Raw genomic sequence first — 54274 nt, forward strand, 5'->3', positions numbered from 1 at the left:
TCGTGCGCGAGTACGCCGACGTGCGCGGCGGCGCCATACGGTTCGGCGTGCGGGACGTACAGCTGCACGGGCTGGACTCGGACCGTCCCGCGGTGTCGTACACGGACCCCGCCACGGGTGAACGGCACCTGGTGCACTGCGACTTCGTCGCCGGCTGCGACGGGGCGCGCGGAGTGACGCGGACCGTGCTGCCGCAGGGCGCCCGGATCGCCCGGCACGACTACGGCGTCGGCTGGCTGGCGCTGCTCGCCGAGGCGCCGCCGTCCAGCGACTGCGTGGTGTTCGGCATCCATCCGCGCGGTTTCGCCGGGCACATGGCCCGCAGTCCGGAGGTCACCCGCTACTACCTTCAGTGCCCGCCCGGCGACGACCCGGAGAACTGGTCGCACGACAGGGTCTGGGCGGAGCTGCAGGAACGCCTGGGCGCAGCCGACCGGCCGCCGCTCAGCGAGGGCAGGCTGATCGAGAAGCGCGTCCTCGACATGCACAACCACGTGGTCGAACCGATGGTGTTCGGCCGGCTGTTCCTGGCCGGGGACGCCGCCCACCTCACCGCCCCCATCGCGGCGAAGGGCATGAACCTCGCCCTCCACGACGCGTTCCTCCTGGGCGACGGCCTCGTCGCGTACCTCACCAAGGGCGACGCGGCCGGGCTGGACGGCTACTCCGCGGCCTGTCTCGGCCGCGTGTGGGACTACCAGGAGTTCTCGCAGTGGCTGTCGGAGGTGTACCACGGCGCGTCCTCGGGTGACGCCTACCGGGCGGGCACCACCCTGGCCCGGCTGCGCCGCCTCTTCGAGTCTCCCGCCGCCGCGGCCGCGTTCGCGGAGCAGTACCTGGGCCGGAGTTCGGCGTCCTGACGCCGGTCAGGCCACGCCCAGACCCTCCAGCACCACCGCTCCCGGCAGCTCCGCGAACGCCTTTCCCGGCACCAGCAGCTTGCCGCGCCGGCGTCCGCTGCCCACCAGGACGTACGGCAGGTCGACGACGGCCGAGTCCACCAGCACCGGCCAGGTCTCGGGGAGCCCGATCGGGGTGATGCCGCCGTACTCCATGCCGGTCTCCCCCGTCGCGACGTCCATGGCCGCGAAGGAGGCCTTGCGGGCGCCGAGTTGGCGGCGCACCACGCCGTTGACGTCGGCTCTGGTGGTCGAGAGCACCACGCAGGCCGCCAGGGTCGTCTCGCCGCCGCGTTTGCCCGCCACGACGACACAGTTCGCCGACCGCTCCAGCAGCTCCTGGCCGTAGTGCTGCACGAAGACGGCGGTGTCGGCCCACTGGGGGTCGGTGTCGACGTACACGATCTGCTCCGCGGGGACGCTGCCGCTCCAGTGGCGTACGGCGTCGGCGACCGGGCCGGTCAGTTCGTCGAGGGCGTCGGGGGCCGGCAGCGCGGTGTCGAAGTGTCCGATGGGTGCGTCCATGACCGCACGCTAACAGGGCCGCTCAGCGCACCGGCGGGACGGATACGGTCAGCACGAACTCCACCGGGGTGGTCCCGGTGTTGCTGTAGCCGTGCGGGGCGTTGGCCTCGAAGGTGACGCTGGCTCCGGCCGGGACACGGTGTTCGGCGCCCTCGACGGTGAGGGTGAGTTCGCCCTCGGTCACATGGGCGAGCTCCACGGTGCCGGCGGGGTGCGGGTCCGAGACGCTGCCCTCGCCGGGCATCAGCCGCCACTCCCACATCTCCAGCGGGCCGGGCGCCTCGGTGCCCACGAGCAGCCGGCTGTAGCTGCCCGCGTCGGTGTGCCACAGCCGTACCGCCTGGCCGGAGGGGACGATGCGGACCTTCGGGCCCTGTTCGTAGTCGAGCAGTGTGGTGACGCTGACCCCGAGCGCGTCGCCGATCTTGACGACCGTGCCGATGCTGGGGTTGGTGCGGGCCTGCTCGATCTGGATGAGCATCCCGCGGCTGACCCCGGCGCGGGCCGCGAGGGTGTCCAGCGTGAAACCGCGCTCGTTGCGCCAGCGCTTGACGTTGCGCGCGAGGGACTGGGTCAGCAGATCGAGATCCGACACGTTCCGTCCAATGCCCTTGCCGGTCGAGGTCAATATTCTGGATGACAGAGTTCACTCCATTGAACTACGGTGGGGTGCACCCGATCGTTCACCGAACTGTACTGCGAGGCAGACCGTGACAGCACTCTTCGCCCTGGCCACCAGCCTGCTGTGGGGCCTGGCCGACTTCGGCGGCGGACTGCTGACGCGACGTCTGCCCGCCCTCACCGTGGTCGTCGTCTCGCAGACGATCGCCGCCGCCGTGCTCGGTGCGATCGTGGCGGCCACGGGCGGCTGGTGCGAGGCCGGCCCGCGGCTGTGGTTCGCGTTCGCGGCGGGTCTGGCCGGCCCGGTGGCGATGATCGCGTTCTACAAGGCGCTCGCCATGGGCCCCATGGGCGTTGTCTCCCCGCTGGCCACGCTGAGCGTGGCGGTACCGGTCGGGGTGGGCCTCCTCCTCGGCGAGCGTCCCGGTCTGGTGCAGGTCGCGGGCATCGCGGTCGCCGTCGCCGGGGTCGTCCTGGCGGGCGGCCCGCAGCGCGGGGGCCCGGCCGTGCAGCGGCAGGCCATCCTGCTCACCCTGATCGCGGCGCTCGGTTTCGGCGCGGTGTTCGCGCTGATCGCGGAGGCCTCCACGACGGTCACCGGCCTGTTCCTCGCCCTCTTCGTGCAGCGACTGACGAATGTGGCCGCGGGCGGCATCGCCCTGTACGCCTCCGTGAAGCGGGGCGCCGAGGCTCTCCCCGAGGGCCACTTCCCCTGGGCCTCCCTGCCGGCCCTCGGTTTCGTCGGGCTGGCGGACGTCGCGGCGAACGGCACCTACTCGGTCGCCGCCCAGCACGGACCGGTCACCGTGGCCGCCGTACTCGCCTCGCTCTACCCGGTGGTGACCGCCCTGGCCGCGCGTGGAGTGCTGCGGGAACGCCTGCGGGGCGTGCAGGCGGCGGGCGCCGGCCTCGCCCTGGTCGGCACGCTCCTGCTGGCGACGGGCTGAGCGGGCCCGTCAGGCGTCGGCGTCGAGTTGGGCGAGCCGGGCCACCGTCTCCTCGTCGAGTTCGGCGAGCCTCGCGGCCGTCTCCTCGTCCAGCGCCGAGAGGGCGCGCAGCTGCTCGGGCGTGATGTCGTCGGGCAGGGGCACCGGCGCCGGAGTCCTGAGCGGCGGCTGCCAGCCGTCCGCGGCCGTCCAGCGCCGTACGACACGGGCGGGCGCCCCGGCCACCACGGCATGGTCGGGCACCGCGCCCCTCACCACCGCGCCCGCGGCCACGACGACGTTCCGCCCGATCCGCGCGCCCGGCAGGATCACCGCGCCGGTGCCGATCCAGCAGCCCGGTCCTATCTCCACGGGCTCCATCCGCGGCCACTGCTTGCCGATGGGCTCGTGCGGATCGTCGTACGAGTGGTTCGTCGAGGTCACGTACACGTACGGCCCGAAGTAGCAGTCGCTGCCGATGGTGACCGTCGTGTCGGCGATGACGTGGCTGCCGCGGCCCAGGACCACGCCGTCGCCGATGCGCAGGATCGGCTCGGGGCCGAGGTCCAGGTCGGGCATAAGGCCGGCGGTGAGCGTGACCTGTTCGCCGACGATGCAGTGGGAGCCCAGGTGGATCCAGGGTTCGCCGAAGACCGTGCCGAGCGGGAAGGCCAGGCGGGTGTGGGCGCCGATCGAGCCGAAGCGGAAGCGGCCGGGACTCTCGGCCGTCACCGACCCCGTGCGCTGCACCCAGGCCCAGCCCACGTGGACGGCGCGCTGTGTGAGGCGACGCCGCCAGGATGAGAACGTGTTCTTACTCTTCGGCACGCAGTCACCGTACTCAGCGCGCTGCGCGCCCATGAGGCCGTGGTGCTGTGATCTTCGCCCCACCGGGGGCACGGGCGACCCCCGCGCGGTTCACCCGTAGCGGATGAGGCGGCCGTGCCGCGGCGGTGGTGCGATGACCGGGTGACACTGCTCCGTCTCGTCGACCCCCGCCGCACGATAGAGCGCGCGGCGCGGTTCGGACTGTCCACCGCGGGTCAGGTGACGGACCGGCTGATCCGGACGCTGACGGCCGCCGTCGTCGACCGTCTCGACCTCGACGCCCTGGCCGGCCGCCTCGACGTGAACCGGGTCGCCGACCGGGTGGACGTGATGCGGGTCGCCGGCCGCGTCGACATCGACGCGCTCGCGGACCAGGTGGACGTCGACCGCATCGTCGAGCGGGTGGACGTGAACCGGGTGGCCGCGCGGCTGGACGTGGAGGCGGTGGCGGGACGGGTCGACCTGGACCGGATCGCGGAGCGCATCGACGTGGACCGGATCGCGGCGCGCATCGACGTCGACCGGGTCGCCGCGCGCCTGGACATCGACGGGGTGATCGCCCGGGTCGATCTGGTGACGCTCACCAGAGCCGTGCTGGAGGAGATCGACCTGGGCCGGATCGTGCGGGAGACCAGCGGCGGGATGGCCGACGAGACGGTCGACGCACTGCGGCTGCGGAGCGCACGGGCCGACCGCATGGTCAACCGCGTCGCCGACAGGCTGCTGCACAGACCGGCGCCGGAGACACCCCGGGCCGACGGCGACGGGCGCTCACACGTGCTGGAGCCGACACGGGCCGCCGACCAAGGGGGGGCGCACGCGCGGGAGACGAAACAGGTCGACGGCGACGCCGGGCCGCACGGGCGGGAGTCGGCTCTGGCCGACGGCGACGGCGACAGCGGGCAGCGCGTGCCGGACGCGGCCCGGGCGGACGGCCACGGGGGGTCGCTCGGACCGGCGCCATGAGCCGGGAGAGCCGGGATCGGAGCGCGTACGGCGATGTCGCCGGCGTCGTCACCCGGTGCCTGGCCGCCCTGGTGGACGTGCTGGTGGTGGCCGGCATCGGCCTGGCCGCGCAGTTCGTGTACGCGGGGTTCCGGCTGCTCGTCACCGGGCCGCCGTTCCGCATGCCCGACCTCGCCGACTGGCTGACGGGCGTGGCCGGCTGGGTCCTCGCCGTGCTGTACCTGGCCGTCTGCTGGGCCTCGACCGGAGGCACCGTGGGCGACCGGCTGATGGGGCTCCGGGTCACCGGCCGCGGTGGCCGGCTGCTCGGCGTCCCGCGAGCGTTGCTGCGGGCCGTGCTGTGTCTCGTGTTCCCCGTCGGACTGTTCTGGATCCCCTTCAGCAGGCGCCGCGCGTCGCTCCAGGACGTCGCCGTGGCCACCTCTGTCCGCTACCACCGGTTCTGACGCCGCCATCACCCGTGCGAGGTGACGCGGCGGCCCCGGTCCCGGAGTAGGAATCGTGTAAAGGGCCGCCTCCGGCGGCCGCCCCCCGGGACGGAGGTCCAGCCATGGCCACGACGACCCCGAAACACCACCGTTCGGAAGGCGCCCTGGCCGCCGCGAGCGGTCTGACGGCGTTCGCCTGCGTGATGCTGATCATGTGCGGCATCCTCGACGTCTTCCGCGGCATCATGGCGATCGCGAACGACGACGTCTTCGTCAACACCCGCAACTACGTGTTCCAGTTCGACCTGACCAGCTGGGGCTGGATCCATCTGGCCCTCGGCGTGATCGCCGTCGGCGTCGGCATCGGACTGGCCATGACGGCGACCTGGGCGCGGGTGATGGGCGTCGCCATCGCCTCGCTGCTGATCATCGCCAACTTCCTGTCCCTCCCGTACTACCCGTTCTGGTCGATGACCATGATCGCGCTGTACGGCTTCACCATCTGGGGCCTGTGCGTGGTGGAGCGGGACACGAGGTACTGAGAGCCGAGGACGGTGGCGCATGTCGGACGAACGAGCCGAGCGGATCGCCGAGTTCATCGCCCCTCTGCGGGTGAAGCCGGGATCGGAGGTGGACCTCTCCACCGACTTCGATCCCGGCTTCAAGGCCGGCATCGGCGGCAAGGAGGACGGGCAGGAGCTGCTGCGCCCGGTGTCACGCTGCTGGCCGACTACCAGCGGCGGCCGGCCGCCGAAGACACATACGGGGTGCTGATGTGTCTGCAGTCCCTGGACGCCGGCGGCAAGGACGGCACGATCCGGCACGCCCCACCCGACGGCACCCTAGAACACGGCCGGCACCTGACGGACCCGCGCCCGGTGCCGTCCCGTCGTCGCTCATCGCCTACGGTGCGTGCTGTACCGACGAGGAGGAGAGACCGATGACGCACGAGGCGCTGATCACGGGTATCGGCGGCAGGGAGCCCAAGATCGACGGGGAGGCGTTCGTGGCGCCGACCGCTTCGGTGATCGGGGACGTGACGCTCGAGGCCGGTGCGAGTGTCTGGTACGGGGCGGTGCTGCGCGGCGACGTCGAGCGGATCTCCGTCGGCGCCCAGGCCAACATCCAGGACAACTGCACGCTGCACGCCGACCCCGGGTTCCCGGTGAGCATCGGGCAGCGGGTGTCGGTCGGGCACAACGCGGTGGTGCACGGGGCGACCGTCGGCGACGACTGTCTGGTCGGCATGGGGGCGACCGTGCTGAACGGCGCCGTGATCGGCGAGGGCTCGCTGGTCGCCGCGCAGGCGCTGGTGCCGCAGGGGATGCAGGTGCCGCCCGGCTCACTGGTCGCCGGTGTCCCCGCGAAGGTCAAGCGGCAGCTGACGGACGAGGAGCGCGAGGGCGTCACCCTCAACGGAACGCTGTACGCGTCACTCGCGACGGCCCACGGCGAGCTGTACGAGAAGCCGTAGCCCTCAGTCGGCGGCCGGGACGGGCTCGGGCTCGGCCGCCTGCTGCTGTGCCGCCTTCTTCGCCCGGCGCCTGATGACCAGCATCGACGCCAGGCCGACGAGTACCGCGGCCACCAGACCCAGGTACGAGAAGCGCTTCAGCCAGTCCTCGGCGACGATGCCGACGTAGTAGATGACCGCCGTCGTGCCGCCGGCCCAGCAGATGCCGCCGAGGACGTTGGCGATCAGGAACTTCCAGTACGGCATGTGCAGCACACCGGCGAGCGGACCGGCGAAGATCCGCAGCAGGGCGATGAAGCGGCCGAAGAAGACGGCCCACATGCCCCACTTCTCGAAGGACCGCTCGGCCGTGGCCACGTGTCCCTCGCTGAAGTGCCTCGGGAACTTCGCGCCCAGCCAGGCCAGCAGCGGCCGGCCGCCCTTGCGGCCGATGGCGTAGCCGATGGAGTCGCCGACGACGGCGCCGAGGGTGGCGCAGGCGCCGAGGATCACGGGGTTGACGCCCGAGTGCTGGGAGGACAGCAGGGCCGCCGAGACCAGGACGATCTCGCCGGGCAGCGGGATGCCCAGGCTCTCCAGACCGATGACAAGCGCCACCACGGCGTAGACGGCCGCGGCGGGCACGGTGTCGAGCCACTCCTGGACGTGCAAAGCCGGTTCCTCCCGGTTCGTAACCCTCGGTTCGCCGTGTTCCCGGCGTGCGCCGCACGGGGGCGCACGCCGGGAAGCCTACCGGGTCAGCCGGCGGCGAGGCGGTCCCAGAGGTCGCAGTGGTGTTCCTCGTGCGCGGTGGTGCTGAGGGTGTCACCGCCCTTGGAGGCTGTCTTGAGCGAGAGGACCACGCCCGGACCGGCGGGCATCGTCGGCTGTCCCGCCGCCCGCGGCACGCCGTCCCGCACGAAGGATCCCCAGTACTGGATCATCTGCCGTGACAGCGCCCTGTGCTGCGCGTCGAACGGCGACTCGAGCCCGAAGTGCTTGAAGAGGTACTGGACCTCGTTGACGTGCGTCGCGCCGAAGTCGAAGTCGGTGTGCAGGTTGCGCAGGGAGGCGAAGGGCGGCGAGGTGCGGTCGGCGAACTCGTACGAGTAGACCGGGCCGCGTGCCTTCAACAGGCCGTCGAGGCGCAGCGCGGCGCACGCGAAGACCGCGTCGCCCAGGGCGGTGGCGTATCCGACGGTCGGGGTCGGGTAGCCGGACAGCGGATAGCGGGCCAGGGCCTCTTCGCCGAAGTCGTCCCGCATGACCCGCGGATACTGTTCGGCGGTGAGCGGGCTGCCGGTCAGGTCGAACCGGGAGAACGCGAACAGCCGGCCCTCGTCCTCGTTCGCGCCGTTGATCACCGGCACCCGGGCCGCCGCGCCCTTCGCGAGCGCCTGCTCGGGCTGCACCGGAAGGAAGGCGCCGCCGGTCACCGTAGCGCCCGACGTACACCTGCGGCACGGCGCCCCCCTCGCGCCGACCGGTGTCGCGGACGGCGGAATTGACGTTCCGTTCGGCACCACCGACGCGGCCGGCAACGAAGAGAGACGGGGCCACCCCGAGAAGGGTGACCCCGTCGGCTAGTGGACCTGCGCTCCCCAGGTGGCATGGGGAGCCGGGACACCGTTGTCGTCGGACCAGCCCTTCGCCACGAGAACCGTCACCAGCAGGGCGAGTGCCGTCACTCCGACGCCCAGGGCGATGACCGTGGCGCGCCTGGCCGAGGGAGCGGGGCGGTGGCGGCCGCCGCCCGGGGGCCGGGCGCCGGAGCGGCCCGGTCGCACCGTCCGGTCCCCGCCGCGTCCGGGCCGGGAGTCGAGATAGCGCTGTGCGCCCCAGCCGAGCACGGTCTCGGCGAGCAGCACGTCCAGGCCGTCCTCGAAATGACTGAGCTGCTCGGCGGCGTGCCGGCAGTAGCGGCACTGCGCCAGGTGCTGCTGGACGTCCGGGAGCAGGGCGCCCCCGCGACGTATCGGGACGTCGAGGAGCCGGTTGTAGAAGCGGCATTCCCGGCCGGGCGCGAGTTCCCGGTGGGCGCGTACACAGCCGACCCGGAATTGCTCGCGCGCCTGCTCCAGAGCGGCCGCCGCGGTGGACGCGTCCACGCCCAGCAGACCGGCTGGTATGGTTATGGGTTCCGCCTCGACCTCGGTATGCCACAACAGGCATTGAGAGGCTCCCGGAACGGCCCTGAATGCCCGTTCGGCGAGCTGCCGCCTTTCGGGTGTCACGGACCGTGCGGCCCGCAGCCCCCGGCCGCCGGTCGGTTTGCGGAGTTCCGGCAGCACCAGGGAAATACGGTCGTCGGCGGCCCACTCCTTGACGGTCTCGCGCACCGCCATCAGAATTTGCGGCCGCAGTGCGCCGCCCGTCGGCCGGTCGAGCACCCGGTGGAATGCGGCGGCCGTGACCATGGACGCCGCGTCGTCCGTGCCGACGAGACAGACGACTGCGTAGTCATATGCCGCTCGCCAGTGCCTGGCCAGCAGCAACGCTCCCGCCCGGGCACCCGCGGCACCCTGGTTCAGCTGTGCGACGAGGTTGCGGTCGGACTCTCCCGGACCCGATCCGGGGCGCGGCGGATAAGGGGGACGTGGGGGGTAAGGCGATTGCACTGAACCGATTCCTTCCAAGCCTCAGGAGGACGTAGGGAATTCGCGGGTTCACCGAAAAGCGGCGGAGCTGATTGGTGCATACCTATGCGCTCGGGTGCCGGGACCGCTATAGGACCGTTCACTTTCGCACAATTGATGCACGGGAAACAAGAAGTTCGAGTGACCCATGTTCAAAATCGCGCGCCTTCAGATAAGTTACCGGCGGTATACGCACCGGCATTCGATAAATCGGTCGCACCGCCGCCAAGTTGTGGAGGGAAAAAGGCGACCGGCGCACGAAACCTTCAAGTTCTGCCGTTCCGTCCGGCCGGACCCACAGCGTCCTCCGAGGTTTCTCCCGGGACGCTCTCATCCACGTCCGCCAGCATGGGCCGCATGATCGCCCCCCACGCCACGAGCGCCCCCGCCTCCGTCCGTACCGTCACCAAGGCAGTCGTCCCCGCCGCCGGGCTCGGCACCCGCTTCCTGCCCGCGACCAAGGCCACGCCCAAGGAGATGCTGCCGGTCGTCGACAAGCCGGCCATCCAGTACGTCGTCGAGGAAGCGGCCGCGGCCGGGCTGGACGACGTCCTGATGGTCACCGGCCGGCACAAGCGGGCCATCGAGGACCACTTCGACAACGCCTTCGAGCTGGAGCAGGCCCTCGCCGCCAAGGGAGACACCCTACGACTGGACTCCGTACGCGATCCGGCCCGGCTGGCCAACATCCACCACATCCGCCAGGGCGAACCTCTCGGCCTCGGCCACGCCGTCCTGTGCGCCCGCCGTCACGTCGGCGAGCAGCCCTTCGCCGTCCTGCTCGGCGACGACCTGATCGACCCCCGAGAGACCCTGCTCAGCCGGATGCTGGACGTCCGCGACCAGTACTCGGGAAGCGTCGTCGCCCTGATGGAGGTGGCGCCGGAGCAGGTCCACCTCTACGGCTGCGCGGCCGTGGAGGCGACCGGCGAGGCCGACGTGGTCCGGGTCACCGGCCTGGTGGAGAAGCCCTCGCGCCAGGACGCGCCGAGCACCTACGCCGTCATCGGTCGCTACGTCCTCGACTCGGCCGTCTTCGACACCCTGGAGCGCACCCCGCCGGGCCGCGGCGGCGAGATCCAGCTGACCGACGCCCTCCAGGAACTGGCCGCGGGCGGCACGGTGCACGGCGTCGTCTTCGACGGACTGCGCTACGACACCGGCGACAAGGCCGACTATCTGCGCACGGTGGTCCGGCTGGCCTGCGACCGGGACGACCTGGGCCCCGAATTCACCGCCTGGCTCAAGGAGTTCGTCGCGGGACTGGAGGGCGCCGCCGCCGGCCCACGCCGACAGGCGGCCTGAGGACAGGGCGCTCCGCGCAGGACGAGGTGCACTCGGGACGAAGCCCCCGATGCGAGCCCCGAAAGGGCGTTCACCGTGGACGACGCTGCGACTCCTGGCCCTGGGCGGCGAAAACCCCCGACGACGACACGGCCCCGGGGCCGGGACGGAGAATGCCCCGGCGGACGACGCGACGCGGAGCCCGGGACCGCGCACGCCGAAGGCGACGACACGGACGGGCCCGGGACGACGTACGCCCCGGACCCCGTGCCCGCGCCCGTGCCAAACCAGACCCCGTCTCAGCCGTTGGGACGCAGTGTCCAGATGACTGTCATCTCGCCAGTGACGGCGCCGTCCTCGCGCCTGAGTTCGATCGACACGGGGAACTCCGGGCGCTGCCCGGCGTCCAGCTCGGCGACGACGTCGACGGCCGGCCGGCCGAGGGTCGCGGTGGCGGTGACCGGGCCCATCGCCAGCTTCCGGTAGGCGATCTCGGCGCTCACGGCGAGCGGCACGGCCCGCGAGAGCTGCTCCCCGAAGGCCGCCAGCACGATCGTCCCGCTCGCGGTCTCCCCGAGGGTGAACATCGCGCCGGCGTGCGGGCCGCCGACGTGATTGTGGTACTCGCTCTGGTCCGGCAGGACCACCACCGCCTTCTCCGGCGTGGTCTCCACGAACTCCAGGTTCAGGGTCCGGGCCATCGGCACCGTCGCGGCGAGCATCTCGCCGATCGACATCTGGTCTGCGCTCATGCGGGGATGTTACCCATGAGTAGCCGCGAGTGGCCAGATCCGTGCGGTGATCGCACGCCGGAGGCCGGGACGGGGAAACGGTTTGGCAGGCGGCGCCACCAGCGGGGATAGTCAGCCGGTGACCCCAGCCTCCGCACACTCCCCCGGCCCCCTCGCGGCCCGCCGCAACTACGGCCTGCTGACCGCCGCGGCGGTCGTGACCGGCCTGGGCGGCAACGGTGCGCTGATCGCCGCCGCCTTCGCGGTGCTGGACGCGGGCGGTGACGGCGGTGACGTGGGTCTGGTGGCCGCCTCCCGCACGCTGCCCCTGGTGGTGTTCCTGCTGATCGGCGGAGCGCTGGCGGACCGGCTGCCCCGGCATCGCGTGATGGTCGCGGCCAACACCCTCAACTGCCTGTCCCAGGCCGCGTTCGCCGCGCTGGTCCTCACCGGCCATCCGCAGCTGTGGCAGATGATGCTGTTGACCGCGCTGGGCGGCACGGGCCAGGCGTTCTTCAGCCCGGCGGCCGAGGGCATGCTGATGTCGTCGGTCCAGGCCGAGCACGCGGGCCGTGCGTTCGCCGTGTTCCGGATGGCGATGCAGGGGGCGGGCCTGGGCGGAGCCGCGCTCGGCGGCGCCATGGTCGCCGTGCTCGGGCCGGGCTGGGTCCTCGCGGCGGACGCGGCGGCCTTCGCGGTCGCGGGCGCGCTGCGGGCCTTCCTCGACGTCGCTCACATTCCCCCGCGCGAGGCGGGCGGCGGCATGCTCGCCGATCTGCGCGAGGGCTGGCGGGAGTTCGTCGGACGTCCCTGGCTGTGGGGCATCGTGGTGCAGTTCTCGATCGCCAACGCGGTGGTCGGCGCGGCCGACGCGGTCTACGGCCCGCTCGTCGCCCGGGACGACCTGGGCGGTGCGGGACCGTGGGGCCTGGCGCTGGCCTGCTTCGGCGCCGGCACGGTGGCCGGTGCGCTGCTGATGACGCGCTGGAAGCCGCGCCGCCTGCTCCTCGCCGGCACGCTGTGCGTCTTCCCGCTGGCGCTGCCGTCGGCCGCGCTCGCCGTCCCGGTCCCCGTCGGCTCGCTGTGCGCGGTGATGTTCCTGTCCGGCGCGCTCGTCGAGGTGTTCGGGGTGTCCTGGATGACCGCGCTGCACCAGGAGATACCGGAGGACAAGCTCTCGCGGATCTCCGCGTACGACTGGTTCGGATCGGTCGCCCTGGTACCGCTGGCGACCGCCCTGGCCGGTCCCGCCGAGGAGGCCTTCGGGCGCAAGGCGTCGCTGTGGGGCTGCTCAGCACTGGTCGTGCTGGTCACGGCGGCCGTGCTGGCCGTGCCGGATGTGCGCAACCTTCGGCGCCGTACCAGGGAGGTGGCCGTCAGGAACGGTTCAGCCGATGCCGAAAGCCCCGTCGGGGGGCTCGGGTGAGGGTACGGCGTCCTCGTCCCGGACGGGTCGCGCACCGCGTATGAAGTCCCGTACGCCCTGGCCGTGTTCGACCCGGGCCGGGAAGGCGTCGGATGCCGTGAGCCGGGTCAGGGCCGGCGTGTCGAGGGGCCGGTGGGATGCGACCAGCACCGCGTTCCCGAAACGGCGGCCGCGCAGCACGGCCGGTTCGGCGATCAGCACGAGTTCCTCGAAGACCGTAGCGAACGTGGCGAGTTGGGAGCGCAGGAAGTCGAAGGGCGCGGCGTCGGCGAGGTTGGCCAGGTAGACGCCGGTGTCGCGCAGCACCCGGCCGGCCTCCTGGGCGTAGGCGACGGAGGTGAGGTGGGCCGGGACGCGGGAGCCGCCGAAGACATCGGCGACGACGACGTCGGCGGACCCGTCGGGGGCGGCTTCCAGCCACGCGCGGGCGTCGGCGGCGTGCAGCGCGATCCCGGCGTCCTCGGGCAGGGGCAGGTGCTCCACGACCAGTTCCAGCAGCGCGCGGTCGGCCTCGACGACGTCCTGCCGGGAACCGGGCCGGGTCGCGGCGAGGTACCGCGGCAGGGTCAGCGCACCGCCCCCGAGATGCACCACGTCCAGCGCCCGCCCCGGCTCGTCGACGACGTCCAGCACATGTCCCAACCGCTGCGCGTACTCGAACTCCAGGTACGCCGGCTCGTCGAGGTCGACGTAGGACTGCGGTGCCCCGTCGACGGTCAGCAGCCAGGCCCGCTCGCGGTCGACGTCGGGCATGAGCTTGGCGACACCGAGGTCGGTGGCCCGGCTGACGGGGATGGGTTCGGTCACCGCTCCATTGTGCGGCCGGACGACGCGGGGAGGCCGCGAGGGGGCGCGGACCGGCCACCGCCGGTCCGCGCCCCCTCGGCCTCACTCCACGGTGGTCACGGTCCCCGCCCCCACGGTCCGCCCGCCTTCCCGGATGGCGAACCCGAGCCCGGGCTCCAACGGCGTGTCCCGCCCGAGCTCGACGGTCATCGTGACCGTGTCGCCGGGCCGCGCGACGGCGACGTCACCGAGGTCGACGTCACCGACGACGTCCGCGGTACGGATGTAGAACTGCGGCCGGTACCCGCTCGCCACCGGGGTGGTACGTCCGCCCTCGCGCGCCGACAGCACGTACACCCGCGCCGAGAACCGCCGCCCGGGCACCACGCTCCCCGGCGCCGCCACCACGTGCCCGCGCCGCACGGCGTCCCGTGGAACACCCCGCAGCAGCAGCGCCACGTTGTCCCCGGCCTGCGCCTCGTCCATGGGCCTGCCGAAGGTCTCCAGGCCGGTGACGACGGTCTCGACACCGGCGCCGAGCACTTCGACCCGGTCGCCCACACGCACAGTGCCGCGCTCGATGGCGCCCGTGACCACCGTGCCGCGGCCGGTGATGGTGAGGACGTTCTCGACCGGCAGCAGGAACGGCGCGTCCAAGTACCGCTCCGGCATGGGCACATAGGTGTCCACCGCGTCGAGCAGCGCCTCGACGGCGGACGTCCAGCGCGGGTCGCCCTCCAAGGCCTTCAGCCCCGAGACCCGTACGACGGGCACGTCGCCGCCGTAGCCGTGCGCGGTGAGCAGTTCGCGGACCTCCAGCTCCACGAGGTCGGTCAGCTCCTCGTCGCCCGCGTCGGCCTTGTTGAGGGCGACGACGATGTGGTCGACGCCCACCTGCCGGGCGAGCAGGACGTGTTCGGCCGTCTGCGGCATGACCCCGTCGACGGCGGAGACGACCAGGATGGCGCCGTCGAGCTGCGCGGCCCCGGTGACCATGTTCTTGACGTAGTCGGCGTGGCCGGGCATGTCCACGTGCGCGTAGTGCCGGGTGTCGGTCTCGTACTCGACGTGCGCGATGTTGATGGTGATGCCGCGGGCGGCCTCCTCCGGGGCACGGTCGATGCGGTCGAACGGCACGAAGGTGCCGCTGCCGCGGTCGGCCAGGACCTTGGTGATGGCGGCGGTCAGGGTGGTCTTGCCGTGGTCGACATGGCCCATCGTGCCAATGTTCAGATGCGGTTTGGTGCGGACGTACGCCGTCTTGGGCATGGCTGAGTACCTCGAAGCCTCTGCGGAGGTAAGTGGGGACCCCAAGGACTCGCCGACCCTCCCCCTGCGGGGTCCGCCGGACGATCCGGAGAGGGTCAGCTTCGGGCGCCGTCGACTGCGGCCGGGAAGATCGGGACGGCAGCCTTCGGAGCATCCGCGACTGCGGATGCTGCGAGGAGGAAGGCGTGCCGGAACATGGGGTCGATCATCGCCGACGGGCCGCCCGGCGTCGAATGGTTTTCCCCGGTGCGCCGCGGGTCCGGGGCATCGCCGCGCTCCCGCCCGACTACGTCCCGATGTTCTTCAGCGCCTCCCGCAGCGTCAGCGGCGCGAACCTTCCGCGCTCCCGCGCCACGAAGGCCCGTACGGCGTCCGGGTCGGTCCTGGCGTACTCGCGCAGGGCCCAGCCGATGGCCTTGCGGATGAAGAAGTCGGGGTGGCCCGACTGGATCAGGCAGTAGGCGAAGAGGCGTTCGGCGTCGGTGCGCTCCTTGTGGCGCAGCTGGTGCAGGAGGGCGGTGCGGGCGATCCACAGGTCCTCATCGGCGATCCAGGCGTCCATGTCCGCCTTCAGCGCCGGGTCGGCCGCCACCAGGGTGCCCACGACATGTGCCGCGAGCAGGTCGACCGTGTCCCACCAGGAGCGTGTGCCGACGAGGTGGCGGGCGACGGGGAGGAAGGCCGAGGAGCACACGCGCGCGTGGCGGCGCAGATAGTCGACGGCGAAGTACTGGTACTCACGCTCGGGCAGCCGCCAGCACCGCAGCGCGATCGCCGTGCAGTCGGTCTCGCCGGGGCGCGGCAGACCGTCCACGACCTCGCGGGACAGCGCGCGGCGCACGGGCGTGATGAGGCCCAGGAAGGGGGCCACGTCCTTCATGTACGCCCGCATGGGCGCGGCCCGCGCGGGGTCGGCCGCGTCGGCGTAGACGGCGGTGAGCCGCTCCATCACCCTGTCGGCGAGTGTGCTGAACGGCACATCCATCGTGACCTCGTCAGTGACGCCCATGCGACGAACCATACGGCGATCACACACACCGGTCGGTTAGTGTCACCGGATGCTCGATGCCACCACCCGCTCTGGGGGCACCGCCACGGTCTCTCCCCGGGCCGCCGCAACGGAGCTCGCCGTCGCCACCGTCCCCGCCTCCGCCCCGCCCGGCCCGAGCGCGCGCAGCGCACGCGTGCTGCTCTCGCCGTGGTCGCGGCTGTCGCTGCTCGTCCTCCTGCTGGCCGCCGCCGCCACGTGCGTGCTGCTGTTCGAACCGCAGAGACTGCTCGCGCACGGCTGGCCGCCACAGCTCGGCGGGGCCTCGGCGGCCGTGGTCTTCGCCGGGGCGTACGGGCTGTGCACCGTGGCGTTCGTGCCGCGGCCGCTGCTGAACCTCGCCGGGGGCGCGCTGTTCGGCTCCCAACTGGGCATCGGCACGACTCTGGTGGGCACGGTCCTGGGGGCCGGTATCGCCTTCGGCCTGGGCCGGGTTCTCGGGCAGGACGCGCTGCGCCCGCTGGTGCGGGGCCGACTGCTGAAGGCGGCGGACGGGCAGCTCAGCCGGCACGGCTTCCGCTCGATGATGGCGGCCCGGCTCTTCCCCGGGGTGCCGTTCTGGGCGGCGAACTACTGTGCCGCCGTCTCCCGCATGGGCTGGGTGCCCTTCCTGGTCGCGACGGCGCTCGGCTCGATCCCGAACACCGCCGCGTACGTCGTCGCGGGCGCCCGTGCCTCGGCGCCGACGTCTCCTGCCTTCCTGATCGCGATGGCCTGCATCGCCGCACCGGCCCTGGTGGGCGCGGTGGTGGCGTGGCGCAAGCGGCACCACATCCGGGGCCGTTGACCGTCCTACCGCTCCCTACACGGCGGCTTCCAGGATCATCGCGTTGGCCAGCCCGCCCGCCTCGCACATCGTCTGCAGGGCGTAGCGGGCGCCCCGCGCGCGCATGGCGTGCACGAGGGTGGTGGTCAGCCGGGTGCCGCTGGCGCCGAGCGGATGGCCGAGGGCGATCGCCCCGCCGTGCACATTGACCTTGGCGAGGTCGGCGCCGGTCTCCTGCTGCCAGGCCAGGACCACGCTGGAGAAGGCCTCGTTGACCTCGAACAGGTCGATGTCGTCGAGGGTCAGTCCGGCCCGGCGCAGCACCTTGTCGGTCGCGGGGATCACTCCGGTGAGCATCAGCAGCGGGTCGGAGCCGGTCACGGCGAAGCTGTGCAGCCGGGCGAGCGGGCGCAGGCCGAGGCGCGCCGCGGTCTCCGAGGACGTGATGAGGACGGCAGAGGCGCCGTCGTTGATCGGGCTGGCGTTGCCCGCGGTCACGTTCCACTCGATCTGCGGAAAGCGCTCGGCGAAGTTCGGGTCGTGGTAGGCGGGTTTGAGGCCGGCGAGGATCTCGGTGGTGCTGCCCGGCCGTACGCACTCGTCGCGGGTGACGCCCTCCAGCGGTGCGACCTCGGCGTCGAACAGGCCCTGGTTCCAGGCGTCGGCGGCCTTCCGGTGCGAGGAAACGGCGAAGGCGTCCATCCGCTCGCGGGTGACCGACCACTTGGCGGCGATCAGTTCGGCGCTGATGCCCTGCGGGACCAGGCCCTCCGGGTAGCGCTCGGCGACCCCGGGGCCGAAGGGGTCCTTGCCGGGCGGGACGTTGGACCACATCGGCACGCGGCTCATGGACTCGACCCCGCAGGCGACGACCATGTCGTACGCCCCGGACAGCACGCCCTGCGCGGCGAAGTGAACGGCCTGCTGGGAGGAGCCGCACTGGCGGTCGACGGTGGTGGCCGGGACCGTGTCCGGGAAGCCCGCCGCCAGCACGGCGTAGCGGGTGGTGTTCATGGCCTGTTCGCCGACCTGGTCGACGGTGCCGCCGATGACGTCGTCGATCAGCGCCGGGTCGACGCCGGAGCGCTCGACGAGGGTGCGCAGGGTGTGGGCGAGGAGTTCCACGGGGTGGACGTGCGCGAGGGCGCCGTTCGGCTTGCCCTTGCCGATCGGGGTGCGTACGGCTTCGACGATGACTGCGTCACGCATGTGCGGGCCTCCGGGACAACGGGTCGGCGGGAAGGACGGGGAAGACCGGCAGGCCTACCGGTCGGTAGGAAATCCGAACTCACCATAACCGGGTGAGTTGGAAAATCAAACCCTCACCTAGACTGGCGTCATGGCCGCCTCCAAAGACCCGCGCCCCTGCTCCATCGCCGACGCCCTCGCGCTGGTCGGCGAGAAGTACTCGCTGCTCGTCCTGCGCGAGGTGTGCCTGGGCAACGGCCGCTTCGATCAGCTGGTGCGCAACATCGGCGCCCCGCGCGACATCCTGGCCACGCGGCTGCGCCGGCTGGTGGACGCCGGAATCCTGACCAAGCGCGTCTACAGCGAGCGCCCGCAGCGCTTCGAGTACCGGCCCACACCGGCGGGGCTCGAACTGGAGCCGGTCCTGATGACCCTCAAGGAATGGGGCGACCGGCATCTGCGGGGCGGCGTCGACCTGCCCATGGTGGTCGAGCACATCTGCGGCAACGAGATGGTTCCGGTAGTCACCTGCCGGGCCTGCGGCGAACCGGTCCACCACGAGGACCTGACGGCCCACCCCCAGGCCGAGGGCTGGTCGGTGACGGGCCCCACGGCCGCAGCGTGACGCACGCGGACGTCGGCCGGGCCCGCGGCGCGTGTTCAGCCGCCGGCGCCTGTCAGGCGGGCCCCGCGTACACGTCCAGCCGCCCGCACATCCCGAACTTCCCGTACTCCGAGGGCTGTTCCGCTCGTACGACGGCCTCGGCGAGGTGCTGGGCGTCACCCTTCTCGAGTCGGTCCAGCTGCTCCCCCGTGGCGGCCGCGGCCGCCTCGGCGCCCCGCCGCCAGCGCTCGCGCCACTCGGCGAGCCGGGGCCGTACCAGGGCCGCGGCGGCGCGATGGAAGGCGGCCAGCACCTCGGGGTCGTCGGCGTCGCGCAGCGCCCGGTAGCCCTCCAGGGCGAGGTCGCGCCGGGCCCGGGCCGCCCTGGCCTGCTCCTCCTCCGGGGCGTCCACCGGGATGCTGGTCGCGGCGGCGTACGCGCCGGGGTCGGCCAGATACCGCGGCGGCAGCGTCAGCACCGCGTCGCCCGCCTCCGGGAGGCCGCTGTTCTGCATCAGCACCGTGATGCGCAGGTCCCCCTCGTTGACGAGGCGGTGGATGGTGCCCGGAGTGAACCGGGCGACCGTGCCGGGTACGAGGGGCGTGACCTCGTACCCGGACGTCGTGAGGGTCTGCACCGCGCCGCGCCCACCGGTGACGACGTACGCCTCCGAACACGTCAGGTGCATATGGGGGGTTCCGCCGCGGACGCCGTCGGCGGCGGGCCAGTCGTAGACGGCGAGGTGCGAGACGGCGACGCCGCCCGGCAGACCGGTGAAGCCCGCGCCGCTCACCACGGGTGCGCCTCCAGGTACTTGGCGATCTCCTCCCGCTCCCAGGCACCGTCGGCCACGACGACCCGGTAGCGGCGGGCCAGCGTGTCCCCGGGGGCGAGTTCCAGCTCGTCGTAGAACGCCCAGGACGGGGCCACGGCGGCGAACGGCTCGTTGCGTACGAACCAGTGGGCGGGGTGGGTGCCGTGGGCGCCGTCGTGGTCGTTCTCGGGGGCGTGCGCGAACAGCAGGGTGGCATGGCCGTCGGCGCCGTCGTGCTCGCCGGAGTAGGCGAGCCAGGGCGCCTGCTTCCCCATCAGACCCGGGCCCTCGGCGTCGGGCCCGATGACGCGGCCGTCCCGGAAGCCGCGCGGACCGCGCCAGAACAGCCCGGTGTAGCCCGCCAGTTCACGGCCGGCGGTGGTGGGGCTGCCGAAGCGCAGCGGCTCGTCGCGGCGGTTGGTGACCGCGCTGCACCAGGTCAGTGCCCAGGATCCGGACTCGCGGTCCACGTCGTGGATCTCGATCTGGCGCTCCTCGTCGGCCCACAGCTCGCCGCCGTACGGGTGCCAGGTCAGTCGCTCCGCGATGACCACGCGGTCGTCGCGCACGGAGACCTCGTCGAAGGCGACGTGCGCCATAGAGCCGACGCGCTCGGGGAGTTCGAGGTAACCCTCGCCGTGGACGTAGGAGTTGCCGCCCCACAGGTTGGCGCCGGACAGGTGCGAGGCCGTCAGCTGCAGCCCCTTGTGCCAGCGGTGGTCGTTGGGACGGTAGTCGGTGACGACGTCGCCGGCCAGGGTGCGCAGCGGATGGATGTACGGCTTGGGGGCCTCCCACGCGGCCTCGGGTGCGTACACGTAGCTGAGCAGCTCGACGCCGGTGACCGGTTCGGTGAGGGTGATCCGGTCGCCGTGGGCGTGGACCAGGCGCAGGCCCGTCATGCGGAGACCTCCTCGGCGGCGACGGGAGCGGTGGAGTGGACGGGTGCCCAGCCGGGGGCGTCCCCGTGCATCGCCGTGTAGAACGGGTCGCCGGGCCCGATCTCGCCCGCGCGGACCGTGGTGTCCGTGAACGCCGACTTGTACAGCGCGGCGATGAGCTCCAGGCTGGTCCGCCCGTCGGCCCCGCTGCTGCGCGGGCGCTCTCCCGCGCGCATGCTCGCGACCAGCTCCCGCAGCTGCTCCAGGTGCGAACTGGGCACGTCCGTGCCGAAGTCGCGCCAGGCGTCGGCCTCGTCGCCCGGCACGTCCGGGACGGGGGTGATGCGCCAGTTCGCGTTGGAGTGACCGTAGAGGTGGGTGAGCTCGACGGTGGCCCGCTCGCAGTCGATGCGGATGCGGCTGACCTCGTCGGGGCTCAGCACGCTGTTGACGACCGTGGCCATGGCGCCGTCCTCGAAACGGACCAAGGCGGTGGAGACGTCCTCGGTCTCGACGTCGTGCACCAGGCGCCCGGCCATCGCGCGCACCTCGCTCCACGGGCCGAGGAGGTCCAGCAGCAGGTCCATCTGGTGGATGCCGTGTCCCATGGCGGGTCCGCCACCCTCGGTCGCCCAACGGCCGCGCCAGGGCACCGCGTAGTAGGCGGCGTCGCGGTACCAGGTGGTCTGGCAGTGCGCGACGAGCGGCCGGCCCATGGCCCGCTCGGCCAGCAGCCGGCGCACGTGCTTCGAGCCCGAGCCGAAGCGGTGCTGGAAGACGATCGAGGCGTACGGCCCGCCGTCCGTGCCTTCCTCAGCCTGTACGGCGTCGAAGTCGGCGAGGGTCGGCACGGGCGGCTTCTCGCACCACACCCAGGCCCCGGCGCGCAGCGCGGCGACGGTCTGGTCGCGGTGCAGCGTCGGCGGGGTGCAGATGCTCACCAGGTCCGGCCGCTGCTCGCGCAGCATGCCGTCGAGGTCGGTGTAGGCGTGCGGGATCCCGTTCGCCGCGCAGAACTCCTCGACCGCGGTGGCATCGATGTCAACGGCGGCCACGACCTCCGTCTCGCCCTCCTCGGCGAGCTCGGCCAGGGCGGGCAGGTGGGAGCCGCGCCCGATGGCACCGATGCCGACGAGGGCGGCCCGGATGCGGCGGCCGGCGAGAGGCGTGGAGGGGGCCGGGGACGTCCCGGACCGGGGCTCGAACGTGGACATGGACGCGATCAGCACTCCTCCGGGAACGGCGGCCTTGTGAGGAGGACGAGCAGCAAGCGCTTTCTCCTCCCTGCAACGTAAGCTCCGCCCCCGCACAAGGTCAACCACCCGATAGCCAAGGCCGCGCGGGGGCGGTGAAACCCCTGTGACGGTCCTGTCGTCGCCGGACGCTAGGCTGCGCTGCACACCCGTGATCACCACGCCCGGCGGCGTGACGTTCCGTCGCGCCTGCCTCGACGAGCACTTGGACGCCGTAACGTCATGTCTTGGTTTGAATCCCTCATCCTCGGACTCGTCCAGGGGCTGACCGAGTTCCTCCCCGTCTCCTCCAGTGCGCACCTGCGGCTGACGGCGGCCTTCTCCGGCTGGAAGGACCCGGGCGCGGCCTTCACGGCGATCACGCAGATCGGCACGGAGTCCGCGGTGCTGATCTACTTCCGCAGGGACATCGGCCGGATCATCTCGGCGTGGACGCGCTCGCTGTTCAACAAGGAGATGCGCAAGAACCACGACGCCCAGATGGGCTGGCTGGTGATCGTCGGCTCGATCCCGATCGGTGTGCTCGGGCTGCTGTTCAAGGACCAGATCGAGGGGCCGTTCCGCGATCTGCGGATCACGGCGACCATGCTGATCGTCGTCGGCGTGGTGATAGGCGTGGCCGACCGGCTGGCGGCGCGGGACGAGACGGGCGGCCGGCACCGCGCGCCCAAGCAGCGCAAGACGCTGGAGAACCTGGGCGTGAAGGACGGCCTGGTCTACGGGCTGTGCCAGTCGGCGGCGCTGATCCCGGGCGTCTCCCGCTCCGGCGCCACCATCAGCGGCGGCCTGTTCATGGGCTACAAGCGCGAGGCCGCGGCCCGCTACTCCTTCCTGCTCGCCATCCCCGCGGTGCTGGCCTCCGGCCTGTTCGAGACCAAGGACGCGCTGGAGAGCGACCACGTGGCGTGGGGGCCGACGCTGTTCGCGACAGCGATCGCCTTCGCGTCCGGGTACGCGGTCATCGCCTGGTTCATGAAGTTCATCTCCACCAAGAGCTTCATGCCGTTCGTCTGGTACCGCATCGCGCTCGGCATCGTGATCATCGGTCTGGTGACGGCGGGCGTCCTGAGCCCGCACGCGGCAGAGTCGGCGGGCTGACCCGCAACACCGAAAACCCCTGAACGCCGCGCCACGGCCACCCCCTCAAGGGGCGCGGGGAACTGCGCGACCAACCCCCACCCACCCACAGCCGACAAACGACCTCACCCAACTCCCCGCACCACCACGCTCAACCGACGCTGAGGATGATCCGCTCCCGCACGCCCCCGCTTTCCAGCAGGCGATGCGCCTCCGCGGCCTCCCGCATCGGCATGGTCCTGCGGCTCTTCATCCGCAGCCGCCCCTCGGCCGGCATGGCCATGCCCTCGTCCAGCGCACCGGGGGTACGCTCCGTCTCACGCGACCCATATAGTTGATGTATCACATATATGCTCGCACCACACCCGTAAACCCGGAGGTGATGGAAGGGTCAACCACCTCCTAAGGTGGGGCCATGGAGGAAGCACCCCGCTGGCTGAGCCCCGTCGAGGAACGAGCCTGGCGCGGCATGCTGCGCATGCACGACCTGCTGGTCAACCAGGCCGGCCGGACGCTGCAGAGCGAGTTCGGGCTGTCCGCCACCGACTACTCCGTGCTCGCCGAGCTGACCCGCGCGCCCGGCGACCGACTGCGCGTGCTGGAACTCGCGAAGGTGCTCGGCTGGGAGAAGAGCCGGGTGTCGCACCACCTCTCACGCATGGTGAAGCGCGGTCTGGTCGCCCGCGAGGAGTGCCTCGACGACGGGCGCGGGGCGTACATGATGGTGACCCCGGCCGGCCGGGAGGCACTGGAGGCCGCCGCGCCGCAGCATGTCGAGGACGTCCGGCGTCTCTTCCTGGACCATCTGTCGCCCGGCCAGATCACGCTGCTGGCGGAGATCACCGACACAGTCATCGAGAAGATCGACATCAGCTGAGGTCTCCGTCCGGGAGACCTCAGCCGCCCCGGCCCGTCGATCCACACCGCCACCGCGGGACGAACGGAATGAACACGTCCCGCGATTGTTGAAAGCGGTATGAAAAAGATCGGGTTCCTGTCATTCGGGCACTGGACGCCGTCGCCGCACTCCCGGACGCGCTCCGCCTCGGACTCGCTGCTACAGGCGATCGACCTCGCGGTCGCCGCGGAGGAGCTGGGGGCGGACGGCGCCTACTTCCGCGTCCACCACTTCGCCCGGCAGCACGCCTCACCGTTCCCGCTGCTCGCGGCGATCGGCGCGCGCACCAGCCGGATCGAGATCGGCACCGGTGTGATCGACATGCGCTACGAGAACCCCCTGTACATGGCGGAGGACGCGGGCGCGGCCGACCTGATCTCGGGCGGCCGGCTCCAGCTCGGCCTGAGCCGCGGCTCACCGGAACAGGTCATCGACGGTTGGCGGCACTTCGGCCATCGCCCGCCGGAGGGCGGGACCGACGCCGACCTGGCTCGCGGGCACACCGAGGAGCTGCTCAGGGTGCTCACCGGTGAGGGATTCGCAGAGCCCGACCCCTCGCCGATGTTCGCCAACCCACCGGGCCTGCTGCGCATCGAACCGCACTCCGAGGGCCTGCGGGACCGCATCTGGTGGGGCTCCGGTTCGAACGCCACCGCCGTATGGGCCGCCGGGCTGGGGATGAACCTGCAGAGTTCGACCCTCAAGGACGACGAGAGCGGCGAGCCGCTCCACGTCCAGCAGCGCAAGCAGATCGAGGCGTACCACGAGGCATGGCGGGCCGCCGGCCACACCCGGACCCCCAGGGTGTCCGTCAGCCGCAGCATCTTCCCGCTCGTCGACGACACGGACCGGGCGTACTTCGGCCGTGACCGCGACTCGAAGGACCAGATCGGCTATATCGACGCCAAGACGCGCAGCATCTTCGGCCGGTCCTACGCCGCCGAGCCGGACGTGCTGGTCAAGCAGCTCGCCGAGGACGAGGCCATCGCTGCCGCCGACACCCTGTTGCTCACGGTGCCCAACCAACTGGGCGTCGAGTACAACGCACATGTCCTCGACAGCATCCTGACGCACGTGGCGCCGGAACTCGGCTGGCGCTGACGAGCGGGGCCGACGAAGGCGCCACCCGGGTAAGCAGCGGCCCGCGCGCCCCGCCGACCGGGGCGGCGCCTTCACCCGCCCCACCCAGCACCGCGGTACATCGAGATACCCCATACCATGCACCGCAGCACATCAAGATAGGTGACGCTTCACCCTTATAGTTGACACGTCATCTTTCCCCTTCTTAGAGTCATTGAAAGTTGAACTGATCGGCGACCGGGCAGGCCGTCGACGCAATTACCAGGAGAGACACCATGGGACAGCTGGACGGCAAGACGGTCGTCATCACCGGCGGCACAAGCGGCATCGGACTGGCCACGGCCCAGCGCTTCACCCAGGAAGGCGCCCACGTCTACATCACGGGACGCCGCAAGGAAACCCTCGACCAGGCCGCCGAACTGATCGGCGGCAACGTCACCCCGGTCCAGGCCGACAGCGCGAACCTGGCCGACCTCGACCGGCTCTACGCCACCGTCGCCGACGCCGGACACCGGATCGACGTCCTGTTCGCCAACGCCGGCGGCGGTGAGTTCGCGCCCCTCGACCAGGTCACCGAGGAGCACTACGACAGCACCTTCGACAGCAACGTCAAGGGCACCGTGTTCACCGTCCAGAAGGCGCTTCCCCACCTGGTCGACGGCGCATCGGTGATCCTCACGGGCTCCATCGCGGGCGTCTCCGGGGACCCCGCCTTCGGCGTCTACGGCGCCTCCAAGGCCGCCATCCGCTCCTTCGCCCGCACCTGGGCCAACGAGCTCAGCGGGCGCGGCGTCCGCGTCAACACCATCTCCCCCGGTCCCATCACCACGCCCGGCCTCAACGGCCTCGCCGCGGACGAGGAAGGGGCCGCGGAGCTGCGGAAGACCCTCGCCGGCATCGTCCCCCTGGGGCGCATGGGGCAGCCGGAGGAGGTCGCCGCCCTCGCCCTCTTCCTCGCCACCGACCAGGCCAGCTTCATCACCGGCACGGAGATCTTCGTCGACGGCGGCGCCAAGCAGGTGTAGTCCGGTCCGCCGTGCCGGCACTCACGACGCACTACGAGGGGTGCGATCAAGGAAGTCGTGACGCAGGACATACGGGATCAGTAGCCGTTCGGTAGCGCAGTGTCAGTGCTTGCCCCTAGGCTTGTCCGCATGTCCCCCGATTCCGTGACCTCTGGTTCCGTGCGCTCTGCCGCCGAGGTGAACGAGCAGATCCGGGCGCTGTGGATGCGTGCGGGTGGTTCGTTGTCGGCCCAGGAACGCACGGAGTACGAGCTGTTGGTGGTCGAGTGGGCCGAGGCGATCCGAGGCGACGTCATCAAGGCGGCCTGACGGCGCCGGCATCCCGGCGCCCGCCACCCGCGCGACCGAGCCCGAGCGCCCCGGCCCTTCACCGCCCGCCCGCCACCCGCAACACCGCCCCCGTCGTGTAAGACGCGTCCGGTGACATCAGCCAGGCGATGGCCGCCGCGATCTCCTCCGCCCGCGCCGGACGCCGCAGCGGAATGCCCTCCGCCATCCGCCAGGCCCGGTCCGGGTCGCCCATCGCCGCGTGCATCTCCGTGTCGACCGCACCCGGCGCGACCGCGTTGACGCGGATGCCGTCCGGTCCGAGCTCCTTGGCGAGCCCGAGGGTGAGCGCGTCGACGGCGGCCTTGGTGGCCGCGTAGTGCACGTACTCCCCGGGGCTGCCGAGAGTGGCCGCGCCCGACGACACGTTCACGATGACACCGGCGCCCCGCGCCGTCATGAGCTGTGCCGCACGGCGTGAACACAGCAGTGTTCCCAGGAGGTTGACGTCGACCACCCGGCGCAGGGTCGCCGTGTCCGTGTCGGCGAGGCGGCCCAGCAGGCCGGTCACGCCCGCGTTGTTCACCAACCCCGTCACCGGCCCCAGTTCGCGCTCCGCCGTCTCGAAGAGCCGCTCGACGTCGGCCTCCACGGCGGTGTCCACCCGCACCGCGACCGCGCGAGCGCCCGCCTCGCGCACCCCGTCCGCCACCTTCTCGGCGGCCTCGGCGTCACGGACGTACCCGACCGCCACGTCATGTCCCTCGGAGGCGAGGCGCAGACAGGTCGCGGCACCGATTCCCCTGCTGCCCCCGGTGACGACGGTGACGAGACGTTTCATGGGACCTCCCGAACCAAAGCAAAATGATCGATCATCGATCACCCTAGTCGTCCGGCGGCCACCGCGAGCCCGCCGAACCGATCCCGCCGAAACGCCCCCTCCGGGAAACCTACCCCCGGGCGTACTCCTTCACGAGCTCATACGACCTCAGCCGGTCGGCGAGCGCGTAGACCGGCGTGACCAGCATCAGTTCGTCCGCCCCCGTCGCCTCCACCACCTCCGTCAGGCGCTTGACCACGGACACCGGCGATCCGTGCGCCTGCTGGGAACGGAAGGCCGTCAGCGCCTTCTCCTCCTGCTCCGTGAACGCGTGGGCCGCCGCCTCTCCCGGTTTCGGGAAGGGGATCTCGCTGCGCCCCTGCAGCAGCCCGGCCTTGACGACGTCCATGGGACCCGCCAGCCGCGCGGCCTCCTCGTCCGTCTCGGCGCACACCGTCTCCACGCAGACCAGCACGCGCGGCCGTGCGCACCAGCGGGACGGGGTGAAGTGCTCGCGGTAGTGGGCGAGCGCGGCCGGGGTGTTGTCGGGGCGGATGTGGTGGGCGAAGGCGATCGGCAGTCCCAGTTCGGCGGCGAGCGCGGCACCGGCGGTGCTGGAGGACAGCAGCCATGGCTCGGGGAGCGGCCCGAGGGCCACCTCCTCCACCAGGAGGCGCAGGATCGCCATGACGTCGTCGCGGTACTCGGCGTCCGTGGTCGGGGCCGCTCCCCGGCGCAGGGCCCTGGCCGTGGGCTCGTCGAAAGTGCCCGGGCCGCGGCCGATGCCCAGGTCGATGCGGTCCGGGTGCAGTGCGGCGAGCGTCCCGAACTGCTCCGCGAGCGTGATCGGGGCGTGGTTCGGCGCGAGGACCCCTCCGGAACCGAGCCTGAGCGACGAGGTCAGGGCGGCCGCGTGGGCGGTCAGGACGACCGGAGGGAACGCCCCGATGGCCGGGGAGTGATGGTGTTCCGCGTACCAGAGCCGCTCGTAGCCGAGGACTTCGAGACGTCGGGCGAACTCGGCGGTGTCGCGCAACGTGTCGACGGCCGGGGCGCCCGACTGGACCATGGCCACCTCGAGCGCGCTGAGCGGGACAGTGATCATTCGGTCAGTATAGGAAGGGCACGTGTCGGTATCACGCCGGAATCGGCATGCGGTGCAAGGGAGTTGAGAACGTCCCGCCGCGAAGAGCGTCGATTGTGGCGCCACGCCCCTTGGCCCGGCCCGCCTCATGCCCAACACTGAGCCGATGACGCAGCGTGTGGAGCTCGCGACCGTGATGGACCGGCTGGCCGTCGACGAGGTGGTCACCGACTACGCGACGGCGGTGGACGACGGCGACTGGGAGGCCTACCGGGGGCTGTTCGCGCCGGACGGGCGTGCCGACTACCGCTCGGCGGGCGGCATCGAGGGCGACGCGGGGAGCGTCGCCGCCTGGCTCGCCGAAAGCATGCTGCTGTTTCCGATGCGGCAGCATCTGATCGTCAACCGCCGGGTGCGGTTCGGGACCCTGGAGTAGGACGCCGGCGACACGGCCCGGGTGCGGGCCGACTACGTCAACCCGATGCGGCTCGATCCGGACGGCTCCGTGCCCGACTTCGTGTGCGGTGGGCGCTACGCCTTCGCCCTGCTGCGCACGCACGACGGCTGGCGGCTGACGGAGGTCGTCGTCGAGGAGAAGTGGCGGCGGCTGCCGGGGCCGCGGCCCGCGTCCTTGGCCGAATGATCGCGGCCGCTCTGTCCCGGATCACGGAAAACACGCACACTGGAGCCACAGCTGGGTAGAGGGGGGCCGTATGAAGACCTTGGGATCTTGGCTCGCCTCTCCGTGGCGCCGCTCGGCCGTCGCCGCGCTGGCCGGCGCTCTGCCCATGTTCGCTTTCCCCGCGCCGTCGTTGTGGTGGTTCGCGTACGTCGCCCTCGTCCCGTGGATCGTGCTGGTCCGCTCCGCGCCGACCGGGAAACGGGCGGCGTACGACGGCTGGTGCGGCGGGTTCGGCTACATGGTGGCGGTGCACCACTGGCTGCTGCCGAGCCTGAACGTCTTCATCTTCGCCCTGGCGGCGCTGCTGGGCGCGTTGTGGGTGCCGTGGGGCTGGCTGGTACGCCGCTTCCTGGGCGGGGTGCCCGGGCCGGGCCAGGTGCTGGCCGGTCTCCTCGTCGTGCCGTCGGCCTGGCTGATGGCGGAGCTGGTGCGCTCCTGGCAGGGGCTGGGCGGCCCTTGGGGGGTGCTGGGCTCCAGTCAGTGGCAGGTGGAGCCGGCGTTGCGGCTCGCCTCGGTCGGCGGGGTGTGGCTGCTGAGCTTCCTGGTGGTCGCCGTGAACGTGGCCGTCGCCGTGCTGGTGTCGGTGCGTGAGTCGCGGGTGCCGGCCGTCGCCGGGATCGTCGCGACGGCTGCGGCGACCTCGGCGGCCTGGGTGTGGTCGCCCCGCCCGGACGTCGACGGCCGGGTGCGGGTCGCCGTGGTGCAGCCCGGAGTCATCGACGGCCCGGACCGGCGTTTCGACCGCGAGGAGTGGCTGACCCGGGAACTCGCCGGGCGCGGCCTCGATCTGATCGTCTGGGGCGAGAGCAGCGTCGGCTACGACCTCGACGACCGGCCCGACCTCGCCCGGCGCATCGCCACGCTGTCCCGTGAGACGAAGGCCGACATCCTCGTCAACGTCGACGCCCGGCGCTCCGACAAGCCGGGCATCTACAAGAGCTCGGTCCTCGTCGGCCCGGACGGCCTGACCGGCGACCGCTACGACAAGATGCGGCTGGTGCCCTTCGGCGAGTACATACCGGCCCGGTCGCTGCTCGGCTGGGTCACCTCGGTCGGCAAGGCGGCCGGCGAGGACCGCAGGCGCGGCAGCGAACAGGTCGTGATGAACGTCGGACACGGGCTGCGCGTCGGCCCGATGGTCTGCTTCGAGTCGGCGTTCCCCGACATGAGCCGTCACCTCGCCCAGGACGGCGCCGAGTTGCTGATCGCGCAGTCGGCGACGTCGTCGTTCCAGCAGAGCTGGGCGCCCGAGCAGCACGCCTCGCTGGCCGCCCTGCGCGCCGCCGAGACCGGCCGCCCCATGGTGCACGCGACCCTGACCGGCGTGTCGGCCGTCTACGGACCCAGCGGGCAGCGGATCGGCTCCTGGGTGGGCACGGACCGCAGCTCATCGGCGGTGTTCGAGGTTCCGTTGGCCCACGGGATCACGCCGTACGTCCGCTACGGCGACTGGCCGGTGCACGGCGCGATCCTGATCCTCGCCGTGTGGTGCGCGACGGAGGGTGTGCGGGCGGTCCGCCTCAGGCGGCCCGGTCCACGACCGCACGTACCACCCGCTCGCACAGTTCGTGAGTCGCCAGTGCGTCCCGGGCGCTGAGCACCTTGCCCGCCCGTACCGCGTCGAGGAAGGCGAAGACGGCCTGCTCGATGCCGCGCTGACGGGCCACCGGCACCCAGTCCCCGCGCCGCCGCACCGTCGGCTGCCCCTTGTGGTCGACTATCTCGGCGAGGTTGACCACCTGACGCTTGGTGTCCTGACCGGACACCTCCAGGATCTCCTCCGCCGAGCCGCTGAGCCGGTTCATCACGCCGAGCGCGGTGAAGCCGTCCCCGGCCAGCTGCAGTACCACGTGGTGCAGCAGCCCGTCCTCCACGCGCGCGCGTACCGTCACGTCGTCGACGGGCCCGGGCACCAGGAACCGCAGCGTGTCGACGACGTGGATGAAGTCGTCGAGGATCATCGACCGGGGCTCCTCCGGCAGTCCGATCCGGTTCTTCTGCATGAGGATCAGTTCGCGCGGATGGTCGGCGCACTGCGCGTACCCGGGTGCGAAGCGCCGGTTGAAGCCGACGGCGAGGGACACACCGCGCTCCTCGGCGAGCGCCACCAGCCTTTCGGAGTCGGCGAGTTCATAGGCCAGCGGCTTGTCGACGTAGGTCGGCACCCCGGCCTGGAGCAGCCGTGTGACGATCTCGGGGTGGGCGAGCGTGGGCGCGTGCACGAAAGCGGCGTCGAGGTTCTGCGCGAGGAGGGAGTCGAGGTCCCGGTGGCGGCGGTCGGCCGGGAGGTGGAGGCTGCCGGCCACCCGGTCGAGCGTGGCGGGCGTGCGGGTCTGCAGGTGCAGCTCGACCCCGGCCAGGGCGCCGAGCACCGGAAGATAGGCCTTCTGCGCGATGTCGCCGAGTCCGATGCAGCCGACCTTCACGGGGTGTTCTCCTCTAACGGTTGCCTGCCGTGGTCCTGCCGGAAGCATACGGCGGCAGCGGCGGCCGCCAGTCGGCGATCGGGGCGAAGCCCCGCAGCAGGAGGCCGGGTACGGCTCGCGAGAGTGCGGCGATGGCCGTGTCACGGGCGGCCGTCAGGGCGCGGTCGGTGCTCATGCTGAAGCGGGCCGCCCGGACCCCCTGGCGGGTGATGGCCGTCGTACGGGGAAGGCGGGCCGCCGTGTAGGCGGCGAGCGCGTCGGCGTGGTGCGCCAGCACGATCGCGTCCTCGATGGCCTGGTTGCCGCCCTGGCCGAGCGTCGGTGGCATGGGGTGCGCGGCGTCGCCGAGCAGGGCGACCCGGCCGTGGTGGAAGGCGGGCAGCGGTGTGGCGAGGTGGTGGACGTCATGGCGCAGGACGTCCTCGGGGCGGGTGGCGGCGATGACGGCGGGGATCGGGTCGTGCCAGTCGCCGAAGCGCCGCAGCAGTTCGGCACGCTCGTCGGGCGTCCGCTCACCGGCCGGGGCGACGGCCGCGGCGTAGGCGTACACCCGGCCGTCCTTGAGCGGGTGCGTGCCCCAGAGGCAACCCCTGCCCCAGGTCTCGTGCGAGGCGAATTCGACGCCGGGGACCGGTACGACCACCCGCCAGGTGGTGAAGCCGGAGAAGACGGGACCGGGGTGCTCCGGGAAGAGGCGCTCGCGTACGGCGGAGTGGATGCCGTCCGCCGCGACGACCAGGTCGGCCACCAGTTCGCCGTCGGGGATGCGCACGCGGGCCGGGCGGTCGGTGTCGCCCGGGTCGGCGAGGGTCGCGGCGGCGGCCGTGCGGACGGTGCCCGGCGGGAGCCGCGCGACCAGGCTGTGGATGAGGGTGGCCCGGTGCAGCAGGACCAGGGGGCCGCCGAAGCGCTGGGCGGCGGCCTCCGCGTTGGTCCGGGAGAGCCAGCGGCCGGACGGGGCGCGCAGTCCGCCGTCGCCCTGCCAGGCGGCGAGTTCGCGGATCTCGTCGCCCAGGCCGATGACGTCCAGGGCTCGCAGGGCGTTGGGGGCGAGCGAGATGGCGGCGCCGACCGGTTCCAGTGAGCCGGCCCGTTCCAGCACGGTGACCTCCACACCGCGCCGGTGCAGTGCGGCCGCCGCGGTCAGGCCGCCTATGCCGCCGCCGATGACGACCGCTCGTTTCGGCACAGCCATGACTCCTCCAGATGTCGGTTCGCGTTCACTACAGTTGTAGTAACGCCTTGCCTCGAATGTACTACAGGCGTAGTGACCCGGGTAGGTTGGCCTCCATGTCCGAACGCACCGCCTCCCGCGCCGACCTGGTCGCCGACGCCGCTCTCGCCCTGCTCGCCGAACGCGGGATGCGCGGTCTCACCCACCGGGCGGTCGACGAGGCGGCCGGGCTCCCCCAGGGGTCCACGTCCAATGTCGCCCGGACCCGGCAGGCCCTGCTGGAGCTCGCGGTGCGGCGGCTGGCCGACCGGGAGGCGCGGGTGCTGGCGCTGCACGAACTGCCCGATCCCCGGGCCGGGGCGGCCGCGACGGCCGACGCCCTCGCCCTCGCCACGCACCGGGCCCTGACCCGCAACCGCGAGCTGACCCTCGCCCGCTACGAACTCGCCCTGGAGGCCACCCGCCGCCCCGAACTGCGGACCCACTTCGACGCGGCCGGCGCCCGCTTCCGTGATCTGCTCACGGCACTGGTGACGGACCTCGGTTCGACGGACCCGGCCCGGCACGCGCTGTCGCTGGCGGCCTGGGCGGACGGGCTGATGTTCTCCTGCGTGGCGGGGTCGTTCAACGCCGAGACCCCGAGCCTGCGGCAGGTGCGGGCGGGGCTGCGGGAACTGCTGGACGGCATGCTGGGCAGCCGGTGACGGGCCTCGGGGCCGGCCGATAACCCGTGGTCGCGGCCGACGGGTTGGACGAGGATGCCCGTATGACGACCGAACGCCGTGAACCATCGACCACCGCCGACGAACGCACCATGCTGGAGGGCTGGCTGGAGTACCACCGGCTGACGCTGGCCTGGAAGTGCGAGGGCCTGACCGACGCCCAGCTGCGGACCGCGTCCGTGGAGCCGTCCACGCTGTCCCTGATGGGGCTGGTACGGCACATGGCGGACGTGGAGCGCGGCTGGTTCCGCCGGGTCCTCGCGGACGAGGACGCGGGGCCGATCCACTTCACCGACGAGGATCCCGACGGCGAGTTCCACCTCACCGAGGCGGACACCTGGGCGCAGGCTCGGGACACCTGGCAGGCCGAGATCGAGGCGGCACGCCGCATCGCGGCCGGCTTCGGCCTGGACGACCTCTCCAAGGGACGCCACCGGCGCACCGGCGAGCAGTTCAACCTGCGCTGGATCTACACCCACATGATCGAGGAGTACGCCCGCCACAACGGCCACGCCGACCTGCTCCGCGAGCGGATCGACGGCGCCACCGGCGACTGACGTCAGCCCGGCCGCTCCCGCGCCCTCCGTAAGGGGCCGGAGATCACCCGTGCGGGGCATCCTCCGCCCGTCCGCAGTTCCGCGGGGCGGGCGAAGGCACCATCGTTGAGCGGGTGCATCGAACGACGACCACCGCAACGCTTCTGGTCACCGTCGCTGTCGCGGCCCTCACCGGCTGTGTGACGGTCCAGCGCCCGCCCGTCTCCGGCCCGCCGCCGACGGCGCCGTCCCAGCCGTCGGCGCCACGCCCGGACGGCGAGCGGGAGTCGCAGAACGTGCAGGCGCCGGCCAAGGAGGCGCTGGAGATGATCGGCCCGTCCCGGCGGCCCGAGCCCAGGACGCCGCAGCACCACGGACCGGCGGCGAAGGCGCCGGCCGAGAGGCCGGCGGCGCCCCGCTCGCGGCCCCGGGCACCGGAGCCGAAGCACCGGCACCACCAGCGGCAGCCGCGTGTGGAGATCCCGGTCGCGGGCAAGTCGGTGCCGAAGAACACGAAGGACCTGTGCGCGCTGGGCCGGCAGTACGGGGGCTGGCACACCGACAGCCCGCAGTCGGTCATCTGCAAGCAGGCGTACGGGCGTTGAGCCGCCGTGGGGGCGCCGAGAAGCGCCCCCGCCCCGTCAGGGCCGCTGTCTCGGCGGCCCCCACCACCCGTCCCAGTCGGTGCCGCGCTCCCCCAGGCTGGTCTCCAGCCGGCTGATGGCCGCCCGCACCCCCTCGCCGTACCGGTCGTCGCCGAGCGTCCCGGCGGCGGTCCGGGCACGGCGCAGATGGGTGCGGGCGGCACCGTCGCGGCCCAGCTTCAGGTAGTCGGCGGCCAGGTTCAGGTGCAGGGAGGGGTACAGCGCCCGTACCGCGGGGGCGCTCACGTGCTCGGCGGAGCGCGCCCCGGCCAGCTCCTCCGCGGCCGCCAGCGCCCTCAGGTCCCAGGCCAGCTCGTCGGACGGGTCGTCCTGCGCGTCCGCCATGTAGTGGGCCAGGGTGCAGCGGTGCAGCGGGTCGCCGTCCGTGCCGATCTCGGCCCACAGCGCGAGGAAGCGGTGCCGGGCCTCCTCGCGGTCTCCGGCGTGGTGCAGGATGACGACCTGTCCGATGCGTGTCAGCACGGCGTCCGGCGCCGTCTGCTCCTGTCCCTTGGCCACCGCGCACTCCGCCCACTCGTCGGCTACTGCTCACCGACGCTAACCGCAGCGACCGGCATTCCCGGTCAGGCGGCACCGGGCCGGTCCCCCGCGGAACCGGCCCGGCGGCGCTCAGCCCAGGTTCGGGACCGTCCAGTCGATCGGCTCGTGGCCCTGCCGCGCCACCGCCTCGTTGATCTGCGTGAACGGACGGGAGCCGAAGAACTTCTTCGCCGACAGCGGCGAGGGGTGCGCGCCCTTGACCACCACATGCCGGGTCTCGTCGATCAGCGGGAGCTTCTTCTGCGCGTAGTTGCCCCACAGCACGAAGACCGCCGGGTCGGGTCGCTCGGCGACCGCGCGGATCACCGCGTCGGTGAACTTCTCCCAGCCCTTGCCCTTGTGCGAGTTGGCCTCGCCGGAGCGGACCGTGAGCACCGCGTTCAGCAGCAGGACGCCCTGCTGGGCCCACGGCATCAGATAGCCGTTGTCCGGGACGGGGGTGCCGAGCTCCTCGTGCATCTCCTTGTAGATGTTGCGCAGGGAGGGCGGGATCTTCACGCCGGGACGGACCGAGAAGCACAGGCCGTGTCCCTGGCCCTCACCGTGGTAGGGGTCCTGACCGAGGATCAGGACCTTCACCTTGTCGTAGGGGGTGGCGTCCAGCGCGGCGAAGACCTCCTCGCGCGGCGGGTAGACGGGACCCTTCGCCCGCTCCTCCTCGACGAACTCCGTCAGCTCCTTGAAGTAGGGCTGCTGCAGCTCGTCGCCCAGAACCCCGCGCCAGGACTCGGGCAGCATGGCGATGTCGGTCACGTCAACTTCCTCACGATGTGCGGTGAACGGTGTGCGGTCACTTCCAGGTCTCAGAACCTACAGGCGACCACTGACAACGGTCCTCCGCTCCGTGAACCAGGCCCGCTACCAGCTGGTCTTGCGGGACAGCTCCCCCATCATCATGATCGTCGACGGGTCCAGCGCCTGCTCCGCGCCGGAGATGTCGTCGCTGGCGGCCACGAACTGCTTGCCCTGCCACAGCGGCAGCAGCCGGGCGTCGCGGACGAGGATCTGCTGGGCCTGCTCGAAGTCCGAGACGACGTTGGCGCGGTCGCTGACGCTGCGCGAGCGGGGCAGCAGCACGCCGGTGATCTCGGGCGCCGGGTAGGGCGTGCCGAGCGCGTTCTGGTTGCCCACGAAGGGCGCGATGAAGTTGTCGGGGTCCGGGAAGTCGGGGAACCAGCCGCGCCCGAACACCGGGTACTCGCCCTTCTGGTAGCCGGTGACGTACGTCTTCCAGGGGCGGCTCTTGAGGGTGACCGTGAACAGGCCGGAGTCCTCCAGCTGGCGCTTGATCTCGGCGAACTCCGGCTTTGTCTGGGAGCCGTAGCGGTCGCTGGTGTACCAGAGGGTGAGCGGGACGCGCTGGGTGATGCCCGCCTCGGCGAGGATCTTGCGGGCCTTGGCCGGGCTGGGGCTGCCGAAGTCGTCGAAGAAGTCGGTCGTGTGGCCGGTCAGGCCCTTGGGGACCATCGAGTACAGCGGCTCGACGGTGTCCTTGTAGACCTTGTGCGCGATGGCGCCGCGGTCGACGACCTGGGCGACGGCCTTGCGCACCGCGGCCTTCCCGGCCCAGGGGTCCTTGGGGTTGAACACCAGGTAGTTGATCTCGATGCCGGCGCCCTCGATGAGCTGCAGGCTGCCGTTCGTGTTGTGCTTCTGCAGGTCGACGATGTCGTCGGCGTCGAGGCCGCGGAAGGCGACGTCGAGGCTGCCCTTCTTGAGGTCGGCGACCATGGGGGCCGACTCCCGGTAGTACCGGATGGTCACCGCGTCGTTCTTGCGGTCGGCGGCGCCCTTGTAGTTGTCGTTCTTGGCGAGTTCCGCCCGCTTGCCGTCCTCGTAGGACCGCAGGGTGTACGGGCCGGAGCCGTAGACCTTGTCGTCCTTGCGCAGGGAGGAGGCCGGGTACTCCTCCGGGTCGACGATGGACATGGCGGGCGTGGCGAGGACGAACGGGAAGGTGGCGTCCGGCTTGTTGAGGTGGAAGACGACCTCGTTGTCGCCGAGCACCTGGACCCGGTCGAGGCTGCCGAGCAGGCCCGCGGGACCGCCGTTGAGGTTGATCTTCCTGATCCGGTCGATCGAGTACTTGACCGCCTCGGCGTCGAGCGGGTGCCCGTCGGAGAACTTCAGTCCCGAGCGCAGCTCGCATCTGTACGTTTTGTTCGAACTGTCCGCGAAGCGGCAGTTGTCCGCCGCGTCGGGCTGTGGAGTCGTCGCTCCCGAGGGGTAGCTGAGGAGCGTTTGGTAAATGTTGCGGAACAACTCCCAGGACTGGTCCCAGGAGGCGGCCGGGTCCAGTGTGCTGGGGGCACTGGTGGTGCCGACGGTGATCGGCCCCTTGCTGTCGGAGGAGTCCGACGACAGGACACCGCATCCCGTCACCAGGGACGATATGGACGCGATGGCCGCCATCTGACGCAGGCGTCGCTTCCGGTTGAACACGCGCTCGCTCCTCGATCTGCCGTACCAAGGGTCGGCAGACCATACCGCAGGGCAACGGAGGTTGAACCCGCCTCGTACAAGGGGCTTGATCAGCTTGTTTATGACGACGTTGTCATCGGACCGTGCCCTTCCCGTACGACGACGAGGGCGCCGTTTCCGTCAAGGAAACGGCGCCCTCGGGTGCCCGATCGTTACCCTCGCGGGCGGGTGGCGTCAGCCCACTCCGGCGTTCAGGAAGATGCCGCCGTCGACCACGAGCGTCTGGCCGGTGACCCAGTCGGACTGCTCGGAGGTGAGGAACGCCGCGGCGCCGCCGATGTCGGACGGCACGCCGAGCCGGGCCAGCGGGTAGGCGGCGGCCGCCTCGGCCTCCCGGCCCTCGTACAGGGCCTGGGCGAACTTGGTCTTGACCACGGCCGGTGCGATCGCGTTGACCCGCACCTTGGGCGCGAACTCGTGCGCCAGCTGCTGGGTCAGGTTGATCAGCGCGGCCTTGCTGACGCCGTAGGCGGCGATGAAGGGCGAGGGCGCGAGGCCCGCGACGGAGGCGATGTTGACGATGGCACCGCCGTTGTCCTTCTGCCAGGCGTGCCAGGTCTTCTGCGCGAAGCCGAGCGCGGAGATCACGTTGGTCTCGAAGACCTTGCGCGCCACGTTCAGGTCGAGGTCGGCGATCGGCCCGAACACCGGGTTGGTGCCGGCGTTGTTGACCAGGAAGTCGACGCGGCCGAAGGCCTCCATGGTGCGCTCGACGGCCTCGGCCTGGTGGTCCATGTCGTGCGCCTTGCCGGCGATGCCGATGACGCGCTCGGCGCCGAGCTGGTCGACGGCCTCCTTCAGGGCGTCCTCGTTGCGGCCGGTGATGGCCACGCGGTCGCCGCGGGCGACGAGCGCCTCGGCGACGCCGTAGCCGATGCCGCGGCTGGCGCCCGTGACGAGGGCGACCTTGCCGGAGAGTGCGGGGAGTTCAGTCATGGCTGGGAGTTCTCCTAGTCGAGCGGTCCGCCGGCGACGTACAGCACCTGGCCGGAGACGAATCCGGCCGCCTCGCCGGTGAAGAAGGCGATGGCGTTGGCGATGTCGTCGGGCTCGCCCACCCGGGCGACGGGGATCTGGGTGGCCGCGGCGGCCTTGAAGTCCTCGAAGCCCATGCCCACGCGGTCGGCGGTGGCCTTGGTCATCTCGGTGGCGATGAAGCCGGGGGCGACGGCGTTGGCGGTGACGCCGAACTTGCCGAGCTCCTTGGCGAGGGTCTTGGTGAAGCCCTGCAGACCGGCCTTGGCGGCCGAGTAGTTGACCTGGCCGCGGTTGCCGAGCGCCGAGGAGGAGGACAGGTTGACGATGCGGCCGAAGCCCGCGTCGACCATGTGCTTCTGGCAGGCCTTCGACATCAGGAAGGCGCCGCGCAGGTGGACGTTCATGACGGTGTCCCAGTCGGAGACGCTCATCTTGAACAGCAGGTTGTCGCGCAGCACGCCCGCGTTGTTGACCAGGATCGTCGGCGCGCCGAGCTCCTCGGCGATGCGCGCGACGGCGGCCTCGACCTGCGCCTCGTCGGAGACGTCGCAACCGACCGCGATGGCCTTGCCGCCGGCCGCGGTGATCTTCTCGACGGTGTCCTTGCAGGCACCCTCGTCGAGGTCGATGACGGCGACCGCGCGGCCCTCGGCGGCCAGTCGTACGGCGGTGGCGGCCCCGATGCCGCGCGCTCCGCCGGTGACCACGGCTACCCGCTGCTCAGTGGTGGACATTGCTGCTTCTCCTCGCCCTCGAGAGAACCTGCGGCGCGGTGAGCGACCGCTTAGTACCTTCGTCGCACGTGACGCTAGAAGCCCTGGCACCCGGTGTCAACGTCACACGAGCCCGGTGTGATCGATTACCTCACCAGCAGGTCGAGCAGTCGCTCCGTCTCGGCCGCCGGATCGGCGGTGAGCCCAGTGTGCACCGGGCCGGGCCGGACGACCGTGGAGCGCGGCGCGACGAGCCACCGAAAACGCCGTCCGGCGTCCTCGCCGGCGGCCTGTCCGGCCGCCTCTCCCCCGCCGCAGACCCGCTCGACGGCGCCGAGCGCCGCCCGCACACCGGCCACGTCGGCCTGCGGGTCGAGGGCTAGCAGCCGCGCCTCGTCGAGGTGGGTGCGGGCGCCGACGTACGCCTTCGCGCGGCAGTACAGCAGGACGCCGGCGTTGATGCACTCGCCGCGCTCGGCGCGGGGCACGACGCGCAGCAGCGCGTACTCGAAGACGTCCCGTTCGTTGGTCTCGCCGCCCCGGATGATGTGCCGCTCGACCACGGCGCCGGCCATGTGGATGTGGCGCTCGCTCACTTGCTTCCCTCGATTCCCGTGATGCGCTCGTGGACGGACGCGGCCCGGGCCAGCAGCGGCCGGATGTAGGCGCGTCTGAGGTCGTCCGGCGTGTCGAAGCCCGGTTCGCCGGCCAGCCAGACGTCCGGGACCTCGGCGGTGACCTCTGCCAGGAGGTCCTCGGTGATCTGCGGGGCCAGCTCTGCGGCGGCCTGGGCGACGTCCGGCGCGAAGGACTTCAGGGCGTGGTCACAGGCGTCGTAGGGGCGGGCGGCGGAGGCCTGCGCGCCGGGCCAGTTGTGGTGCCAGATCATGGTGGCGCCGTGGTCGATGAGCCATAGTTCGCCGCGCCACATCAGCAGGTTGGGGTTGCGCCAGGAGCGGTCGACGTTGTTGATCAGCGCGTCGAACCACAGGACCCGGCCGGCCTCCTCGGGGCTCACCTCGAAGGCGAGCGGGTCGAAGCCGAGGGCGCCCGGGAGGAAGTCCATGCCGAGATTGGTGCCGCCGCTTGACCTCAGCAGTTCCTGGACCTGCTGGTCCGGTTCGCCGAGGCCCACCACCGGGTCGAGGTCGAGCGTCACCAGGCGGGGCATCCGGAAGCCCAGCCGGCGGGCGAGTTCACCGCAGACGACCTCGGCGACCAGCGTCTTTCGGCCCTGTCCGGCGCCGGTGAACTTCATGACGTACGTCCCGAAGTCGTCTGCCTCGACGAGCCCCGGCAGCGAGCCGCCCTCACGCAGGGGCGTGATGTAGCGGGTCGCGATGACTTCCTTGAGCATCGCCCCAGGTTACTGGCCGACAGCGAACCGACAGCTCAGGTTTACCCCGACCTGAACTCGAACGCGTTTAGATCTCGACATCGTCTACATCGGCTGAACAACCAACGGCTCCAGCCCGTACCCCTGTCCAGATCTACGAAGCTTGCTATGAAGGGACGTCGGCATGACGACCAGCGAATCGCTTCCCCCCACCGCGGCGCCCGGCCGCCGGACCGTCGTGGCGGCGGTCGGCGCGGCCGGACTCGCCGTCGCGCTGACCGCGTGCGGCTCCTCCGACGACGACTCCGCCTCCTCCGCCTCGAACACCCAGGCCGGTGCGAACACCACGGGCGGCACCGCCGGCGACACCGGCGCGAGCGCCTCCACCGGCTCGCGCGGCGGCACGGCCCTGGCGAAGACCGCCGACATCCCCGAGGGCGGCGGCAAGATCTTCAAGGACCAGGCCGTGGTGGTCACCCAGCCGGCCTCGGGCACGTTCAAGGCCTTCTCGACCAAGTGCCCGCACGCGGGGTGCGCGGTGAGCAGCATCGCGAACGGCGTCATCGTCTGCCCGTGCCACGGCAGTCAGTTCTCGGTCGAGGACGGCAGCGTGAAGAAGGGTCCGGCGACCAAGGGGCTGGCGGCCGAGAAGGTGACGGTGAGCGGGGACTCGATCACGCTGTCCTGACCGGGTCGTGCCGGGGCCGTCGCAGACAGCCCAGCACCTCGTCCGTGGTCGCGACCGTGGCGACCAGCGCGAGGGTGTGCCGGATCATCGCGGGGGTGTAGTCGGAGGGCACCCCCGCGATGGCGTCGGACGGCACCACGACGGTGTAGCCGCGGTTGACCGCGTCGAAGACGGCGTTGGGGATCGCCACGTTGGCCGAGACGCCGGTGACGACGAGGGTGCGGCAGCCCAGGTTGCGCAGCAGCGCGTCGACGTCGGTGCCCTGGATCGGGGAGAGTCCGTGGAGCCGTCGTACGACGAGGTCCTCCTCGGCCACCTCGATCGGGGGCGCCACCCGGACCGCCGTGGTTCCGGACAGCTGCTGGACGGGCAGGCGTTCGGCGGCCCGGAAGAGGTGGGCGTTGCGGTTGGCGCCGCGGCCGTCCGGGCGTCGCTCGGCGACGGCGTGCAGGACCTGGACACCGCTGTCGTGGGCGGCGGCGACCAGCCGCGCGACGTTGGCGAGGACGCCGGACGAGCGTGCCTCACGGGCGAGTTCGGGCAGGGCGCTGTCCGGGCCGACGACGCCCTGCTGGCACTCCACGGTGAGCAGCACGGTCGTGGCGGGGTCGAGGAGCTCACTGAGCTTTTCGTACGACGGCACGGTTCCCCCTGGTCGCCTGCGGTCCCCAGCGGGCGCGAGAGTAGCCACCATTGCGCGAGGACGGAAGACGACCCATCCTTTTCTGACGTGATGTCAGAGGATCATCCGAGTTCCTCTGACACGACGTGAGAGAAGAGGGGGACACATGACCGTCACTCAGCGTCGGGGCCGGAAGATCATGATGACGCCCGGCGAGCTGGACGAGTTCCTCGTGAGCCAGCGCACCTGTCGGGTCGCCACCGTGTCGAAGGACGGTGCCCCGCACGTCAGTACCCTGTGGTTCGCCTGGGACGGCACGTCGTTGTGGCTGTACTCCGTCGTGCGCAGCAAGCGGTGGACCGACCTGCGCCGCGACCCACGGGTGGCGATAGTGGTGGACACGGGCGAGGAGTACGAGGAGCTGCGCGGCGTCGAGCTGTCCGGATCGGTGGAGTTCGTGGGCGAGTTCCCGCGCACCGGCGAGCTGTGCGCCGAACTCGACGTTCCCGAGACGCTGTTCGCCCGCAAGAACTTCGGCCTGGAGGAGATGCCGCACGACGGCCGGCACGCCTGGATACGACTGACCCCGGACAAGATCGTCTCCTGGGACTTCCGCAAGCTGGGGCCCGCCTAGCCCACGGTCCGTCCGGCCTCCTGCAACGCCTCCACCGCCGCCCGGATCGACGGGCGGCGGTCGGCGTCCGCGCGCCAGACGGCGTAGATCTGGCGCCGCACCGACTGCCGTACGGGCACGGTGCGTACGCCCTCCGGCACCGGACCGCGGCCCAGCCTCGGCGCCACGCACACACCCAACCCGGCTCCGACGAGGGCGAGTTGGGTGGGGTGCTCCTCGGCGCGGTGGGCGACGCGCGGTTCGATGCCCTTGGAGCGCAGGGTGTGGATCAGCCACTCGTGGCAGAACTCGTTCTCGTTCCAGGTGACCCAGTCGTCGTCGGCGAAGTCCTCCAGGTCCACCTCGGCGCGCTCCGCGTGCCGGTGGTCGGCGGGCATGGCCACGTCGGCGGTGTCGTCGAGGATGACCGCCTTGACCAGGCCCTCCGGCATGGGCAGCGGCCTGTTGTACCAGTCCAGGACGACGGCGAGGTCGAAGTCGCCGCGCATCACGGCCAGCACGGCCGGCTCGGGCTCCATCTCGCGCGAGGTGGTGCGCAGGCCCGGGTGCGCCTTGCGCAGCTGTGACAGGGCGAGCGGGAACAGGCCGCGTGCTGCGGTCGGGAACGCGGCGAGGCGGAGTTCGCCGACCACCTCCCCGCGGTGCGCCTCCAGGTCGGACTGGGCGAGCTCGACCTGGGAGAGGATGCGGGCCGCGTGTTCGGCGAGCAGCCGGCCGGCGTCGGTGAGCCGCACGCCCCGGCCGTTCTTGGCGACGAGCTGCTGGCCCGCCTCCCTTTCCAGCTTGGACAGTTGCTGCGAGACCGCCGACGTCGTCACGTGCAGCCCCTCGGCCGCGCCGCTGACCGAGCCGTGCCGGGCGAGGGCGTCGAGGGTGCGCAGGCGCTCCAGGTTCAACATGTAAGTGATGCTACGAGATACCTGGAGAAGATGTCGCTTGTGCTACGAGATCGTTGTGCCGCATGGTTACCGTCATGACCACCGCGACCACCGCCCCGACCTCCGCGCCCCTCCCCGTCCGCCGCCCCGCGCTCGACTGGCGCCTGCGCTTCGGCGCACTGTCCCTGATCTGGGGATTCAGCTTTCTTCTGATCAAGGTCGGTACGGACGGCTACGCGCCGTTCCAGGTCACGCTGGGCCGGCTGGTGTTCGGGACGGCGGTGCTCGCGCTGGCGATGGCGGTGAAGCGGGCGCGACTGCCCCGCGGGCTGCGGACGTGGGGGCATCTGGCGGTGGCCGCGTTCCTGCTGAACGCGCTGCCGTTCTCGCTGTTCGCGTACTCCGAGCTGACGATCCCGTCCACGCTGGCGGGGATCTGCAACGCGACCTCGCCGCTGTGGGGCATGGCACTGTCCCTGGTCGCACTGTCCGAGGACCGGCCGTCCCGCGTGCGGGTCGCGGGGCTGGGGGTCGGGTTTCTGGGGGTGCTGACGGTCCTCGGCGCCTGGCAGGGGTTCCACGGGCTGGACGGCAGGGGGACCGCGATGGCGCTGCTGGCCTCGCTGAGCTATCCGGTCGGCTGGATCTACGTCCGCCGGACGCTGGCCGGGTCCGGGTATTCGACCCTGTCGTTGACGGGGGCGCAGTTGTTGCTGGCGACGGTCCAACTCGCTTTCGTCACGCCGCTGTTCACCACCTTCCCGGAGCGGGTCGCCCTGGTGCCGTTGCTCGCCGTCGCCGCGTTGGGGGCGCTGGGCACCGGGTTGGCCGTTCTCATCCAGTACGGGCTGGTCGGCGAGGTCGGGCCGACGACGGCCCAGATGGTCACGTACTTCATTCCCGTCATCGCCACGGGGGCGGGTGTGGCGATCCTCGGGGAGTCGCTGAGGTGGTCCACGCCTGTGGGGGCGGTGATCGTGCTGGCGGGGGCGGCGCTGACGCAGGTGCGGGGGCGAGCGGGCGAGGGCGCCTAAGGGGGTGGGGTGCGGGGAGCGTGGGCGGGTGCGGGTTTGGTGGGGCTTGTCGCGCAGTTCCCCGCGCCCCTAAGGGCCGTGGCGGTCGCCCCCTGTACGTGATTCCTGGGACGCAGGTGCGGGGAAGGGCGCGTGAGGGGGTGGGGTGCGGGGAGCGTGGGCGGGTGCGGGATTGGTGGGGCTTGTCGCGCAGTTCCCCGCGCCCCTGAAGGGCGTGGCGGTCGCCCCCTATACGAAGTTCCGCTAAACGAAGTTCCGTGTGGGTGACGGGGCCACCGCATCGGCCACCGCGTCCGCCAAGGGAGCGACCTCTTGCGGAGCCAGGGTCGAGATCGTGATGCGGATGCCCTGTGGGGCGTTCAGGCGGAAGCGGGCGCCCGGGGCCACCGCCCAGCCCGCGTGCAGGAGACGGGCGACGGCTCCCGTCTCGTCGGGGACCGGGATCCAGACGTTCATGCCGCTGCGGCCGTGTGCCTCGACGCCGCGGTCCGCCAGCGCCTCGATCAGCAGGTCGCGCCGTTCGCGGTACGCCGCCGCCACGGCCCCGGTGTCGAGCGTGTCGTCGCTCCACAGTCCGACCACGGCGCGCTGGGTGATGCGGCTGACCCAGCCGGGGCCGAGGCGGTGGCGGCCCGTGACCCGGTCGACCGTGGTGGCGTCGCCGGTGAGGACGGCCACTCGGAGGTCGGGGCCGTAGGCCTTGGCGACCGAGCGGACGAAGGCCCAGTGGCGGGTGACGCCGGCGAGGGGGTGGAGGGGGAGGTCGACGATGCCGTGGCCGTGGTCGTCCTCGATCAGGAGGGCCTCCGGGTGGTCGCGCAGCACCGCGCGCAGGGCACGCGCGCGCGTGGCGGTCACCGCGGCGCCGGTCGGGTTCTGGGCGCGGTCCGTGACGACGAGCGCGCGAGCGCCGGCATCGAGGGCGCGCCGGACGTCGGCGGGGCGCGGGCCCTCGTCGTCCACACCTACCGGGGCCGTGCGCAGGCCGAGGGCCGGGACCAGGTCGAGCAGGCTGCCCCAGCCCGGGTCCTCCACGGCGACCGTGTCGCCGGGCTTGAGGTGGGCGGCGAGGACCCGCTCGATGGCGTCCAGCGAGCCGGAGAGCACGGCGAGCGGACCTTCCGGCACGCCGTCGGCGTCGAGCCGGGACCGTGCGATCCTCGCCAGCTCGGGGTCGACCAGGGCCTCCCCGTACAGCACGGGCCGCCGGTCGTGCTGTTCGGCCGCCGCCGCGAAGGCCTTGCCCAGCGGTGGCAGCAGCGCCGGATCCGGGTTGCCGTTCGCCACGTCCCGCACTCCCTCGGGCACGTCCATCCGTACGTACTCGCGGCCCGTAGTGGCCGGCTTGGAGCGCACCCTGCTGCCCCGGCGTCCGGCGGTCTCGATCACCCCGCGCTCACGAAGGATGCGATAGGCGGCCGCGACCGTGTTGGGGTTCACCCCCAGCTCGACCGCCAACTCCCGCATGGGAGGCAGCAGTCGACCCGGCTCCAGCTCGCCCGAGCCCACCGCGCGCTCGACGCTGGCCGCGATCTCTGCTGCGCCCCGACCCTCGATCCGATATCCTCCTAGCACAAACCAGATTATGCACTAGTGCAATACGCTCAGCAAGTCGAGGAATCACGGAGACCGCCATGCAGGGGACCGCCCAGCCGACATCGCAGGCCACCGCCTACACGCCGACCGACCGCACCGTCCCCACCCGTTCCGCGGAACGGGCGTCGTACGACAAGGAGCTGGTGCACGCGATACTCGACGAGGGGTACGTGTGCCATCTGGGCTTCGTGCGGGACGGGGCACCGGTGGTGCTGCCCACCCTGTACGGACGGGTCGGCGACCGGCTGTACGTGCACGGCTCCACCGGGTCGCGCCCGCTGCGGATGACCGGCCAGGCCGACCCCGGCCTGCCGGTGTGCCTGACGGTCACGCACGTGGACGCGCTGATCCTGGCCCGTTCGGCCTTCCACCACTCGATCAACTACCGGTCGGTCGTGGTGCACGGGATCGCCCACGACGTGACCGACCCCGAGGAGAAGCGGGCGGCGCTGGACGCGCTGGTCGACCACGTCGTCCCCGGGCGGGCGGCGGACTCCCGGCCCGCGAACAAGAAGGAGCTGGCCGCGACCGCCGTGATCCGGCTCGACCTGGACGAGGTCTCCGCCAAGCTCCGCACCGGCGGTGTCAACGACGAGCCCGAGGACCTGTCCCTCCCCCACTGGGCCGGCGTCGTCCCGCTGCGCAAGGGGTACGAGACCCCCGTCGCCGACGACGAACTGACTCCCGGCATCGGCCTCCCCGACTACCTGGCGGTGCCGTGATGCTCATCCACCCCTGGGACGCGGCACACGACGACACCGAGTGGCAACGGTGGCTCGCTGGGCACGACTTCGGGCAGCTCGCCGTCAGCGGTCCTCCGGGCGAGGCGCCGTACGTCCAGCCGCTGCACTTCCTCTACGACGCCGAGCGCGCCGAGGTCCTCACCCATTTCGCCCGGCCCAACCCGCTGTGGCCCGCCCTGGAGGCCGGCCCCGAGGTGCTGCTGAGCGTGGTCGACGACTACGTCTACGCGCCGGGGTACTGGCAGGTCGCACCCGGCGAGCCGACCGAGCACGGCACGCCGACGAGCTACTACGCGGCCGTACAGCTCCGCTGCCGCGCCCATGTGGTGGACGACCCGGAGGAGAAGGCCGCCCTGCTCAACCGTCAGCTCGGGCATTTCCAGCCGGAGGGCGGCTCGGCGGAGGTGGCGGTGGGCGAGGTGCCGTACGGCAGGATGCTGTCCGGTCTGCGCGGGCTGCGGCTCGAAGTCGTCGACGTCCGGGCGAAGTTCAAGTACGCGGGCCGCAAGCCCGAGGTGCGGGAGCGGGTGCTGGCCGGGCTGGCCGAACGGGGCGGCCCGCGGGACGCCGCCGCGCGCGAGCATCTGCTGCGCCGGCACGGCGTGTGACACGAGGTGTGACACGGGGGTGTGACACAAACAGCCGCGCCGGCGCAGAGCACTGAGGAGAGGGACCTCACGGGGGAGGGTCCCTCTCCGGCTCACCCCTGCGGCGCCTCCCGCGTCTCCGCGCGCGCCAGGCCCGCGACGGAGGCGAGCATCAGCCCGATGCCGGCCAGCGTGGCCGCGGTCAGCCGCTCGCCGAACACAGCGAAGCCGAGGACGGTCGCGCCGACCGGCTCCAGCAGCATGATCACGGCGACCGTGGCGGACCGTACGACGGCGGCACCAGCGAAATAGAGGGTGTACGCGAGAGCCGTGGGGACGGTCGCAAGGTACGCGAACAGCAGCAGGAACGGGCCCGGTTCGACGATCCGCGGCAGCAGCCCGGCGGTCAGGGCGAGGGGCAGCAGCCACAGGGACGCGCCCGTGAAGGTGGCCACGGCCGCCGCGGAGGCGTCCGTCACCCCTTCCCGTCGGGTGAGCAGCGTCATCGCGCACTGACCGGCGGCGGACAGCACGGCGAGCAGCACACCCCACGGCCGTACCGTCGCCCCCGCTCCCCCGAGGACGACGACGCCCAGCCCGAGCAGTGCCCCACCGACCGCGACCGCGCCACCGCGCCCGAGCCGCTCCGCCAGGACCAGTCGCGCGGCGAGCGCGACCAGGACGGGCCCGGTGCCCAGGGTGACGACGGTGGCCACGGCCAGCCCGGTGGCCGAGACGGCGGCGAAGTAGGCCGCCTGGAACACGGCGAGCCCCAGCCCGGTCGCGGCAGCCCGCGCGATCCGCCGGCCGAGCGGGTCCCGGCCGGCCGGGCCGGGTGTACGGCGCAGGGCGCGGACCGCGAGCAGCAGCAGGAGCCCGGCGGCGCAGCGCCAGAAGGACAGGGCGACGGGTCCCATGTCGCCGGTCCGTCGGACCAGCGACGCGGCCGCACCCGCGGTGCCCCAGACGGCACCGGCGACGATGAGACAGCCAAGGCCTCGCCCTACGGGCAGGCCGGTAACAGCGTTCGACACGAGTCTCTCCGCAGCCGCGTGGCGGCGGCCCTCGGGCGGCGGCCACGCGGAAGTCGACGAATGAACGGACCTCGTCCGCGGGCAGCACCGTCAGCGCCCGGAGCATGCCGGGCGCGGTTGCTCGGAAGCCCGCCTCAGACGGCGGGCGGAGAGACGATGACGTGGATGGTCGAACGCACGGACCGGACCCTAGGCGGCGGTCTCACGGGCCGGCAACCCACTTTCCGCGCCGGCCTGTCCGCCGGCCACCGGCGCGCCCGAGCCCTTGCCCGGCGTCGACGACTGGGCGATGAACGCGCCCACCAGGACGACCGCGCCGCCGGCGATCTGCGGTGCGGACAGGTGCTCGCCGAGCAGCACCCAGGCCAGGACGGTGGCGATGACCGCTTCCAGGCAGGCCACGACACCCGCGACCTGCGGGGAGAGTCGCCGCACCGACAGCACACCGGTGACGTAGGCGAGGACGGTCGCGACGAGGACGATCCAGGCCAGCAGCAGGCCGGCGGGGACCGGATCGCCGTCCATCCGCGCGGTGCCGGTCAGCACCGTCCAGTCCATGGTCCACGGGCGGGCCACCGCGGTCAGCACGACGGCGCCGATCAGCAGGCCGTACGCGATGACGCCGAGCGGGTCCGGCGCGTCCTCGCCCGCGTCGCTGCCCTGGTCGGACAGGACGAAGTAGCCGACCTGGCAGCAGGCGGCACCGAGGGCGAGCAGCAGGCCGAGGGCGTCGAAGCCCAGGCCCGACCAGATCTCGACGACGCAGGCAAGGCCACCGACCGCGAGCACCACGCCGAGCGCGGCGGCGCGGGTCACCGGGCGCCGCTGGATGAACCGCACCCAGCCCAGCACGAGGCCGGGCGCGAGGTACTCGACGAGCAGCGCGACCCCGACGGGGATGCGCGAGATCGCGGCGAAGTAGCAGGCCTGCACTCCGGCCACCGCCAGCAGTCCGAAGCCGGCGAGCAGGACGGGACGGCGGCGCAGCAGGGCGCGGTGGCGCACGGCGACCGGCAGCATCACCAGGGCGGCGCCGGCCACCCGCAGCCACACCACGTGCAGCGGGTCCAGCCCGGCCTCGATCAGCGGCTTGGCCGCGACACCCGACCCGCCGAAGGCGACGGCGGACGCCAACGCCAGCCCGAGCCCGGCTCCCTTGCCGTGGCCGCCACGACTGCTCTCAGACCTGTGCACCGGCACATGATGACAGGCGACGACATGAGCGTCACCCCCGTTGACACCTGTCTCACCGGCTGGACGCGCGGCCGGGCCGCAAAGGCTCGCCCAGGCGCCCGGCCGTCACCTCGACTCGGCGGGCAACCGCTCGACGTGGGCGAGGACCTCGTGGCTGTCGATCCCGGCGCGGTCCAGGACCTCCACGGCGCGGGCCTGCCGGTCGACGACGAGCGCGGCCAGCAGGTCGATACCGAGTGCGGCACCGTCACCCCGAGCGGCGGCGCGCTCGCGCGCGTACTCCATCGCGCCCGCGGCCAGCGGCGACATCCCTTCCGCCGCCGTCACCACCGGGACGGCACCGGAGTCCTCGACCGAGCCCTGCCAGCGCAGCCCGTAGCCGATGCTGCGCTGCACCAGATAGCCGAGCAGCCGGGCGATGCCGGGGCCGTCGCCGAAGACGGCGCGCGCCTGGGGGTCGTACTCGAGCAGCGAGTGCAGCAGATGGGCGGTGTCGATCTGCCGGTCCCCGTCGCGCAGCGCCCGCCGGCGGGCACCCGTGACGACCGCGGCCAGCTCGTCACTGAGGCCGGCATCGTTGTCCGGGCGCGGCCCGGCGGACTGGTCGCCGACCTGCTGCCGGGGGATACGGGGTTGCACACCCTTACCCCATCAGCCTCTCCGCCTCCGGTCATCCCCGACGGGAAGCATTTCGGCGTCCCACACAGAGTGGACCCAGGGGGTCGAAATCTCCTCCTTACGGATGAGAATCAGGCCGAGTCGACCCGAGACGCGGTACGCCCTCCCCCGGGCACCCGGTACGTGTACCGGGTGTACGCCCCGGACGACGCGCTGCCCGCCGACCTGTTCTGGGACGCCTGGCACTGCCACGGCGAGAGCGCCTTCCCGCGCGCCCGGGACGAGTTCGACGCGGCCGTGATCCGCCGGGTCGGCCGAACCCCGAGGACGGTCGCCTCCACAAGTCCTGACGGTTCATCAGTATTGAATGTTGCGACCTCTGCGGTTACTTTCCGCGGCACCACAGCCCGATACGAAGAGGTGGTCGCATGCCCGAAATCAGCGCGGAGGCACGGATCGAGGCGCCGGCCGAGAAGGTCTGGGCACAGCTCACGGACTGGCCCGCCTACGGCGAGTGGAACGCCACCCACACCAGCTTTCCGCAGGGCGGCCCGACCTCCCTCGAAGTGGGCGGGACCTTCCAGGAGAACATGAAGCTGATGGGGTTCCCGGCCGAGGTCGAGTGGACCATCTCGGAGCTGGAACCGGCCCGGGTCCTCGCCATCACCGGCAAGGGCCCGATGGCCGTGAACGTGGCCACGCGCTACACCCTGACCCCCGACGGCGACGCCACGAAGGTGCGCATCGACGGGGAGTTCACGGGTGCCGCGGTCACGCTGATGGCGGGGAGGCTGAAGGACTCGGGTACGGCCGCCCTGAACGAGTCGCTGCGCAAGCTCGCCGGGCTGGTGTCCTGACCCTGCGGACACGGGAAGGCGCCCCGCGGAGTGTTCCGCGGGGCGCCTTCGTCGCCGTAGGACCCTCAGTCCTCGTCGGCGAGGATCAGGTACAGCTTCTTGCGGGCCTCGTTGATGACGGCCAGCGCCTTCTCGCGCTGCTCCTTGCTGCCGGTCTTCCAGACCTGGCCGAAGGCCTCCATCAGGCCGAAGCCGGCCTGCCGGATCTCACCGAGCGCCTCGAAGTCGATGCCGCGGGAGGCTTCCTCCCAGGGCGCGTCCGGGCCCTCGTCGGCCGCGGTGCGGCCGGACTCGGTGAGCGAGAAGAGCTTCTTGCCGCCCTCGCTCGCGCTGGCGATCAGACCCTCGTCCTCCAGCAGCTGGAGAGTGGGGTACACCGAGCCGGGACTGGGCTTCCACGCCCCGCCGCTGCGCTCGGCGATCTCCTGGATCATCTCGTAGCCGTGCATCGGCCGGTCCTTGAGCAGGGCGAGGATCGATGCCCGTACGTCGCCGCGCCGCGCCCTCCCCCTCGGTCCGCCGCGTCCTCGCGGCCCCCAGGGGCCCGGGCCGAAGCCGGGTCCGCCGAAACCGAAGCCCGGGCCTCCCGGGCCGCCGGGGCCACCCGGCCCGAAGGGCCCGAAGGCACCACGCCGACCCTCGAAACCACCCCGGCCACGAGAGCCCGGTCCACCGTGTCCACGCTCGAATCCATGGGAACGCATCGCAATCACTCCATTCCATCGTTGATCTGTCGCGATGGGTCAACGATATATCGGAACCTGTCGCATGACAAGGCCCGAAAATCGGTGGTCAGTGGCGCCTAGACCCGGCTCGCCCAGCCGAAGGTGAAGAGACAGGCCCGGCGTCCCGCCTCCGGACCGCGCACGCCGCGAAGGAACACGACGACCAGAGCGGCGAGGAAGAGCAGAGCAAAGGCTCCGGCCACGAGGGCACCGGCGGCCGGCCCCACGGACAGGCCCGCGATCACGCTAGCCACGATGACCATGCCCAGGCCGAGGTGCGCGGCAGGCAGGTCGGCCCTGATCAGCTCGCGCAGCGTCCCGCGCATCGCCCGCATGTCGGAGTCGTACCGCTCTCGCGCCGCTTCCGGATCAGCGGCGGGGCCCTCGGGCCACCGTTCCGTCATGGTCCCCTCCTCCCCCTCGACGACCGGCCGCGAGCAGCCCGCCGCTCTCCGGACGCCACGTCACGCGGGCCCCTGCGGGCGTCAGTGACCCCGGAACGCCTCCTCCAGCCACCATGCTCCGTGGTCACGGGTGACCTTCGCGTCCACCAGCAGGGGTGTCGCGCGTGGTCCGGCGATCCATTCCGCCACCGCCTTCAGGTCGGCGAGGGTGCGTACGGTCACCGCCTCGAAGCCGTAGCCGCGTGCCACGGCGGCGATGTCGGTCTCCGGGAAGGTGACCGTGTCCAGCGGGAAACCGTCCGGGCCGAAGTGGTGCACCTCGGCACCGTAGGCCTCGTCGTTGTAGACGACGACCACCATCGGCAGCCCGAGCCGGCGCACGGTGTCCAGTTCCACGGCGCTCATCAGCGCACCGCCGTCTCCCAGGGCGGCCACGGGGAGCCGGTCCGGCCGCGCGAGCGCCGCGCCGATCGTGGTCGCGAGGCCCAGTCCGATGGACTGGAAGGCCTGGGTGAAGCAGAAGCCGTTCTCGTCCGGGACGGAGAGGTACGCGCTCGGGTAGCCCATGAAGTTGCCCGAGTCCACGCCGACGACCCGTTCGGCGGGCAGGATCTCGTCGAGCGCGATGCTCAGCGTCCGCGGGTCGATCCGTTCCCGGGTGCCCTCGTCCTCGTACGGCACGTCCCGCCATCGCGCCCGCTCTGTGAGCGCGGCGGCGACGTCCGAGGTCCGGTAGCCCTCGCGGCCCTCACCGGTGGCCGCGAGGGCGCGCAGTGCGGTGCGCGCGACATCGCCGACGACGCCGAGCTCCACCTCCCGGTGCGCGCCGAGCGCCTCCGGGTCGTCGTCGACCTGTACGACGGCCGCGTCGGGGCCGATGAGGGTGCCGTGTCGCATGGTCCACATGTTCAGCGCGCAGCCCCAGCCCACGATCAGGTCAGCGCCCCGGATCAGCTCGGTGGCCAGTGGAGAGGCGAAACCGCCGGAGACGTCGAGCGACCAGGGGCCGGCGTGGAAGAGGCCGCGGGCCACCGCCGAGGTCGCCAGCAGCGCGCCGTACCGCTCGGCGAGGGCGATCAGGGCGTCCCGGGCGGCGGGGGTGCGGGCGCCGCGGCCGGCCACGAAGACCGGGCGCCGGGCACGCTCCAGGACCCGTACGAGATCGACCACCGCCTTCTGCGACGGCTCGACCGGCTCCGGTCCCTCCGGCGGTACGGCGTGCAGCGGGACGCCCTCGGGGACGTCAAGGGCCTGGACCTCCAGCGGCAGGTTGAGCAGCACGGTGCGGCGCTCGTGCCGGGCCCGGCGCAGGGCGGCCGCGGCCTGCTCGACGGCGTCGTGCGCGGTGGTCACGCGGGCGGTGACGGCCCCGACGGAGTGGGCCAGTACGGCCTGCTCGACACGGAAGTTGGAGCGCTGGGCGGTCGCCTCCGCGGCCAGCACCAGCAGCGGGGTACGGCTCTTGGCGGCCTCGGTGATGCCGGTGAGGGCGTTCGTCAGGCCGGGACCCTGGTGGACGCTGAGCGCGGCGAGAGTGCCACTCGTGCGGGCGTAGGCGTCGGCCATGGTCGCCGCGCCGCCCTCGTGCCGGGCGGCGACGAACCGGGCGCCGGCGGCCACCATGGCGTTGGTGAGGTGGAAGTTGCCCGAGCCGACCACCCCGAAGACGTGGTCGACCCTGGACGCGACGAGCGCCCGTCCGACGGCTTCGGCGACCTTCACGACCGCTCCACCAGGGCGAGCACCCGGGCGGGGGCACCGGAGCCGGAGACGATGGGCAGGGGCCCGGCGACGACGAGGGCGCCGGTCGCGGGCAGGACGGCCAGGTTCTGCAGCTGGGTCAGGCCGTACTTGCCTGCGCCCAGGAGGTGGGAGTGGCAGGGGAACGCCGGGTCGAAGGAGTGGGCGCGGCCCGCGTCCGTTCCCACGGTCTCCGTGCCGAGGCCGATCACCGGGGACTCCTCGGCGACCCAGCGCGCGCACTCCGGTGACAGGCCGGGCGTGTGCGGGCCGCCGTCGTCGGCGTTGAGGAACTCCTCCTGCGAGTGCGAGCGCGCGTCCCAGCCGGTGCGCACCAGCAGCCAACCGCCGTCCGGCAGGGGTCCGTTGGCGGCCTCCCAGGCCTTGATGTGGTCCACCTCGACGAGGAAGTCGGGGTCCTCGGCGGCCTGCTCGGAGAAGTCGAGTACGGCGGCCGGTGCGATCAGGCGGCTCGCGGGCACGGACGCCACGTCGTCGAGATCCTTGCCGGTGACCCAGTGGACGGGGGCGTCGAAGTGGGTGCCGGTGTGCTCACCGCTGCGGAAGTTGTTCCAGTACCAGGCCGGTCCCCGGTCGTCGTAGCGGCTGATCTCCTCCAGTTCGAAGGTCTGGGTCTGGCCGAAGGGGGGCGGCAGCTGGATCACCGGGGTGGTCGAGGAGAGCGGCTGCGTGAGGTCGACGACTTCTACTGCGCCGCTGCGCAGCCCCGCGAGAAGGGCGGCGAGCACGGACGGCTGGGACATGACGGCCTCCAGGGCGGGGCTGAACTGTCAACGCCTGTCTGTACAGGGTGTCAGCCGATGACCGGTTCTCGGCGGCACACACTCCGAAAAACGGTCCACGGACCGCGAATTGGACTTGGTGGCGGAGGCCACGCCGCCCTAGCGTCGAACCATGCGAATCCGAATCGTCGACGCCTTCACCGACCGCGCCTTCGCCGGCAACCCCGCCGGCGTGCTGCTCCTCGACTCCTTCCCCGACGACGACCGGCTGCAGAAGATCGCGCTGGAGGTGAACCACGCCGAGACGGCGTTCGCGCACCGGCTCCCCGAGGGCGGGGAGG

General features: G+C 72.0%; 62 protein-coding genes and 2 pseudogenes (2 of these 64 only partly in view). 28 read left to right on the forward strand and 36 right to left on the reverse strand.

From position 1 onward, the window contains the following. Window positions 1–860 carry the 3' portion of a 4-hydroxybenzoate 3-monooxygenase gene (locus tag FBY22_RS26670; protein WP_142150095.1) on the forward strand. 361 nt of this gene lie to the left of the window's left edge, so only the last 860 of its 1221 coding nucleotides appear in the window; its start codon lies off the left edge, out of view; the stop codon is at window positions 858–860. Between the two features lie 6 nt (window positions 861–866). On the opposite strand, the gene FBY22_RS26675 is transcribed toward FBY22_RS26670, so the two are convergent. Next, window positions 867–1424: a YbaK/EbsC family protein gene (locus tag FBY22_RS26675; RefSeq protein ID WP_142150097.1), complete on the reverse strand. Its 558-nt coding sequence runs from the start codon at window positions 1422–1424 to the stop codon at window positions 867–869. 22 nt (window positions 1425–1446) lie between these two features. Then, window positions 1447–2019 (reverse strand): helix-turn-helix domain-containing protein, encoded by a 573-nt coding sequence (locus tag FBY22_RS26680; protein WP_142150099.1) that lies wholly within the window; start codon window positions 2017–2019, stop codon window positions 1447–1449. A 115-nt stretch (window positions 2020–2134) separates the two neighbouring features. Here FBY22_RS26680 and FBY22_RS26685 point away from each other — a divergent pair, with 115 nt between their 5' ends. Next, window positions 2135–2992 carry a DMT family transporter gene (locus tag FBY22_RS26685; RefSeq protein WP_142150101.1) on the forward strand — a complete coding sequence of 286 codons (858 nt, stop codon included), beginning with the start codon at window positions 2135–2137 and terminating at the stop codon, window positions 2990–2992. Between the two features lie 9 nt (window positions 2993–3001). Here FBY22_RS26685 and FBY22_RS26690 read toward each other — a convergent pair whose 3' ends face one another. After that, window positions 3002–3799 carry an acyltransferase gene (locus FBY22_RS26690; protein WP_142150103.1) on the reverse strand — a complete coding sequence of 266 codons (798 nt, stop codon included), beginning with the start codon at window positions 3797–3799 and terminating at the stop codon, window positions 3002–3004. Between the two features lie 141 nt (window positions 3800–3940). On the opposite strand from FBY22_RS26690, the gene FBY22_RS26695 reads away from it, so the two are divergent. The 5 genes from FBY22_RS26695 (at window position 3941) to FBY22_RS26715 (ending at window position 6667) form a co-directional block, all read left to right on the forward strand. After that, on the forward strand, window positions 3941–4765 hold the full coding sequence (locus tag FBY22_RS26695; protein WP_260845171.1) for a hypothetical protein: 825 nt from the start codon (window positions 3941–3943) through the stop codon (window positions 4763–4765). Continuing rightward, window positions 4762–5211 carry an RDD family protein gene (locus FBY22_RS26700; RefSeq protein ID WP_142150105.1) on the forward strand — a complete coding sequence of 150 codons (450 nt, stop codon included), beginning with the start codon at window positions 4762–4764 and terminating at the stop codon, window positions 5209–5211. Before FBY22_RS26695 ends, FBY22_RS26700 begins: the two co-directional genes overlap by 4 nt. Window positions 5212–5315: 104 nt before the next feature. Next, window positions 5316–5735: a hypothetical protein gene (locus FBY22_RS26705; RefSeq protein ID WP_142150107.1), complete on the forward strand. Its 420-nt coding sequence runs from the start codon at window positions 5316–5318 to the stop codon at window positions 5733–5735. A gap of 19 nt (window positions 5736–5754) precedes the next feature. Next, window positions 5755–5967 carry a hypothetical protein gene (locus tag FBY22_RS26710; RefSeq protein ID WP_222127820.1) on the forward strand — a complete coding sequence of 71 codons (213 nt, stop codon included), beginning with the start codon at window positions 5755–5757 and terminating at the stop codon, window positions 5965–5967. 166 nt (window positions 5968–6133) lie between these two features. Further along, the gene (locus tag FBY22_RS26715; protein WP_142150109.1) at window positions 6134–6667 is read left to right on the forward strand and encodes a gamma carbonic anhydrase family protein; all 534 of its coding nucleotides are present in this window, start codon (window positions 6134–6136) and stop codon (window positions 6665–6667) included. A gap of 3 nt (window positions 6668–6670) precedes the next feature. Here FBY22_RS26715 and FBY22_RS26720 read toward each other — a convergent pair whose 3' ends face one another. The 3 genes and pseudogenes from FBY22_RS26720 to FBY22_RS26730 all read right to left on the reverse strand — a co-directional run. After that, window positions 6671–7318 carry a DedA family protein gene (locus FBY22_RS26720; protein ID WP_142150111.1) on the reverse strand — a complete coding sequence of 216 codons (648 nt, stop codon included), beginning with the start codon at window positions 7316–7318 and terminating at the stop codon, window positions 6671–6673. Window positions 7319–7404: 86 nt separating this feature from the next. Beyond that, window positions 7405–8082, reverse strand: a complete 678-nt coding sequence (locus tag FBY22_RS26725; protein ID WP_399211876.1) for a carboxylesterase family protein — start codon at window positions 8080–8082, stop codon at window positions 7405–7407. 159 nt (window positions 8083–8241) lie between these two features. Next, window positions 8242–9264: pseudogene (locus tag FBY22_RS26730) on the reverse strand (hydrolase); the annotation flags it as partial. A gap of 375 nt (window positions 9265–9639) precedes the next feature. Between FBY22_RS26730 and galU the strand changes: the two are divergent. Then, complete coding sequence (galU, locus tag FBY22_RS26735) at window positions 9640–10587, forward strand: UTP--glucose-1-phosphate uridylyltransferase GalU (protein WP_260845172.1); 948 nt, start codon at window positions 9640–9642, stop codon at window positions 10585–10587. A gap of 278 nt (window positions 10588–10865) precedes the next feature. Here the strand turns inward: galU and FBY22_RS26740 are convergent, their stop codons facing one another. Further along, a complete protein-coding gene (locus FBY22_RS26740; RefSeq protein ID WP_142152529.1) occupies window positions 10866–11303 on the reverse strand; it encodes a DUF4442 domain-containing protein in 438 nt (145 codons plus the stop codon). A 133-nt stretch (window positions 11304–11436) separates the two neighbouring features. Between FBY22_RS26740 and FBY22_RS26745 the strand changes: the two genes are divergently transcribed. Further along, complete coding sequence (locus FBY22_RS26745) at window positions 11437–12723, forward strand: MFS transporter (protein ID WP_142150115.1); 1287 nt, start codon at window positions 11437–11439, stop codon at window positions 12721–12723. Here FBY22_RS26745 and FBY22_RS26750 read toward each other — a convergent pair. From FBY22_RS26750 to FBY22_RS26760, 3 genes are all read right to left on the reverse strand, one after another. Continuing rightward, window positions 12685–13530, reverse strand: coding sequence for a spermidine synthase (locus tag FBY22_RS26750; protein ID WP_174267270.1), 846 nt, complete (start codon window positions 13528–13530; stop codon window positions 12685–12687). The genes FBY22_RS26745 and FBY22_RS26750 overlap by 39 nt on opposite strands. Before the next feature lie 81 nt (window positions 13531–13611). After that, complete coding sequence (tuf, locus tag FBY22_RS26755) at window positions 13612–14778, reverse strand: elongation factor Tu (protein WP_142150117.1); 1167 nt, start codon at window positions 14776–14778, stop codon at window positions 13612–13614. Window positions 14779–15064: 286 nt separating this feature from the next. Continuing rightward, window positions 15065–15787, reverse strand: coding sequence for a DNA alkylation repair protein (locus FBY22_RS26760; RefSeq protein WP_142150119.1), 723 nt, complete (start codon window positions 15785–15787; stop codon window positions 15065–15067). A gap of 49 nt (window positions 15788–15836) precedes the next feature. On the opposite strand from FBY22_RS26760, the gene FBY22_RS26765 reads away from it, so the two are divergent. Then, the gene (locus FBY22_RS26765) at window positions 15837–16613 is read left to right on the forward strand and encodes a TVP38/TMEM64 family protein (protein ID WP_142150121.1); all 777 of its coding nucleotides are present in this window, start codon (window positions 15837–15839) and stop codon (window positions 16611–16613) included. Between the two features lie 15 nt (window positions 16614–16628). Here FBY22_RS26765 and FBY22_RS26770 read toward each other — a convergent pair whose 3' ends face one another. Then, window positions 16629–17801 carry a thiolase family protein gene (locus tag FBY22_RS26770; protein ID WP_142150123.1) on the reverse strand — a complete coding sequence of 391 codons (1173 nt, stop codon included), beginning with the start codon at window positions 17799–17801 and terminating at the stop codon, window positions 16629–16631. A gap of 130 nt (window positions 17802–17931) precedes the next feature. Here FBY22_RS26770 and FBY22_RS26775 point away from each other — a divergent pair, with 130 nt between their 5' ends. Continuing rightward, window positions 17932–18405 carry a helix-turn-helix domain-containing protein gene (locus FBY22_RS26775; protein ID WP_142150125.1) on the forward strand — a complete coding sequence of 158 codons (474 nt, stop codon included), beginning with the start codon at window positions 17932–17934 and terminating at the stop codon, window positions 18403–18405. A 52-nt stretch (window positions 18406–18457) separates the two neighbouring features. Here FBY22_RS26775 and FBY22_RS26780 read toward each other — a convergent pair whose 3' ends face one another. The 3 genes from FBY22_RS26780 to FBY22_RS26790 are packed head-to-tail and all read right to left on the reverse strand — an operon-like array spanning window position 18458 to window position 21293. After that, on the reverse strand, window positions 18458–19180 hold the full coding sequence (locus FBY22_RS26780; protein WP_142150127.1) for a cupin: 723 nt from the start codon (window positions 19178–19180) through the stop codon (window positions 18458–18460). After that, window positions 19174–20100, reverse strand: a complete 927-nt coding sequence (locus FBY22_RS26785) for a PmoA family protein (protein WP_142150128.1) — start codon at window positions 20098–20100, stop codon at window positions 19174–19176. Before FBY22_RS26785 ends, FBY22_RS26780 begins: the two co-directional genes overlap by 7 nt. Then, window positions 20097–21293, reverse strand: coding sequence for a Gfo/Idh/MocA family protein (locus tag FBY22_RS26790; protein ID WP_174267271.1), 1197 nt, complete (start codon window positions 21291–21293; stop codon window positions 20097–20099). Before FBY22_RS26790 ends, FBY22_RS26785 begins: the two co-directional genes overlap by 4 nt. 261 nt (window positions 21294–21554) lie before the next feature. Here FBY22_RS26790 and FBY22_RS26795 point away from each other — a divergent pair, with 261 nt between their 5' ends. Further along, window positions 21555–22430 (forward strand): undecaprenyl-diphosphate phosphatase, encoded by an 876-nt coding sequence (locus tag FBY22_RS26795; RefSeq protein WP_142150132.1) that lies wholly within the window; start codon window positions 21555–21557, stop codon window positions 22428–22430. Window positions 22431–22560: 130 nt separating this feature from the next. On the opposite strand, the gene FBY22_RS26800 is transcribed toward FBY22_RS26795, so the two are convergent. Beyond that, window positions 22561–22755: a zinc-binding dehydrogenase gene (locus tag FBY22_RS26800; RefSeq protein ID WP_260845173.1), complete on the reverse strand. Its 195-nt coding sequence runs from the start codon at window positions 22753–22755 to the stop codon at window positions 22561–22563. 69 nt (window positions 22756–22824) lie between these two features. Between FBY22_RS26800 and FBY22_RS26805 the strand changes: the two genes are divergently transcribed. From FBY22_RS26805 to FBY22_RS26820, 4 genes are all read left to right on the forward strand, one after another. Beyond that, on the forward strand, window positions 22825–23286 hold the full coding sequence (locus tag FBY22_RS26805) for a MarR family winged helix-turn-helix transcriptional regulator (RefSeq protein WP_174267272.1): 462 nt from the start codon (window positions 22825–22827) through the stop codon (window positions 23284–23286). 99 nt (window positions 23287–23385) lie between these two features. Continuing rightward, window positions 23386–24408 carry an LLM class flavin-dependent oxidoreductase gene (locus FBY22_RS26810; RefSeq protein ID WP_142150136.1) on the forward strand — a complete coding sequence of 341 codons (1023 nt, stop codon included), beginning with the start codon at window positions 23386–23388 and terminating at the stop codon, window positions 24406–24408. Window positions 24409–24662: 254 nt separating this feature from the next. Further along, on the forward strand, window positions 24663–25412 hold the full coding sequence (locus FBY22_RS26815) for an SDR family oxidoreductase (RefSeq protein ID WP_142150138.1): 750 nt from the start codon (window positions 24663–24665) through the stop codon (window positions 25410–25412). Between the two features lie 129 nt (window positions 25413–25541). Then, window positions 25542–25721: a hypothetical protein gene (locus FBY22_RS26820; protein WP_142150140.1), complete on the forward strand. Its 180-nt coding sequence runs from the start codon at window positions 25542–25544 to the stop codon at window positions 25719–25721. 58 nt (window positions 25722–25779) lie between these two features. Here FBY22_RS26820 and FBY22_RS26825 read toward each other — a convergent pair whose 3' ends face one another. Beyond that, a complete protein-coding gene (locus tag FBY22_RS26825) occupies window positions 25780–26520 on the reverse strand; it encodes an SDR family NAD(P)-dependent oxidoreductase (RefSeq protein ID WP_142150142.1) in 741 nt (246 codons plus the stop codon). A gap of 109 nt (window positions 26521–26629) precedes the next feature. Continuing rightward, on the reverse strand, window positions 26630–27604 hold the full coding sequence (locus FBY22_RS26830; RefSeq protein WP_142150144.1) for an LLM class flavin-dependent oxidoreductase: 975 nt from the start codon (window positions 27602–27604) through the stop codon (window positions 26630–26632). Window positions 27605–27749: 145 nt separating this feature from the next. Here FBY22_RS26830 and FBY22_RS26835 point away from each other — a divergent pair. Beyond that, a pseudogene (locus FBY22_RS26835) lies at window positions 27750–28226 on the forward strand (nuclear transport factor 2 family protein). A 70-nt stretch (window positions 28227–28296) separates the two neighbouring features. Beyond that, window positions 28297–29862 (forward strand): apolipoprotein N-acyltransferase, encoded by a 1566-nt coding sequence (gene lnt, locus FBY22_RS26840; RefSeq protein ID WP_142150146.1) that lies wholly within the window; start codon window positions 28297–28299, stop codon window positions 29860–29862. On the opposite strand, the gene FBY22_RS26845 is transcribed toward lnt, so the two are convergent. Together FBY22_RS26845 and FBY22_RS26850 are read right to left on the reverse strand one after the other, a co-directional pair. Beyond that, a complete protein-coding gene (locus FBY22_RS26845) occupies window positions 29786–30691 on the reverse strand; it encodes a Gfo/Idh/MocA family protein (RefSeq protein ID WP_142150148.1) in 906 nt (301 codons plus the stop codon). The two genes, lnt and FBY22_RS26845, sit on opposite strands and share 77 nt — an antisense overlap. A 13-nt stretch (window positions 30692–30704) precedes the next feature. Beyond that, window positions 30705–31886 (reverse strand): FAD-dependent monooxygenase, encoded by a 1182-nt coding sequence (locus FBY22_RS26850; RefSeq protein WP_142150150.1) that lies wholly within the window; start codon window positions 31884–31886, stop codon window positions 30705–30707. 95 nt (window positions 31887–31981) lie between these two features. Between FBY22_RS26850 and FBY22_RS26855 the strand changes: the two genes are divergently transcribed. The 3 genes from FBY22_RS26855 to FBY22_RS26865 all read left to right on the forward strand — a co-directional run bounded on the left by FBY22_RS26855 (window position 31982) and on the right by FBY22_RS26865 (window position 33728). Continuing rightward, window positions 31982–32569 carry a TetR/AcrR family transcriptional regulator gene (locus tag FBY22_RS26855; RefSeq protein WP_142150152.1) on the forward strand — a complete coding sequence of 196 codons (588 nt, stop codon included), beginning with the start codon at window positions 31982–31984 and terminating at the stop codon, window positions 32567–32569. Between the two features lie 62 nt (window positions 32570–32631). After that, complete coding sequence (locus tag FBY22_RS26860; protein ID WP_142150154.1) at window positions 32632–33144, forward strand: DinB family protein; 513 nt, start codon at window positions 32632–32634, stop codon at window positions 33142–33144. Window positions 33145–33257: 113 nt separating this feature from the next. Beyond that, window positions 33258–33728 carry a hypothetical protein gene (locus FBY22_RS26865; RefSeq protein ID WP_142150157.1) on the forward strand — a complete coding sequence of 157 codons (471 nt, stop codon included), beginning with the start codon at window positions 33258–33260 and terminating at the stop codon, window positions 33726–33728. A gap of 36 nt (window positions 33729–33764) precedes the next feature. On the opposite strand, the gene FBY22_RS26870 is transcribed toward FBY22_RS26865, so the two are convergent. The 7 genes from FBY22_RS26870 to FBY22_RS26900 all read right to left on the reverse strand — a co-directional run bounded on the left by FBY22_RS26870 (window position 33765) and on the right by FBY22_RS26900 (window position 39857). Continuing rightward, window positions 33765–34286, reverse strand: coding sequence for a hypothetical protein (locus FBY22_RS26870; protein ID WP_142150159.1), 522 nt, complete (start codon window positions 34284–34286; stop codon window positions 33765–33767). Window positions 34287–34397: 111 nt separating this feature from the next. Further along, window positions 34398–35081 (reverse strand): uracil-DNA glycosylase, encoded by a 684-nt coding sequence (gene ung / locus FBY22_RS26875; RefSeq protein ID WP_142150161.1) that lies wholly within the window; start codon window positions 35079–35081, stop codon window positions 34398–34400. A 105-nt stretch (window positions 35082–35186) separates the two neighbouring features. After that, window positions 35187–36770, reverse strand: coding sequence for an ABC transporter substrate-binding protein (locus FBY22_RS26880; RefSeq protein ID WP_142150163.1), 1584 nt, complete (start codon window positions 36768–36770; stop codon window positions 35187–35189). A 213-nt stretch (window positions 36771–36983) separates the two neighbouring features. Further along, the gene (locus FBY22_RS26885) at window positions 36984–37745 is read right to left on the reverse strand and encodes an SDR family oxidoreductase (protein ID WP_142150165.1); all 762 of its coding nucleotides are present in this window, start codon (window positions 37743–37745) and stop codon (window positions 36984–36986) included. Window positions 37746–37759: 14 nt separating this feature from the next. Continuing rightward, window positions 37760–38521 carry a 3-oxoacyl-ACP reductase FabG gene (fabG, locus tag FBY22_RS26890; RefSeq protein WP_058926647.1) on the reverse strand — a complete coding sequence of 254 codons (762 nt, stop codon included), beginning with the start codon at window positions 38519–38521 and terminating at the stop codon, window positions 37760–37762. A 125-nt stretch (window positions 38522–38646) separates the two neighbouring features. Then, complete coding sequence (locus FBY22_RS26895; protein ID WP_142150167.1) at window positions 38647–39096, reverse strand: DUF3037 domain-containing protein; 450 nt, start codon at window positions 39094–39096, stop codon at window positions 38647–38649. Further along, window positions 39093–39857 (reverse strand): HipA family kinase, encoded by a 765-nt coding sequence (locus FBY22_RS26900; RefSeq protein WP_142150169.1) that lies wholly within the window; start codon window positions 39855–39857, stop codon window positions 39093–39095. The genes FBY22_RS26895 and FBY22_RS26900 overlap by 4 nt, the downstream gene beginning before the upstream one ends. 163 nt (window positions 39858–40020) lie before the next feature. Between FBY22_RS26900 and FBY22_RS26905 the strand changes: the two genes are divergently transcribed. Continuing rightward, window positions 40021–40524: a Rieske (2Fe-2S) protein gene (locus FBY22_RS26905; RefSeq protein WP_142150171.1), complete on the forward strand. Its 504-nt coding sequence runs from the start codon at window positions 40021–40023 to the stop codon at window positions 40522–40524. Here the strand turns inward: FBY22_RS26905 and FBY22_RS26910 are convergent. Next, window positions 40511–41167, reverse strand: coding sequence for a cysteine hydrolase (locus tag FBY22_RS26910; protein ID WP_142150173.1), 657 nt, complete (start codon window positions 41165–41167; stop codon window positions 40511–40513). The genes FBY22_RS26905 and FBY22_RS26910 overlap by 14 nt on opposite strands. A 145-nt stretch (window positions 41168–41312) precedes the next feature. On the opposite strand from FBY22_RS26910, the gene FBY22_RS26915 reads away from it, so the two are divergent. Beyond that, window positions 41313–41780 carry a pyridoxamine 5'-phosphate oxidase family protein gene (locus FBY22_RS26915; RefSeq protein WP_142150175.1) on the forward strand — a complete coding sequence of 156 codons (468 nt, stop codon included), beginning with the start codon at window positions 41313–41315 and terminating at the stop codon, window positions 41778–41780. Here FBY22_RS26915 and FBY22_RS26920 read toward each other — a convergent pair. Then, entirely contained in the window at window positions 41777–42679 is a 903-nt protein-coding gene (locus tag FBY22_RS26920) for a LysR family transcriptional regulator (protein WP_142150177.1), read from the reverse strand. The genes FBY22_RS26915 and FBY22_RS26920 overlap by 4 nt on opposite strands. A gap of 62 nt (window positions 42680–42741) precedes the next feature. On the opposite strand from FBY22_RS26920, the gene FBY22_RS26925 reads away from it, so the two are divergent. Then, window positions 42742–43692: a DMT family transporter gene (locus tag FBY22_RS26925; RefSeq protein ID WP_142150179.1), complete on the forward strand. Its 951-nt coding sequence runs from the start codon at window positions 42742–42744 to the stop codon at window positions 43690–43692. Between the two features lie 243 nt (window positions 43693–43935). Here FBY22_RS26925 and FBY22_RS26930 read toward each other — a convergent pair whose 3' ends face one another. Beyond that, window positions 43936–45267 carry an aminotransferase class I/II-fold pyridoxal phosphate-dependent enzyme gene (locus tag FBY22_RS26930; protein WP_142150181.1) on the reverse strand — a complete coding sequence of 444 codons (1332 nt, stop codon included), beginning with the start codon at window positions 45265–45267 and terminating at the stop codon, window positions 43936–43938. Between the two features lie 59 nt (window positions 45268–45326). Between FBY22_RS26930 and FBY22_RS26935 the strand changes: the two genes are divergently transcribed. Both FBY22_RS26935 and FBY22_RS26940 read left to right on the forward strand, forming a co-directional pair. Continuing rightward, window positions 45327–46010 (forward strand): pyridoxamine 5'-phosphate oxidase family protein, encoded by a 684-nt coding sequence (locus FBY22_RS26935; protein ID WP_142150183.1) that lies wholly within the window; start codon window positions 45327–45329, stop codon window positions 46008–46010. Further along, complete coding sequence (locus tag FBY22_RS26940) at window positions 46010–46639, forward strand: FMN-binding negative transcriptional regulator (protein ID WP_142150185.1); 630 nt, start codon at window positions 46010–46012, stop codon at window positions 46637–46639. The genes FBY22_RS26935 and FBY22_RS26940 overlap by 1 nt, the downstream gene beginning before the upstream one ends. A 92-nt stretch (window positions 46640–46731) precedes the next feature. On the opposite strand, the gene FBY22_RS26945 is transcribed toward FBY22_RS26940, so the two are convergent. The 3 genes from FBY22_RS26945 to FBY22_RS26955 form a co-directional block, all read right to left on the reverse strand. After that, on the reverse strand, window positions 46732–47652 hold the full coding sequence (locus FBY22_RS26945) for a DMT family transporter (protein WP_142150186.1): 921 nt from the start codon (window positions 47650–47652) through the stop codon (window positions 46732–46734). Window positions 47653–47841: 189 nt separating this feature from the next. Next, window positions 47842–48852 (reverse strand): DMT family transporter, encoded by a 1011-nt coding sequence (locus FBY22_RS26950; RefSeq protein ID WP_142150188.1) that lies wholly within the window; start codon window positions 48850–48852, stop codon window positions 47842–47844. A 99-nt stretch (window positions 48853–48951) separates the two neighbouring features. After that, window positions 48952–49485, reverse strand: a complete 534-nt coding sequence (locus tag FBY22_RS26955) for a Clp protease N-terminal domain-containing protein (RefSeq protein ID WP_142150190.1) — start codon at window positions 49483–49485, stop codon at window positions 48952–48954. Window positions 49486–49892: 407 nt separating this feature from the next. Between FBY22_RS26955 and FBY22_RS26960 the strand changes: the two genes are divergently transcribed. Next, on the forward strand, window positions 49893–50321 hold the full coding sequence (locus tag FBY22_RS26960) for an SRPBCC family protein (protein WP_142150191.1): 429 nt from the start codon (window positions 49893–49895) through the stop codon (window positions 50319–50321). A 65-nt stretch (window positions 50322–50386) separates the two neighbouring features. Here the strand turns inward: FBY22_RS26960 and FBY22_RS26965 are convergent, their stop codons facing one another. The 4 genes from FBY22_RS26965 to FBY22_RS26980 form a co-directional block, all read right to left on the reverse strand. Further along, window positions 50387–51025: a PadR family transcriptional regulator gene (locus tag FBY22_RS26965; protein WP_142150193.1), complete on the reverse strand. Its 639-nt coding sequence runs from the start codon at window positions 51023–51025 to the stop codon at window positions 50387–50389. Window positions 51026–51123: 98 nt separating this feature from the next. After that, on the reverse strand, window positions 51124–51450 hold the full coding sequence (locus FBY22_RS26970; protein WP_142150195.1) for a hypothetical protein: 327 nt from the start codon (window positions 51448–51450) through the stop codon (window positions 51124–51126). An 81-nt stretch (window positions 51451–51531) separates the two neighbouring features. Then, the gene (locus FBY22_RS26975) at window positions 51532–53172 is read right to left on the reverse strand and encodes a thiamine pyrophosphate-binding protein (RefSeq protein ID WP_142150196.1); all 1641 of its coding nucleotides are present in this window, start codon (window positions 53170–53172) and stop codon (window positions 51532–51534) included. After that, entirely contained in the window at window positions 53169–53954 is a 786-nt protein-coding gene (locus FBY22_RS26980) for a cyclase family protein (RefSeq protein WP_142150198.1), read from the reverse strand. Before FBY22_RS26980 ends, FBY22_RS26975 begins: the two co-directional genes overlap by 4 nt. Before the next feature lie 151 nt (window positions 53955–54105). Here FBY22_RS26980 and FBY22_RS26985 point away from each other — a divergent pair, with 151 nt between their 5' ends. Next, window positions 54106–54274 carry the beginning of a PhzF family phenazine biosynthesis protein gene (locus FBY22_RS26985; protein WP_142150200.1) on the forward strand. The gene runs 641 nt beyond the window's last position, so 169 of the gene's 810 nt are visible here — the first part of the coding sequence; its start codon is at window positions 54106–54108; the stop codon falls past the right edge of the window.

The sequence above is a fragment of the Streptomyces sp. SLBN-31 genome, assembly GCF_006715395.1.
Lineage (GTDB): Bacteria > Actinomycetota > Actinomycetes > Streptomycetales > Streptomycetaceae > Streptomyces.

Coding starts and splice junctions, on each gene's coding strand:
- FBY22_RS26785 (WP_142150128.1), bottom strand. CDS start 20,100: ATGACGGGCCTGCGCCTGGTCCACGCCCACGGCGACCGGATCACCCTC.
- FBY22_RS26850 (WP_142150150.1), bottom strand. CDS start 31,886: ATGGCTGTGCCGAAACGAGCGGTCGTCATCGGCGGCGGCATAGGCGGC.
- FBY22_RS26860 (WP_142150154.1), top strand. CDS start 32,632: ATGACGACCGAACGCCGTGAACCATCGACCACCGCCGACGAACGCACC.
- FBY22_RS26810 (WP_142150136.1), top strand. CDS start 23,386: ATGAAAAAGATCGGGTTCCTGTCATTCGGGCACTGGACGCCGTCGCCG.
- FBY22_RS26905 (WP_142150171.1), top strand. CDS start 40,021: ATGACGACCAGCGAATCGCTTCCCCCCACCGCGGCGCCCGGCCGCCGG.
- FBY22_RS26885 (WP_142150165.1), bottom strand. CDS start 37,745: ATGACTGAACTCCCCGCACTCTCCGGCAAGGTCGCCCTCGTCACGGGC.
- FBY22_RS26940 (WP_142150185.1), top strand. CDS start 46,010: ATGCTCATCCACCCCTGGGACGCGGCACACGACGACACCGAGTGGCAA.
- FBY22_RS26935 (WP_142150183.1), top strand. CDS start 45,327: ATGCAGGGGACCGCCCAGCCGACATCGCAGGCCACCGCCTACACGCCG.
- FBY22_RS26820 (WP_142150140.1), top strand. CDS start 25,542: ATGTCCCCCGATTCCGTGACCTCTGGTTCCGTGCGCTCTGCCGCCGAG.
- FBY22_RS26715 (WP_142150109.1), top strand. CDS start 6,134: ATGACGCACGAGGCGCTGATCACGGGTATCGGCGGCAGGGAGCCCAAG.
- fabG (WP_058926647.1), bottom strand. CDS start 38,521: ATGTCCACCACTGAGCAGCGGGTAGCCGTGGTCACCGGCGGAGCGCGC.
- FBY22_RS26760 (WP_142150119.1), bottom strand. CDS start 15,787: ATGGGCGTCACTGACGAGGTCACGATGGATGTGCCGTTCAGCACACTC.
- FBY22_RS26765 (WP_142150121.1), top strand. CDS start 15,837: ATGCTCGATGCCACCACCCGCTCTGGGGGCACCGCCACGGTCTCTCCC.
- galU (WP_260845172.1), top strand. CDS start 9,640: ATGATCGCCCCCCACGCCACGAGCGCCCCCGCCTCCGTCCGTACCGTC.
- FBY22_RS26710 (WP_222127820.1), top strand. CDS start 5,755: ATGTCGGACGAACGAGCCGAGCGGATCGCCGAGTTCATCGCCCCTCTG.
- FBY22_RS26825 (WP_142150142.1), bottom strand. CDS start 26,520: ATGAAACGTCTCGTCACCGTCGTCACCGGGGGCAGCAGGGGAATCGGT.
- FBY22_RS26805 (WP_174267272.1), top strand. CDS start 22,825: ATGGAGGAAGCACCCCGCTGGCTGAGCCCCGTCGAGGAACGAGCCTGG.
- FBY22_RS26830 (WP_142150144.1), bottom strand. CDS start 27,604: ATGATCACTGTCCCGCTCAGCGCGCTCGAGGTGGCCATGGTCCAGTCG.
- FBY22_RS26675 (WP_142150097.1), bottom strand. CDS start 1,424: ATGGACGCACCCATCGGACACTTCGACACCGCGCTGCCGGCCCCCGAC.
- FBY22_RS26920 (WP_142150177.1), bottom strand. CDS start 42,679: ATGTTGAACCTGGAGCGCCTGCGCACCCTCGACGCCCTCGCCCGGCAC.
- FBY22_RS26815 (WP_142150138.1), top strand. CDS start 24,663: ATGGGACAGCTGGACGGCAAGACGGTCGTCATCACCGGCGGCACAAGC.
- FBY22_RS26970 (WP_142150195.1), bottom strand. CDS start 51,450: ATGACGGAACGGTGGCCCGAGGGCCCCGCCGCTGATCCGGAAGCGGCG.
- FBY22_RS26705 (WP_142150107.1), top strand. CDS start 5,316: ATGGCCACGACGACCCCGAAACACCACCGTTCGGAAGGCGCCCTGGCC.
- FBY22_RS26960 (WP_142150191.1), top strand. CDS start 49,893: ATGCCCGAAATCAGCGCGGAGGCACGGATCGAGGCGCCGGCCGAGAAG.
- FBY22_RS26925 (WP_142150179.1), top strand. CDS start 42,742: ATGGTTACCGTCATGACCACCGCGACCACCGCCCCGACCTCCGCGCCC.
- FBY22_RS26770 (WP_142150123.1), bottom strand. CDS start 17,801: ATGCGTGACGCAGTCATCGTCGAAGCCGTACGCACCCCGATCGGCAAG.
- FBY22_RS26915 (WP_142150175.1), top strand. CDS start 41,313: ATGACCGTCACTCAGCGTCGGGGCCGGAAGATCATGATGACGCCCGGC.
- FBY22_RS26855 (WP_142150152.1), top strand. CDS start 31,982: ATGTCCGAACGCACCGCCTCCCGCGCCGACCTGGTCGCCGACGCCGCT.
- FBY22_RS26775 (WP_142150125.1), top strand. CDS start 17,932: ATGGCCGCCTCCAAAGACCCGCGCCCCTGCTCCATCGCCGACGCCCTC.
- FBY22_RS26740 (WP_142152529.1), bottom strand. CDS start 11,303: ATGTCGATCGGCGAGATGCTCGCCGCGACGGTGCCGATGGCCCGGACC.
- FBY22_RS26965 (WP_142150193.1), bottom strand. CDS start 51,025: ATGCGTTCCCATGGATTCGAGCGTGGACACGGTGGACCGGGCTCTCGT.
- FBY22_RS26790 (WP_174267271.1), bottom strand. CDS start 21,293: ATGTCCACGTTCGAGCCCCGGTCCGGGACGTCCCCGGCCCCCTCCACG.
- tuf (WP_142150117.1), bottom strand. CDS start 14,778: ATGCCCAAGACGGCGTACGTCCGCACCAAACCGCATCTGAACATTGGC.
- lnt (WP_142150146.1), top strand. CDS start 28,297: ATGAAGACCTTGGGATCTTGGCTCGCCTCTCCGTGGCGCCGCTCGGCC.
- FBY22_RS26700 (WP_142150105.1), top strand. CDS start 4,762: ATGAGCCGGGAGAGCCGGGATCGGAGCGCGTACGGCGATGTCGCCGGC.
- FBY22_RS26900 (WP_142150169.1), bottom strand. CDS start 39,857: ATGCTCAAGGAAGTCATCGCGACCCGCTACATCACGCCCCTGCGTGAG.
- FBY22_RS26795 (WP_142150132.1), top strand. CDS start 21,555: ATGTCTTGGTTTGAATCCCTCATCCTCGGACTCGTCCAGGGGCTGACC.
- FBY22_RS26980 (WP_142150198.1), bottom strand. CDS start 53,954: ATGTCCCAGCCGTCCGTGCTCGCCGCCCTTCTCGCGGGGCTGCGCAGC.